Origin of the sequence: Coprococcus sp. TF11-13 (assembly GCF_003481085.1) — a bacterium.
Taxonomy (GTDB): Bacteria; Bacillota; Clostridia; order Lachnospirales; family Lachnospiraceae; genus Coprococcus; species Coprococcus aceti.
On the sequence record NZ_QUKK01000002.1, the window covers coordinates 288,358 to 346,028 of the forward strand.

Annotated in this window: 50 protein-coding genes (2 of these 50 only partly in view); 44 read left to right on the forward strand and 6 right to left on the reverse strand. The window is 46.3% G+C overall.

Annotated features, from left to right (window positions below):
• The 3 genes from glmS to DXD11_RS05860 all read left to right on the forward strand — a co-directional run.
• On the forward strand, positions 1-255 hold the end of the coding sequence (glmS, locus tag DXD11_RS05850; protein WP_118757964.1) for a glutamine--fructose-6-phosphate transaminase (isomerizing). It extends 1,569 nt beyond the left edge of the window; only the last 255 of its 1,824 coding nucleotides appear in the window; its start codon lies off the left edge, out of view; the stop codon is at positions 253-255.
• A gap of 52 nt (positions 256-307) precedes the next feature.
• Entirely contained in the window at positions 308-1,366 is a 1,059-nt protein-coding gene (locus DXD11_RS05855) for a DUF6382 domain-containing protein (protein ID WP_015534306.1), read from the forward strand.
• Positions 1,367-1,517: 151 nt separating this feature from the next.
• On the forward strand, positions 1,518-5,498 hold the full coding sequence (locus DXD11_RS05860; protein ID WP_118757965.1) for a hypothetical protein: 3,981 nt from the start codon (positions 1,518-1,520) through the stop codon (positions 5,496-5,498).
• A 111-nt stretch (positions 5,499-5,609) separates the two neighbouring features.
• Here DXD11_RS05860 and DXD11_RS05865 read toward each other — a convergent pair whose 3' ends face one another.
• Positions 5,610-6,356 carry a hypothetical protein gene (locus DXD11_RS05865; RefSeq protein ID WP_117549751.1) on the reverse strand — a complete coding sequence of 249 codons (747 nt, stop codon included), beginning with the start codon at positions 6,354-6,356 and terminating at the stop codon, positions 5,610-5,612.
• Between the two features lie 161 nt (positions 6,357-6,517).
• Between DXD11_RS05865 and DXD11_RS05870 the strand changes: the two genes are divergently transcribed.
• From DXD11_RS05870 to DXD11_RS05890, 5 genes are all read left to right on the forward strand, one after another.
• Positions 6,518-7,411, forward strand: a complete 894-nt coding sequence (locus DXD11_RS05870; RefSeq protein WP_117549749.1) for a hypothetical protein — start codon at positions 6,518-6,520, stop codon at positions 7,409-7,411.
• Between the two features lie 145 nt (positions 7,412-7,556).
• A complete protein-coding gene (locus DXD11_RS05875) occupies positions 7,557-10,064 on the forward strand; it encodes a PAS domain-containing protein (protein ID WP_118757966.1) in 2,508 nt (835 codons plus the stop codon).
• 14 nt (positions 10,065-10,078) lie between these two features.
• The gene (locus DXD11_RS05880; protein WP_015534302.1) at positions 10,079-11,071 is read left to right on the forward strand and encodes a rod shape-determining protein; all 993 of its coding nucleotides are present in this window, start codon (positions 10,079-10,081) and stop codon (positions 11,069-11,071) included.
• Positions 11,072-11,110: 39 nt separating this feature from the next.
• Positions 11,111-13,453, forward strand: a complete 2,343-nt coding sequence (gene recD2, locus DXD11_RS05885; RefSeq protein WP_118757967.1) for an SF1B family DNA helicase RecD2 — start codon at positions 11,111-11,113, stop codon at positions 13,451-13,453.
• Positions 13,450-14,181 carry a ComF family protein gene (locus DXD11_RS05890; RefSeq protein ID WP_118757968.1) on the forward strand — a complete coding sequence of 244 codons (732 nt, stop codon included), beginning with the start codon at positions 13,450-13,452 and terminating at the stop codon, positions 14,179-14,181. Before recD2 ends, DXD11_RS05890 begins: the two co-directional genes overlap by 4 nt.
• On the opposite strand, the gene DXD11_RS05895 is transcribed toward DXD11_RS05890, so the two are convergent.
• Both DXD11_RS05895 and DXD11_RS05900 read right to left on the reverse strand, forming a co-directional pair.
• A complete protein-coding gene (locus DXD11_RS05895; RefSeq protein ID WP_117549742.1) occupies positions 14,178-14,837 on the reverse strand; it encodes a YesL family protein in 660 nt (219 codons plus the stop codon). The genes DXD11_RS05890 and DXD11_RS05895 overlap by 4 nt on opposite strands.
• A 42-nt stretch (positions 14,838-14,879) precedes the next feature.
• Positions 14,880-16,292, reverse strand: a complete 1,413-nt coding sequence (locus DXD11_RS05900; RefSeq protein ID WP_118757969.1) for an AAA family ATPase — start codon at positions 16,290-16,292, stop codon at positions 14,880-14,882.
• Between the two features lie 191 nt (positions 16,293-16,483).
• Here DXD11_RS05900 and hisA point away from each other — a divergent pair, with 191 nt between their 5' ends.
• From hisA to DXD11_RS06005, 21 genes are all read left to right on the forward strand, one after another.
• Positions 16,484-17,260: a phosphoribosylformimino-5-aminoimidazole carboxamide ribotide isomerase gene (gene hisA, locus DXD11_RS05905; protein ID WP_118757970.1), complete on the forward strand. Its 777-nt coding sequence runs from the start codon at positions 16,484-16,486 to the stop codon at positions 17,258-17,260.
• 1 nt (position 17,261) lies between these two features.
• Positions 17,262-19,535, forward strand: coding sequence for a glycoside hydrolase family 9 protein (locus DXD11_RS05910; protein ID WP_118757971.1), 2,274 nt, complete (start codon positions 17,262-17,264; stop codon positions 19,533-19,535).
• Positions 19,536-19,665: 130 nt separating this feature from the next.
• The gene (locus DXD11_RS05915; RefSeq protein WP_243105815.1) at positions 19,666-22,668 is read left to right on the forward strand and encodes a GtrA family protein; all 3,003 of its coding nucleotides are present in this window, start codon (positions 19,666-19,668) and stop codon (positions 22,666-22,668) included.
• Between the two features lie 232 nt (positions 22,669-22,900).
• Positions 22,901-24,646, forward strand: a complete 1,746-nt coding sequence (locus tag DXD11_RS05920; RefSeq protein WP_015534296.1) for an ATP-binding protein — start codon at positions 22,901-22,903, stop codon at positions 24,644-24,646.
• Positions 24,647-24,803: 157 nt separating this feature from the next.
• Positions 24,804-25,187: a hypothetical protein gene (locus DXD11_RS05925; RefSeq protein WP_118757973.1), complete on the forward strand. Its 384-nt coding sequence runs from the start codon at positions 24,804-24,806 to the stop codon at positions 25,185-25,187.
• Positions 25,188-25,351: 164 nt separating this feature from the next.
• The gene (locus tag DXD11_RS05930; protein ID WP_022217516.1) at positions 25,352-25,867 is read left to right on the forward strand and encodes an A24 family peptidase; all 516 of its coding nucleotides are present in this window, start codon (positions 25,352-25,354) and stop codon (positions 25,865-25,867) included.
• A 4-nt stretch (positions 25,868-25,871) separates the two neighbouring features.
• Positions 25,872-26,816: a hypothetical protein gene (locus DXD11_RS05935; RefSeq protein ID WP_334294904.1), complete on the forward strand. Its 945-nt coding sequence runs from the start codon at positions 25,872-25,874 to the stop codon at positions 26,814-26,816.
• Positions 26,813-28,069: a CpaF family protein gene (locus DXD11_RS05940; protein WP_118757975.1), complete on the forward strand. Its 1,257-nt coding sequence runs from the start codon at positions 26,813-26,815 to the stop codon at positions 28,067-28,069. Before DXD11_RS05935 ends, DXD11_RS05940 begins: the two co-directional genes overlap by 4 nt.
• A complete protein-coding gene (locus tag DXD11_RS05945) occupies positions 28,063-28,815 on the forward strand; it encodes a type II secretion system F family protein (RefSeq protein ID WP_118757976.1) in 753 nt (250 codons plus the stop codon). Before DXD11_RS05940 ends, DXD11_RS05945 begins: the two co-directional genes overlap by 7 nt.
• Positions 28,816-28,828: 13 nt before the next feature.
• A complete protein-coding gene (locus DXD11_RS05950; protein WP_118757977.1) occupies positions 28,829-30,160 on the forward strand; it encodes an immunoglobulin-like domain-containing protein in 1,332 nt (443 codons plus the stop codon).
• Positions 30,161-30,189: 29 nt separating this feature from the next.
• Positions 30,190-30,360, forward strand: coding sequence for a Flp1 family type IVb pilin (locus tag DXD11_RS05955; RefSeq protein ID WP_015534291.1), 171 nt, complete (start codon positions 30,190-30,192; stop codon positions 30,358-30,360).
• An 11-nt stretch (positions 30,361-30,371) separates the two neighbouring features.
• Positions 30,372-31,820: a DUF5702 domain-containing protein gene (locus tag DXD11_RS05960; RefSeq protein WP_118757978.1), complete on the forward strand. Its 1,449-nt coding sequence runs from the start codon at positions 30,372-30,374 to the stop codon at positions 31,818-31,820.
• Positions 31,821-31,884: 64 nt separating this feature from the next.
• Complete coding sequence (locus tag DXD11_RS05965) at positions 31,885-32,757, forward strand: TadE/TadG family type IV pilus assembly protein (protein WP_133300876.1); 873 nt, start codon at positions 31,885-31,887, stop codon at positions 32,755-32,757.
• Positions 32,758-32,791: 34 nt separating this feature from the next.
• Complete coding sequence (locus DXD11_RS05970) at positions 32,792-33,238, forward strand: hypothetical protein (protein WP_118757979.1); 447 nt, start codon at positions 32,792-32,794, stop codon at positions 33,236-33,238.
• Complete coding sequence (locus tag DXD11_RS05975; RefSeq protein ID WP_158579424.1) at positions 33,207-34,613, forward strand: DUF6382 domain-containing protein; 1,407 nt, start codon at positions 33,207-33,209, stop codon at positions 34,611-34,613. Before DXD11_RS05970 ends, DXD11_RS05975 begins: the two co-directional genes overlap by 32 nt.
• 69 nt (positions 34,614-34,682) lie before the next feature.
• Entirely contained in the window at positions 34,683-36,329 is a 1,647-nt protein-coding gene (gene dnaX / locus DXD11_RS05980) for a DNA polymerase III subunit gamma/tau (protein WP_055222454.1), read from the forward strand.
• A gap of 48 nt (positions 36,330-36,377) precedes the next feature.
• Positions 36,378-36,728 carry a YbaB/EbfC family nucleoid-associated protein gene (locus tag DXD11_RS05985; RefSeq protein WP_015534286.1) on the forward strand — a complete coding sequence of 117 codons (351 nt, stop codon included), beginning with the start codon at positions 36,378-36,380 and terminating at the stop codon, positions 36,726-36,728.
• The gene (gene recR, locus DXD11_RS05990) at positions 36,728-37,327 is read left to right on the forward strand and encodes a recombination mediator RecR (RefSeq protein WP_022217523.1); all 600 of its coding nucleotides are present in this window, start codon (positions 36,728-36,730) and stop codon (positions 37,325-37,327) included. Before DXD11_RS05985 ends, recR begins: the two co-directional genes overlap by 1 nt.
• Positions 37,328-37,380: 53 nt before the next feature.
• Entirely contained in the window at positions 37,381-38,457 is a 1,077-nt protein-coding gene (locus DXD11_RS05995; RefSeq protein WP_015534284.1) for a 6-phosphofructokinase, read from the forward strand.
• A 96-nt stretch (positions 38,458-38,553) separates the two neighbouring features.
• Positions 38,554-39,111: a hypothetical protein gene (locus DXD11_RS06000; protein ID WP_015534283.1), complete on the forward strand. Its 558-nt coding sequence runs from the start codon at positions 38,554-38,556 to the stop codon at positions 39,109-39,111.
• Positions 39,112-41,829, forward strand: a complete 2,718-nt coding sequence (locus tag DXD11_RS06005) for a hypothetical protein (protein ID WP_118757981.1) — start codon at positions 39,112-39,114, stop codon at positions 41,827-41,829.
• 99 nt (positions 41,830-41,928) lie between these two features.
• Here the strand turns inward: DXD11_RS06005 and DXD11_RS06010 are convergent, their stop codons facing one another.
• The gene (locus DXD11_RS06010; RefSeq protein ID WP_004852414.1) at positions 41,929-42,099 is read right to left on the reverse strand and encodes a DUF362 domain-containing protein; all 171 of its coding nucleotides are present in this window, start codon (positions 42,097-42,099) and stop codon (positions 41,929-41,931) included.
• A 195-nt stretch (positions 42,100-42,294) separates the two neighbouring features.
• Between DXD11_RS06010 and DXD11_RS06015 the strand changes: the two genes are divergently transcribed.
• Both DXD11_RS06015 and DXD11_RS06020 read left to right on the forward strand, forming a co-directional pair.
• Positions 42,295-42,507, forward strand: coding sequence for a DUF1858 domain-containing protein (locus DXD11_RS06015; RefSeq protein WP_015534281.1), 213 nt, complete (start codon positions 42,295-42,297; stop codon positions 42,505-42,507).
• A 47-nt stretch (positions 42,508-42,554) separates the two neighbouring features.
• Positions 42,555-43,322, forward strand: coding sequence for a CpsB/CapC family capsule biosynthesis tyrosine phosphatase (locus tag DXD11_RS06020; protein WP_022217525.1), 768 nt, complete (start codon positions 42,555-42,557; stop codon positions 43,320-43,322).
• Between the two features lie 64 nt (positions 43,323-43,386).
• Here the strand turns inward: DXD11_RS06020 and DXD11_RS06025 are convergent, their stop codons facing one another.
• Both DXD11_RS06025 and DXD11_RS06030 read right to left on the reverse strand, forming a co-directional pair.
• Positions 43,387-44,280 (reverse strand): adaptor protein MecA, encoded by an 894-nt coding sequence (locus DXD11_RS06025; protein WP_015534279.1) that lies wholly within the window; start codon positions 44,278-44,280, stop codon positions 43,387-43,389.
• 552 nt (positions 44,281-44,832) lie between these two features.
• The gene (locus DXD11_RS06030) at positions 44,833-45,603 is read right to left on the reverse strand and encodes an N-acetylmuramoyl-L-alanine amidase (RefSeq protein WP_117549731.1); all 771 of its coding nucleotides are present in this window, start codon (positions 45,601-45,603) and stop codon (positions 44,833-44,835) included.
• 176 nt (positions 45,604-45,779) lie between these two features.
• On the opposite strand from DXD11_RS06030, the gene DXD11_RS06035 reads away from it, so the two are divergent.
• The 13 genes from DXD11_RS06035 to DXD11_RS06095 form a co-directional block, all read left to right on the forward strand.
• Positions 45,780-46,832: an L-threonylcarbamoyladenylate synthase gene (locus DXD11_RS06035; RefSeq protein WP_015534277.1), complete on the forward strand. Its 1,053-nt coding sequence runs from the start codon at positions 45,780-45,782 to the stop codon at positions 46,830-46,832.
• A gap of 42 nt (positions 46,833-46,874) precedes the next feature.
• Positions 46,875-47,300 (forward strand): ribose 5-phosphate isomerase B, encoded by a 426-nt coding sequence (gene rpiB / locus DXD11_RS06040; protein WP_015534276.1) that lies wholly within the window; start codon positions 46,875-46,877, stop codon positions 47,298-47,300.
• Positions 47,301-47,710: 410 nt separating this feature from the next.
• Complete coding sequence (locus DXD11_RS06045; RefSeq protein ID WP_015534275.1) at positions 47,711-48,022, forward strand: vacuolar (H+)-ATPase G subunit; 312 nt, start codon at positions 47,711-47,713, stop codon at positions 48,020-48,022.
• Between the two features lie 37 nt (positions 48,023-48,059).
• A complete protein-coding gene (locus DXD11_RS06050; protein ID WP_118757982.1) occupies positions 48,060-50,087 on the forward strand; it encodes a V-type ATP synthase subunit I in 2,028 nt (675 codons plus the stop codon).
• A gap of 28 nt (positions 50,088-50,115) precedes the next feature.
• Positions 50,116-50,589 (forward strand): V-type ATP synthase subunit K, encoded by a 474-nt coding sequence (locus DXD11_RS06055; RefSeq protein WP_004850778.1) that lies wholly within the window; start codon positions 50,116-50,118, stop codon positions 50,587-50,589.
• A 24-nt stretch (positions 50,590-50,613) separates the two neighbouring features.
• Entirely contained in the window at positions 50,614-51,216 is a 603-nt protein-coding gene (locus DXD11_RS06060; protein ID WP_022217530.1) for a V-type ATP synthase subunit E, read from the forward strand.
• 14 nt (positions 51,217-51,230) lie between these two features.
• Entirely contained in the window at positions 51,231-52,202 is a 972-nt protein-coding gene (locus tag DXD11_RS06065; protein WP_118757983.1) for a V0D/AC39 family V-type ATPase subunit, read from the forward strand.
• Entirely contained in the window at positions 52,195-52,515 is a 321-nt protein-coding gene (locus tag DXD11_RS06070) for a V-type ATP synthase subunit F (RefSeq protein WP_022217532.1), read from the forward strand. The genes DXD11_RS06065 and DXD11_RS06070 overlap by 8 nt, the downstream gene beginning before the upstream one ends.
• A 36-nt stretch (positions 52,516-52,551) precedes the next feature.
• Entirely contained in the window at positions 52,552-54,315 is a 1,764-nt protein-coding gene (locus tag DXD11_RS06075) for a V-type ATP synthase subunit A (protein ID WP_022217533.1), read from the forward strand.
• A 4-nt stretch (positions 54,316-54,319) separates the two neighbouring features.
• Positions 54,320-55,690: a V-type ATP synthase subunit B gene (locus DXD11_RS06080; RefSeq protein ID WP_117549721.1), complete on the forward strand. Its 1,371-nt coding sequence runs from the start codon at positions 54,320-54,322 to the stop codon at positions 55,688-55,690.
• Between the two features lie 284 nt (positions 55,691-55,974).
• Positions 55,975-56,649, forward strand: a complete 675-nt coding sequence (locus tag DXD11_RS06085; protein WP_118757984.1) for a V-type ATP synthase subunit D — start codon at positions 55,975-55,977, stop codon at positions 56,647-56,649.
• A 209-nt stretch (positions 56,650-56,858) separates the two neighbouring features.
• Positions 56,859-57,641 carry a TraX family protein gene (locus tag DXD11_RS06090; protein ID WP_118757985.1) on the forward strand — a complete coding sequence of 261 codons (783 nt, stop codon included), beginning with the start codon at positions 56,859-56,861 and terminating at the stop codon, positions 57,639-57,641.
• On the forward strand, positions 57,638-57,671 hold the start of the coding sequence (locus tag DXD11_RS06095) for a M20 metallopeptidase family protein (protein ID WP_118757986.1). The gene runs 1,124 nt beyond the window's last position; 34 of the gene's 1,158 nt are visible here — the first part of the coding sequence; its start codon is at positions 57,638-57,640; its stop codon lies off the right edge, out of view. The genes DXD11_RS06090 and DXD11_RS06095 overlap by 4 nt, the downstream gene beginning before the upstream one ends.

Sequence of the window (57,671 nt, forward strand, 5' to 3'; positions counted from 1 at the left end):
GTATACGGAAAGATGATTTCCAATATACGCGAGGTTAAGGCAAGAGGCGCATACGTCATTCTTGTCAGCATGGATGAAGAGTACAATGATAAAGATGTATGTGACAAACACATATCCATACCAAAGCAGGATGGATTGTTCACGGTATTTTCGGCTGCTGTCATCCTGCAGCTTATAGCGTATTACACGTCCGATGCAAAGGGGTTGGACGTAGATAAGCCACGTAATCTGGCAAAGTCAGTTACAGTAGAATAATTGACTCCGGGACTTACATGGATATCGTGCGATAAATATCGGAGGGTTTTATATGAGTGATAAGATGTATTTGTGTGATGAGTACAAATTGTACTTTAAGATTGAAGACGATGTAGAGGTTCTTCACAATGAGGTAGAGCTGTACAATGCTCAGTTTGTGGGTAATAATGCGTTCTGCCATGAGGAATATATAGATGGTCAGAGAGCTCTGACATATTCTATTCCAGCCATGACTACCATGAATCAGTTCCTTGAGAAGAAGATACACAAGGATGAGCTGGTTGATCTGATATTCAGTATTGCAGATCAGCTCATGTATCTCAAGGCGAATGATCTGTCCATTGGAAAGGTTATACTGAATAAGGGATATATGTATATAGACTTCCAGAATATGGCTGTTCAGCTCATATTCCTGCCTATAGATAAGCCTATGGACAGATGTAATATGGAGAAGTTTATAAGGGATCTTATGGGCAATATGAAGTTTGCGAATAAGAAGGCATCCGATGCCGGATATGAGCTTATCAAATACTTTGATCACAATCCTACATTTTATCTGTCAGAATTTTATAAGTTTATAACAGACCTGAAGAATGACAATATAGCACATCCTGAGGATGAGCAGGAGCTTATGAAGTCAGCGGGAGTCAGCCCGGTCAATGTGGCTAAGGTAGAGGTCCCTGAGACTCCTCATGTTACAACTTCTTCATTCAAGCTTGCAAAGGAAGTTAAGGATTTCTCATCAAATGATATTGGATTTGATGACAACGATGACGGTTCGACAACAGTTCTCACAGCCAACAACCGTGGCAAGAGCGGCCCTGTCATCATAAGAACGAGAACAGGCGAGAGGATAAGGATCGACAAGCCGATATTCTGTATCGGTAAGTCTACACAGGGAGTTGACTATCAGGTAACTGACAACAATTCAGTCAGCCGCCGCCATGCTTACATTATCAATGTCAACGGCGTGTACTATCTGAGAGATAACAAGTCGACCAACCACACTTACCTTGGTGGCAAGATCATAAGCAGCGGAACGGATATGATGCTCATAGATGGAATCAGATTCAAGCTTGCGAATGAAGAGTTCACCTTCAAGGAGAAATAAAATAGTATATTATACTGGATAAGGAGACTTGTTTATTATTATAATGAGTCTCCTTATTTTATAATAAATCCCCTGCATAGGTGCGCCGGAGTACATGTGGGTAAAGGGGTAATATAAATAGAATGTGAAAAAAGGGGGAGTATCAAAGATTATGAAAAGAAAAGGAAGCTTATCGGGAGGGACACTGTGTAAAAAAGCAGCAACAGTGGTAATGTGTGCAGTGCTGATGCTGACGGCAGGTATTCAGACGACAGGTATTCAGACTGTTAAGGCCAGTACCCTTGACCAGCAGATAGAAGAGGCTCAGAGTGAGCTGGAACAGGTGAAGAAAGATCAGAGTGAAGTGATGACCGTATATGATCAGGGCTCTATAGGTTTTGTAGACTGGATGCTTGCGAAAAGCAACCTGACAACAAAACAGAAATATGATCTGAATCGGGCCAAGACTGTCCTGCAGGAGGCATGTGAGGAAGATTTCTCCAAGTGGGCGGGAGGAAATAATACAGGTCTTCCGGAATCGAGAAATAACAAGGTTGTTGTTACCGGAGATAAGAAAGACGCCATATCGCTTGAAAACACAAAGGCGACATTTGCGGTATTGAATAAAATTAATTCGTTAAGGGACACAGACGAAAACTATGTCGGGGCAATGAAGAGGAATGCGGCTAAGACTAATTTCTATTTCATGGCGGTGGCACAGTCAGGCGCGGACAGAGGTGCAGGACTCACAAATCATTCACTTCTTCAGGTGTCATGTGAGAATCTGGCGTTTGGATATACTGATCCGGCGGCAGGATGGAACAGTGAGAAGGCATCTTTTAACAAGATAAGGGATGAGCTGGGATATTCATCCATAACTTCGCAGAGTCAGCTTACAGCTGTTGAACAAAAGGCGGATTCGGAGGGAGTCACGGTTGGACATTATACCAATATGTTCTGGGCAGCAGATCAGGTGATGGGAGTCGGATTCACACTCTATGGCAGGTATGGCAATACTTCATGCTTCAATGCAAGCAAGCTTTCAAACTATACTAGCCAATATGAGGTGTACACAATAGCTGAATTTGAGAAGCTGTTTGATGAATATTATGAGACTGTAGATCCGGAGAAGTGGCAGAAAAAGGTGGATGCAGCGCAGGCCAAGCTGGATAAGCTGCTTGGACAGCGGTATGATGCATGCACGGAGCATGTGTATGGTGAAGGTGTGAAAAAAGAGGCCACATGTACAGAGACAGGTGGAACAGTATACACATGCGCTAAATGTGGCTACAAAAAGATAGAGGATAAGGTTCCGGCTCTTGGGCATAGCTTTACAGATGGCGTATGTACGAGATGTAAAGTAACAGGACCAAAGACGATGTACGTGTACTGGAGATTATCGGAAACTGCTTCATCAGCCACATATGATCAGGAGTTCGAAGTAGGAAAGGATATAGAGACATACATATCTTTCTCAACGGCATCAGATAGCAAATCCGATGACAAATTCGTGTTTGATATAGCAGACCCGTCTATTATTTCGTATACCCCTTCGTCTAACTATGCTGGAACATTCCATATGAACAAGATAGGAGAGACAACGGTGACTGTATATCCGGTCGTGAATCCGGATATGAAGAGGGTAATCACTGTGTCGGTAACAGATGTGGGTGGTCATGACTATGTAATAAGTCAGGCAGAACCGGGATCTGGAGAGACAGAAAAAATTTGTTCAAAGTGCGGGACGACAAAAACGGTGACAATCCCGACGGCGATAACACGTACTGTATGGTGGAGTGATAGTAATGGATATTACAAGCCTGTTGATGTGGAAGTAGGTGATGAGATCAATCTGGAAGTAGATTATGCACCAACGAAGGTCGACAACTCTGAGTTTATAGTTACATCATCGGATGAAGGTATTGTAAAAGTGAGTGATCCGGAATCTTCTTATAGAAGATATGATGCTAAGCTTACGGCGGTCGGAACAGGTGATGTAACCATAAGAATAGTTCATAAATATGACAGCTCAATTTGTCAGGAATACACGTTCAATGTGGCAGATCAGGGGGGACATGAGTATGTCATATCAGAGGCAGATGAGGGTGAAAGCCAGACAGTAGAGACGTGTTCAAAGTGCGGATATGAGAAGATCGTGTCACTTCCTACCAGTATCAGATATGTGTATTGGCAGGAGAAGGACAGCGATAACAGGACTACTTCACCAAGTGAGTATGAAATTGGAGCGGAACTGAGTATAAATATAATGGATTGGCCAACGAGAGCGGACATACATGAGTATGCGGTTACATCGTCGGATGAGACTGTTGTAAAGGTGAATGAAGTGTCTAGGACTACGGCATCACTTTCGGCAATCGGCAACGGCGTTGTAACGATTACGATTGCCAGTAAATATAATCCGTGGGTGAAGGCTGAGTATGAACTTGATATAACAGAGATAGGCGGACATTCATACACTGCGGAAATAGTAAATGATGAAACTCTTGCACAGGCTGCGACCTGTACAACTGCTGCGAAATATTATTATTCCTGTGATAACTGTGGAAGAGTGAATCGCAAAAAGACATTTACACACGGGGATAGCCTGGGGCATGATTACGCCCCAAAGTATGAGTGGTCAGCAAATGGCAACACTTGCAAGCTGGTTCTCACCTGTACCAGAGATTCGAGTCATGTGATCAGTGAGCCGATGACTGTAACAAGCAAGATAACGCAGGCATCCTGCGAGAACGATGGTGCAAAGGTGTGTACAGCAAAATGCACGCTGAATGGCAAGAGTTATCAGAGTACCAAGAAGATAGCCATTGGTGCATTGGGACATAGATGGGATTCAGGCGTGGTTAAGAAAAAAGCTTTGTGTGCAGCAGAAGGTCTGATCAGATACACATGTGAGCGATGCCAAAAGACAAAGGATGAGAAGACAGAGCCACTCGGACATACTCAGGGAAAGGCTGTGTATGAGAATGTAAATCTGGCTACATGTCAGGCTGAAGGCAGCCGAGACAAGGTTATATACTGCACCGTGTGCAAGGCAGAACTCAGCAGGACTACTGAGATTCTTCCAAAGACAGACCATGATAGAACGCTTGTAGGAGAGAAGAAAGCTACCTGTATGGGCGGCGGATATACAGGAGATGTTGTCTGCAGCATGTGTGGTGAGATTTTTGAAACCGGTACAGCAACAGACCCAGTCGATCACAGCTACACAGCAAAGAAAACAACTGCACGATATCTGAAGAAGGCAGCAGATTATGATTCTCCGGCAGAGTATTACTATGCATGTGTATACTGTGGAGAAAAGGGTGAGACTAGCTATGCGTATGGCTCAAAGCTCACGCGTAAGAGCATATCGTCAGCAAAGGTTACACTTAACAAGACAGAATATACATATGATGGTAATTCGAAGAAGCCGGCTGTAACAGTAAAGCTTGGCGACAAAACGCTGGAGAAGGATACAGATTATACGGTTTCATACAATAAGAACAAAGCTGCCGGAACAGCAGAGGCTGTAATTACAGGCACTGGCGCATATCAGGGACAGAAGACGATCAATTTTAAGATCAAAAAGGCGCCGAACAGCATAACGCTGAAAAAGCGCAGCTACAGAATAGAGATGTCAACCAGCTCGAAGAGAATATCTATTTCACAGAGCGTGAGCGCACGTGCCGGAAAGCTCAGCTACAGCTCGGATAACAAAGCTGTAAAGGTAGACTCTGCTGGAACAATAACGATCGCAGCCCGGTATATAGGCAAGGCAAACATCACCGTATATGCTGGAGATTCGAATCATGTGAAGGTGAAGAAGATAATACCTGTTACTGTCAGCCCGAAGATACCAGGTATAAGCCAGATAAAGAGCCCATCGGCTGCGTCTGTAAGATTAAAGTGGGGAAAGATAAGCTGCGCAGATGGCTATCAGATCCAGTATTCAACAACATCAAACTTTAAAAAGGGTACATATGCATTCACGGTGTTAAGCGGTGGAAGCAAGACGACTGCGAGTCTTGGAGCAAAGCAGCGGATTAAAGGCGGAAAAACATATTATGTAAGGGTTAGAAGCTTTTCGAACAAGTTTGGCACAAGATGCTACTCAGCATGGAGCAAGACAAAGTCAGTCAGGGTGAGAAAGTAGCCGGAGATAACATATATATAAAGCTCAGCCTGTGTGATGGATTCAGTAGAAATCACACAGGCTGAGCTTTTCTTAATGTATATTCTTAAGACACATTCTTAATGCATATAGTTACTCGGCGGTCTCGCCACCTGAGGAGATATCGCCTTCGTCTGAACTGTCCTCGCTTGAGCTGTCAGAGCCTGAGCTCTGCTGGGAACCCTCTATTGCAAGCATGGATGCATCAACCTGGGACAGCCCCACCGGGTCAGCACAGTAATATTCACCGTCATCGGTTATCTTCACAGAGACCACAACAGGACTGCGGTAATCCATGTCTGCGGCTTTATTCTGAAGGATATCCGACACGCCCTGGGCAAATTCTTTCTCGTAATCTTCCTTTGTGGTGTTGTTGAAATCGCCGGCGCTGATCTTCTTGTTATAGTCGTCGATATATGCGAACACATCGTCAAATGCCTGATTGAGAATGTCCATAGGATACACGGTCACGTCCACATAGTAGTCGCTTCCGCTCTTATAGGCTCTTGACACCTCGTATTTGGCCTTGGAGTAGATGACCTTTGCGGTCTCGTCAAATATAGCATCCACCTCGTCTGTCTCTGCGTTGTTCAGTGAGTAATGATTGATGAGCTGGCCGGCCAGATAATCTATGCTGTCGCTGTACATGGCTGAGGCGTCCTCCTCGGAGCCGTCGTTGTCCTTCACGTATCCGTCAAAGCTTCCTTTGTAGTTGACGTCGAGAACGTTCTGCATGTATGCCTGATAGGTGGTCTTCTTGCGGTGAAGACAGCCTGTGAGTGATGTCATCACGAGGGTTGCCGCGAGACCTAATATGACAAGTTTTGAATGGTGTTTCATCTATATGATCCTCCGTAAAATTTAAATTCAATGAGCAGTTACAATATAGCATAAAAAAAGTGGTTTGTAATCATAAAAGGTAAAAATACTTTGCTTACAGAATTATGTGTGCTATAATTACGGAGTATCTACAATAGGATTAGTTTTTCGGAGGTAAGGTCATGGCAAAACAGGTAGAAGATGTTGTAACTGACGATAGAGTAGAATCACTGAAGACAGTGAAGTTTGGTGGATATGATAAGGCATCCGTTGATTACTATATTGATGAACTTAAGGGAAAGCACAATAAAGAAGTAGAGGAGCTTAAGGCGAACGTCAACAAGCTCAGCGAGGCTGTTCTGAGTCTCAAGACCATGAGAGAGGTCAATATGACAGAGTCTTCCAAGACCATAGAGACTCTCAAGAAGACCAATTCAGAGCAGGAGAGCGAGATAGAGTCACTCAAGGAGCAGATCAATGCATACAAGCAGAGAGAGCTTGAGAATGCAGGAAGATACGAGTCAATATCAAGAACACTTCTTGAGGCCCGTGAGAGCGCAGACGCACTGATCGCACAGACTGAGAAGGAGTGCACAGACAAGAAGAATACTATAACTGCAGAGCTCGAGGCATATGAGACAGATGTCAAGGAGAGATGCACAAAGCTCCAGACAGATACAGAGATACAGTGCCAGCAGATGTATGATCAGACCGAGGCAAAGTGCAACAGCATGAAGGATGAGGCATACTCAGAGGCAGAGAAGACAAGAAATAAATCTCACGCAGATGCAGAGGCTCTGTCGGCAAAGACAGATTACGAGTGCAAGGTTATGAGAGAGGAGGCTCAGAAGGATGCTGCCAATACAAGAAATGCAGCCACAGATGATGCAACCAGACTTCGCAACAATGTGAAGAAGGAGTGCGAGAGCGTAAGCAGATATATGTCAGATCTTCTGTCATCACTGGACAATGTTATTTCTGCATGTGCTTCAACAAAGGATGTTGCCGACAAGGCATTTACCGGACTGAAGAGCGAGGCAACTGCTATGGTTAGTGATGCTGAGGATGCACAGTAGTAATATATGATATATGGTAACATGAAACTTTTCTATGTGATGGGACATAGGAAAGTTTTATGTGCATTAAGGGGTAAATAATATACGGGGTGTATAATAATGGGATAAAACTGCACTTGTGCAGTGGATATATGGAGAGATATTTATGGAGATAAACAGACTTAGTGGTTATTCAGATTTTCTGGGAATAGTTGAATATCCTGCGGTTGTGTTCTGCGAGGATGGTGAAGTCATCAGCATAAACAATGCCGCAGTTAAGATCGTGGGTTCGGATGTTGAATCCATTGCCATGGAGCCGGATAAGTTTATGGTCAGCGATGAGTTCTGGCCGACACTTGACGACAAGAAGGCTATCATATGGCACAGACTTGGACTTATAGTTAACGACAAGGACAGATATGTAGTCAGTGGATTTGTCAACCAGTTTGAATATGGTGACAAGAAGGCGTATATGGTATTGTTTGAGCTTCGATCAGACGTTACGATAGGAAGCGTGAGTCTTGAGAGGATCATAAACCATATAGGCATTATAGCTCTGTATCTGTATAAGCCGGAGGGCGTATGGAGAACGAGATACGTATCTAAGAACATATCTGAGTATGGATATACAGATGGCAATTTCTACAGTGGGCTGGTGGGACTCAGCGACCTGCTCCCTAAGAGTGATTATGACCTTCTGATCGGACAGCTCTACAAGGTTCAGAATACCGGAGTGGATGATTTTGAGATGGAGACTAGGATCGTATCAGCTCACAGAGATATAAATAAGATGAGACTTAAGTGTCACATCGTGAGAACCACAGATGGCGACATGGATGGAATAGAGCTCCTGTTCATAAAGGACAAGGAGACCGGATACAATGAGGATCAGGCGGCGTATATATTATCTGCCATGTCTAAGATCAAGAGCTTTGTCATGGTACAGCAGTACGAGAATGGCAGACCGATCTTCAAGTATATAACCCCGAACGCCAAGCAGATGGGAATAAATGTGGATGCCATCAAGCTTGGTGACAGACTCATAGAGGATTATATCCATCCGAAGGACAGAAGCAGGGTTATGGCGAATGTCAGAAACGCCACGAAGCGCGAGGACAAGGACTACGAGGAAGAGTTCAGGATAGTCAACGACAGAGGCGAGGTTATCTGGGTGAAGTCCCAGAGCTCTGTGACACAGGCGGCTGATAACACATACACGGTTGAGTATTTTATATCTGATATTACGGACAAGAAGGCTCTTGAGAACAGTGTTGAGCGCGCTAAGAAGGAGTTCGATGACAAGCTCTCGTACATTATGAAGACAAATACCCAGTCGGATGAGGAAAGGAATCAGATAGATACCGAGAAGTGGAATCTGATAACGAAGGCGTTCTCTGCACTCACAGGACTTTATACAACTATCATAGATCCTGTGGGCAAGAAGATGGTTGAGCCGGCCGGCCCTCAGAAGCATATGGGTTATTTCTATGATATGTTTGAGAAGCCTCAGTATAAGCAGATATATATGAAGCTCAATGAGGTAGTTCTCAGGAACAATGTTCCGGTTATGATGGAGATGGACGATGACATCACGGGAAGTATGATCTGTGGTGCACCGATCATGATAGATGGCAAGCATGTGGCAACATGGATATGCTGCTCATATGATGACGAGGATGCGAAGAAAATGGAGAGCGTATACAAGGTGCAGTGGCAGCTTGGACGCATTTTCTCCGAATACGCATTCAGCTCTCAGATCCTGGCAAAGGAGGCGATCCGTGCCAAGTCAGAGGAGGTCATAATGGAGAACAAGCTGCAGTGGCAGAAGATTCTGCTTGATGCCCTGAACACTTCAGATAAGAGCTCCCAGCAGGTTATCAATGACGTGATAGCACAGGTGGGCGAGGTCTTAAATGCTGACGTGGCAGCCCTGTATGTGAAGGACAAGCAGGGAGATCTGGATTGCCAGTATATCTGGTCCAAGAATCAGAGCATGTCTGCGGAGGAGTATGTGACAGAGTGGCAGCGCGCCAACATGAAGTTCAGATCATGGCAGAATGGTCAGGGCTCGGGCAAGCTGGTGGACAAGGGATACCTTGTGATAGATGCAAAGCATATGGATGAAGCAGCTAAGAAGATCATGTCAGCGGGTCCTGTTAAGAGCTTTACCGCAGTTCCTGTGTATGTCAATGGCAATTATGGAGCGGTATTTGTGCTGGCGAATACCTCTATCAACAAATTGTGGACCACAGAAGAGATTGAATTTGTAAAGCAGACAGGTGATGTACTCAGAAGTGCCCTTGAGAAGATAGAGAGCGATGACAGCGTTAAACGCATAAACAGTGTTCTCCTCGATACATATAACTATATGGATGAGGGTATATTTATTAGAGAAGTTGATACTGGAAGAGTGCTGTTCTCGAACAGGACTCTGAACGATATGCTTGGATATGATTTTACAGACAAGGACAGTAAGCTCCTTATAGAGAATCTCAGAGATAAGTACAAGCTCATGGGAGGTCCGGATCAGCATCTGGCTACGGACAGCAAGGAGGTCAACTGGAGAAGCTATATAAGAAGTCTCGACAAGATCATGGATTTGACTGAAGTTAGCATGAAATGGCTTGACGGCAGCAATGCATCTCTTGTAATATTAAGGGACGTGAACGAATAGAAGGGAGACTTGTGATGGCAAGCGCAGATATTGGTATAGATTTAGGTACAGCCAGTATACTGGTGTATGTGAAAGGCAAAGGAGTCGTACTCAAGGAGCCTTCAGTAGTTGCATACGACAGGGATACTAATAAGATAGTGGCTATTGGTGAAGAGGCGAGACTTATGCTTGGAAGAACTCCGGGTAATATAGTGGCCATCAGACCTCTCAGGCAGGGCGTAATCTCTGATTATACGATAACAGAGAAGATGCTCAAGTATTTCATACAGAAGGCTGTCGGAAGGAGTTATTTTGGAAGACGACCTAGGATCAGCGTATGTGTACCTTCTCAGGTTACAGAGGTTGAGAAGAAGGCAGTTGAGGATGCAACCTATGCGGCCGGTGCCAGGGATGTGTCCATAATTGAGGAGCCTGTGGCAGCAGCCATTGGCGCAGGAATAGATATATACAGACCATGTGGTAACATGATAGTTGATATAGGTGGTGGAACTGCCGATATAGCAGTCATCTCTCTCGGAGGTCCTGTTGTCAGTGCATCCATTAAGGTGGCCGGAGATGATTTTGATGAGGCAGTTGTCAGATTTATGAGAAAGAAGCATAACCTTCTCATAGGAGAGAGAACCGCCGAGGAGATCAAGATCAAGATAGGTACATGTTACAGAAGACCTGAGAATATAACGTTGGATATACGAGGCAGAAACCTTGTAACCGGTCTTCCGAAGACTGTTACGGTCACATCGGATGAGACGGAGGAGGCACTTCGTGAGCCTGCGTCCCAGATATGTGAAGCTGTTCATTCAGTTCTGGAGAGAACTCCTCCTGAGCTTGCTGCTGATATTGCAGATCGTGGTATAGTTCTGACCGGTGGTGGTGCGCTGCTCCACGGACTTGAGGAGCTGCTTGAGGAGAAGACAGGAATAACCACCATGACAGCGGAGGATCCACTCAGAGCGGTGGCCATTGGTACAGGAAAGTACATCGAGCTTCTCAGTGAGAAGAACAATTAAGACAGGAGCTGAGGACTCAGTCTTCAGAGGAGAGAAAACTTGGTAAGAGAAGGTTACGTAGAGAAAGTTATATATAAGAATGAAGACAATGGGTACGCCGTCTTCGCCGTTGAGGGCGAGGACGGCGAAGATATTTTTGTGGGGAATCTTCACGGCGTTGCAGAGGGGATCTATGTATCGGCGGAGGGGGATTATGTAGAGCATCCAACTTATGATTTGCAGTTCAAATTCACCTCATGTGAGATCAAGATGCCGGATGATGTGCTCAGTATTGAGAAGTACCTCGGTTCGGGCATCATAAAGGGTGTCGGAGAGGCTCTGGCAAAACGTATAGTGAAGAAGTTCCGCATGGACTCACTCAGGATAATCGAGGAAGAGCCGGAGCGCCTTGTGGAGATACGTGGAATATCAGAGAGGAAGGCCAGAGACATTGCCGTGTCATACAACGAGAAGAAAGAGATGCAGGATGCGCTCATGTTCCTGACCGGTCTCAATATCCCGGTGAACCTCGCTGTAAAGATCTACAATGAATACGGTGACGAAGTGTACGACATAGTGAGGACAAATCCCTATAAGATAGCAGAGGATATAACGGGCGTTGGATTCAGGACAGCGGACGAGATTGCGGACAGACTTGGTATCGGAAGAGATTCGGATTTCAGGGTAAGAGCCGCTATTATGTATGCCCTATCCGGTGCAAATGGACTTGGCCATATGTATATTCCCCAGAAGATGCTGGTAGACAAGACATATTCATTGCTGATGAATGAGTACATGCCATATGATCCGGAGCTTGAGATGTCCATATGCAATCAGATACTTGAGCTCAGCGTTGCCGGCAAGATAATCATAAAGGAGCTGAAGGACGATCCAGATTCAGGGGAGCTCCCAGATGTGAGCCTTGATGATCCGGTGGCTGACATAGACATGGATTTGCTGGATACGGAGTCAGAGTCAAACGTGACAAATGCCGTGTATGCAGCACCTAATTATTATATGGAGCTAAATTCGGCAAGACTTCTGTGTGAGCTCAACATAGATTTCTCAAAGGCAAAGCTCAAGATAGACAAGGTTGTTGAGACGGTAGAAAAGTCAGAGAATATGAAGCTGGCTGATGCCCAGAGACTTGCCATAAGAAATGCCGTGGATCACGGCGTTGCGGTCATAACCGGAGGCCCCGGAACCGGAAAGACAACGATCATAAATGTACTTATCAAGATATACGAGAGCTTCAGGATGAAGATAGTCCTCGCTGCGCCTACAGGACGTGCAGCCAAGAGGATAACAGAGGCCACAGGATACGGAGCACAGACCATACACAGAATGCTCGAGCTTACGGGCGGAGTGGAAGGAGAAGAGACTTCTGCGTATACATTTATGCGGAATGAGAGCAATCCACTTGAGGCCGATGTTATCATAATAGATGAGATGTCCATGGTTGACAGCAGCATTTTCTACAGTCTGCTCAAGGCTGTGGCTCCGGGCACAAGACTTGTGCTTGTGGGTGATTCGGATCAGCTTCCGTCAGTTGGCCCGGGAAATGTGCTCAAGGATATCATAGCGTCCGGTGTGTTCAGCGTGTCGGTGCTGGACAGGATATACAGACAGGGCGAGGACAGCGATATCATAGGCAATGCCCACAGGATAAAGGATGGAGAGCATGTGGAGATCAAGAACAAAAGCAGGGATTTCTTCTTTGTTCCAAGGAATGGCTATAATGAGATCGTGGCAGAGCTCAAGGTGCTTCTGACAAAGCAGCTTCCATCATATTTTGGTGTGGATAAATCGGATATACAGGTGCTGACACCTATGCGTAAGTATGATATGGGTGTTGAGAACCTCAACAAGCAGCTTCAGGATGTCCTCAATCCGGAGGGACACGGAAAACCCGAGCATGACCGGGGCGATGTGGTGTTCAGACAGGGCGATAAGGTCATGCAGGTCAAGAACAATTACAAGCAGGAGTGGAAGATACTGGATCCGTCGGGCAGATTTGCCAAGGAGGAAGGAGTCGGAGTGTTCAACGGCGATATTGGATTTGTAAAGGCTGTTGACGACTACGAGCAGAGGATCGTGGTGGAATTTGACGATGGAAGACAGACTGAGTATCCATACAACCAGCTTGAGGAGCTTGAGCATGCATTTGCGATAACCATACATAAGTCGCAGGGAAGTGAGTATCCCGTGGTTGTGATCCCGCTTCTCAGATGCCCACCTAAGCTTTTGAACAGAAACCTGCTGTATACGGCGGTGACTAGAGCCAGAAGAAGCGTGGTCATAGTGGGCAATATAGGACTGGTAAATACGATGATAGACAATGAGGATGAACAGAAGAGATACACCTCATTTGCACTGAGACTCAGGGAGATGGAGAGAAGATGAAACGATGCGCAGATAAGTTCGGGTTCGGACGACTGCTCACGGATCTCCTGTATCCCCGCCGGTGTGCGATATGTGACGAGGTGCTTCCGATGGGAGAAGGGCTGATATGCAGAGGGCATAACAGCCTTCCCTATGTGAAAGCTCCGTCATGTATGGTGTGCGGCAAGGAGGTCGACAGTGAAGAGCGGGAGCTCTGTCTGGACTGTGAAAAACATTCAAGAAATTTCGAAAGAGGTTTCCCCGTATTTAATTACATGGAACCCGTCAAAGCTAGTGTTCTGGCGATAAAATACCATAACAAAAAAGAATATTGTGATTTCTACGGAGCTAAGATGGCGGAGAAGGTGCGCCCGTATGTCAGAAGGTATGGAATAGATGCGGTCACCTGTGTACCTTTGCACAGGAGAAAGCAGAGACAGCGCGGCTACAATCAGGCGGCCGTACTGGCGAAGGTTGTCGCTGATGAACTGGGGCTTCCATTCTGTGAGGATATGCTGGTGAGAAGAAAGTACACCACACCGCAGAAGAAGTTGGACAACCTGGAGAGGGCAAACAACATAAAGACATCCATGGACATAGGCAGAGTGTACCCGGAGTACAGAAATATCCTGCTTGTGGATGACATATATACAACCGGTGTCACCATAGACGTGTGCGCCGGCCTTCTGAAGAAAGCCGGCGCACGCCATGTATATTATTCATCTGTATGTGTTGGCAAGGGGTGTTAGTCCTCGTCTGTATCGTCAGCTATATGGAAGTCCTCGTCGCTCTTCTCTTCCTCCTCCGGCATGTACTCGTTGAAGATGTGTACAAATACCAGTGAGCATAGATAAGCATGAAGTCCTGCGACACATATGAGCATAAGACCGAGCACGGTGGAGCTGAAATAGCATCCCGCTGCGATCGCTGCCGTTATCGCAACCATGAGAAGTGTCCATGGAAGATTCTTGATGGACATGAGGAATGCGTTCTTGATGGTCGCTTTGACTGTGTTCTCAAACTGCGCCTGAAGAGGGAATACATACAGGACAGTGAACAGGTAGATAAGTGACATGATGGTGAATATGACCAGCATACTCTTGATGTTCCTGCTCACGGCGAACCACATGTCAAATGCACACAGGACACCGGCAAGCAGAGCCAGAACGCCTATCCCTGTAGCCTGTTTGAAATTCTCCCTGAAGCTCTTGAAGAACAGCTTGACCACGCCGCCCTGACCGTTTCTGATGCATTTCATGGTGGTGTAGTAGAGTGCTGTGGTCGATGCACCTATCGTGAGGATTGGCAAGGAAGTCAGCAGCCACAGAAAATGTAATATTACTATATCGCACACTATGGTTAGAAAATACATGATAGGATTATCTGTCGATAATGATCTGTTCAAAATAAAATACCTCTCTTTCTTTATCCAAAAAATATTACAAGCCTAAGCCATCAGATCTTCCTTTGTAAGGGTCTCAAGTGTGGCTACGTCAATGTTGTTCATGGAAACTATTCTGGTGGCCTGCCTGGATATGGCGGATTCCATAAAGTTACGGACTTCACGGGCGTTGGCAAATGTATCGTCGTGATGTGCGGCTTTGTCGTGCCAGTATTCTGAGGCGTATGCGCGGGCATCATCGTCCAGCTTGTATTCCTGCTTGGAACACATGCTCTCGAAGATGGACATAAGCTCGTCCCCGGTGTAATCCTCAAATGTGATGAATTTGTTGAATCTGGAACGAAGTCCCGGGTTGGAGCTCAGGAACCGTTCCATGAGATCCGGGTAGCCGGCAACTATGACTATGAGATCATCTCTGTGATCCTCCATAGCTTTGAGCAGCGTGTCCACTGCCTCCTGGCCGAAATCATTCTCACCTTTGCCTGCGGTGAGAGTATAAGCCTCATCTATAAATAAGATCCCGCCGAGGGCTGATTCTATGACCTCGGTTGTCTTGACGGCTGTCTGACCAATATATCCCACAACAAGTCCGCCTCTGTCGACCTCGACAAGCTGTCCTCTTGACAGTATGCCCAGACCCTTGTAGATATTTGCAAGAAGTCTTGCCACCGTGGTCTTTCCTGTTCCCGGATTGCCGGAGAATACAAGGTGGAGAGATACGGACGGTTGTTTCATGCCGTTTTCCTCGCGGAGCTTCTTGATCTTCAGAAGGTTTACGAGGTTGGTGATGTCCTTCTTCACGCTCTCGAGACCGGTCATGGAATTCAGTTCCTCGAGAAGAGTGTCCACATCCTTGACGGGTTCAGCCCTTTCGGAGGCTGTCGACTTAGCCGGAGTCTGTGAGACTGGGGAAGCACTCTTTGGGAGTGCGTTGTACTTGTCGAGCAGTGGGCTTGGATCTATGGCGTACAGGTTCATGGACTTGAGATATTTGTCGAGCATGAGGCAGTAGCCTGTGAGCCTTGCTATCTCGTTGTCGTCAGTCATGTTGTTGCAGGCGATGAATTCCTGCCCCATGAGCTTGAACATTCTGACGTAATCTCTGGAACGGTATACTAATCTGGGATTTACCTTTGCCCGGGCCAGATCGCCCTGTACAAAATATGTAAGGGATCTAGGTGGTGTCACGGCAAAATCCCTGGTTGTTCTCTCATATTTGAATGTGCGGAATTTGTCTGTTGTAAAGTGCTGGTTCAGGTATTCGCGGACAAATTTTATCTCCAGGGTAAGTTCTGCCTGGTCGGAGCTGGACAGATATGCAAGAAACTGAAGCAGGTCAAACTGAAGCATCTCTCTTGTCTTGAGTCCTGTCTTCTGGCGCGCACCGTAGCCGTCGTTGTCCAGCGAATCGGCATAGGAATAGCAGTTGTCCAGTTCGGCTTTTAGTGAGTAATTCATAAGTTGTTCCCCATCCTTTCCATAAAGCACATAATTGTATCTATTGTAAAGCCTTTGGCCCATGTAATCAAATAAAGTTTTGCCTGGTTAATCCATTTATTGTGTCATATTTGTATTTTGTATGATAAAATAGCAGTTATATGAGCAAAATTTACACCAAAAGGTGACAAACGCGACAGGAGACAGACGATATGAAATTCAGACCATGCATAGACATACACAATGGACAGGTAAAGCAGATAGTTGGAGGCAGTCTCTGTGATGAGGGTGACAGAGCAGATGAAAACTTTGTATCACAGAAGGACGGAGACTTCTTTGCTGAACTGTACAAAAGCTATGGACTTAAGGGTGGTCATATCATACTTCTCAATCCTGCGTCCAGCGAATACTATGACGCCGATGTAAGACAGGCACAGCTCGCTCTGGCTGCATATCCGGGAGGACTGCAGATAGGCGGGGGAATAAATGCTGACAATGCACAGTGGTTCATAGATATGGGTGCGTCACATGTCATAGCCACATCATTTGTGTTCAGGGATGGAGAGATCAACTACGACAACCTGAAGGCACTTGAGAAGGCTGTGGGCAGAGAGCATCTGGTGCTGGATCTGTCCTGCCGGAAGAGGGACGGAGAGTATTATATTGTCACTGACAGATGGCAGAAATTTACAAATGTAAAGGTGGAGGAGGCAACGCTTGACCGGCTCTCAGAATACTGCGACGAGTATCTCGTTCATGCGGTGGATGTGGAGGGCAAGGCGTCAGGCATAGAGACCCATGTTGCGGACATGCTTGGAAGATGGGGAAAGCTGCCGATGACATATGCCGGAGGTGTGGCATCATTTGACGATCTGGAACAGCTCAGAAGTCTCGGAAGGAACAGGATAGACGTGACCATAGGGAGCGCACTGGATATCTTTGGGGGACATATGGCGTTTCAGGAGATTATAAGGTTTATGGAGGGTTAACATGGCAAAGATGAAGAAGGTACTGGCCATTGCGATGGCTGCGGCTATGGGTATGTCCATGCTGGCTGGCTGCGGAGGTCAGGGCAAGGACGATGTGACAGAGGCGACAAGCCAGGCGGAGACCAGCGAGGCTGCGACCTCGGAGGAGAAGACAGAGGAGGAGAAGACAGAGGAGGCTGAACAGGAGAAGACAGAGGTCAAGGCAGGGGATGTCCTGATAGACCTGAACTTTGATGACAATGACACGGACGAGTGCCATACATATTCAAATGGCGGACAGGCCGTACTCGGAGCAGAGAACGGAGAACTGTGTCTGGATATAACCGGAACAGGAAGCCTGGATTATGCGAACCAGATATACTATGACGGATTTGGGCTCAACCAGGACTGTGTGTATGAGCTGTCATTTGACGTGCACAGCACCATTGAGAGAGGACTTCAGTACAGACTTCAGATAAATGGCGGTGATTACCACGCTTATGTGATGGATGACATAACGATAGGCACTGAGACACAGCACATATCCAAACAGTTCACCATGAGTGAGGAATCGGATCCGGCACCTAGAATGTGTATGAATCTGGGACATTTCGAGGACGTTGGTGATGACAGCGTGCCTCACAAGGTATACTTTGACAATATCAAGCTCACTGTAGTTGACGCCTCAAGCGCACAGAGCGTTGAGGGTATTCCTGATCCAAAACTGGTTGGCATCAACCAGATGGGTTACGGCAAGGATGCGAAGAAGCTTGCCACAGTGACTGACAGAGACGCCAAGAGCTACGAGGTAAAGAGCATCGCTGATGACAAGGTAGTCAGCAAGGGTGACGTATCTGGCTGGGATTACGATCCTGCTGTGGGCGACAAATGTGCGGTTATAGATTTCTCTGATGTCAAGGATCAGGGTACATACAAGATAGTTCTCGACACCGGAGCAGAATCATACGAGTTCCCTGTTGGGGATGGCGTGTATGACGATATATACAAGGCGTCAGTGCTCATGTTCTATGACCAGAGATGTGGAACAGAGCTTGATTCAGCCATAGCCGGTGATTTTGCACACGCTGCATGTCACACGGGAACTGCCATAGTGTACGGCTCAGATGTTGCAAAGGATGTGACCGGCGGATGGCATGATGCCGGAGACTACGGAAGATATGTTGTTCCGGGCGCAAAGGCGGTACAGGATCTGCTCCTTACATATGAGGATTCAGAGTATGCGGCAAAGGACGACGCTATCGGAATACCTGAGAGCGGCAACGGTGTTCCTGACGTTCTGGATGAGGTCAGATACGAGCTTGACTGGATGCTCAAGATGCAGGATGAGACCAGCGGCGGAGTTTATCACAAGGTTACCGGAGAGGTGTTCCCTGGGATGGTGGCTGCTGTTGAGGAGACTGCACAGATGATACTCTCACCTATATCCAACACAGCAACAGGCGATTTTGCGGCTGTTATGGCAAAGGCTTCAGTTGTATACAGAAAGTACGATGCAGCATTTGCAGATTCATGTCTTGCTGCAGCTCAGAAGGCATGGAAGTATCTTGAGCAGCATCAGGGAGATGCAGGCTTTAAGAACGTTGGAAGCATAGTTACAGGTGAGTATCCTGACAGCAATGACAGCGATGAGTACCTGTGGGCAGCAGCGGAGCTGTATATCGCAACAGGTGATGAGAGCTACAATGATTATGTGAAGACAGCCATCGAGGGAAGCATTAAGTACGGCCTTGGATGGGCGGATGTCGGATATTATGGAATATATGATTACTGTGTAAATGTAAAGGACTGCGCAGCAGAGAAGGAGATACTTAAGAAGGGTGCTGACAAGCTTGTAGATAACTATGCCGGCAGCGGCTTCGGTTCAACAACAGGCGGCTCTTATGTATGGGGAAGCAACATGGTCGTTGCGGATAACGGAATCCTCCTGCTCATGGCATCAAAGGTTCTGGGCGACGATTCATATGTGGACTATGCGGCAGACCAGCTCAACTATATACTTGGAAGAAATGCAGTCAGCTACTGTTATGTGACAGGATATGGTTCACAGACTCCTGAGAATCCACACCACAGACCTTCAGAGGCACTGGGCAAGGCAATGCCTGGAATGCTTGTGGGCGGTGCCGATGGAAACCTTGAGGATCCATATGCGAAGGCTGTTCTTGCAAAGCTTCCAAAGGAGAGATGCTATGTCGACAACGTACAGAGTTATTCATGTAATGAGGTAACGATCTACTGGAATTCACCTCTTGTATATCTTCTTGCGAACTTCAAGTAGCAAATATTTAAGAATATGTAACTATCATTAGTACATCATATTTGATATAACTGTTGAATATCATGTAAGGAATCGGTATGGAAATATGAATGAATATGTGGACAAAATAAAAAAGCTTATGGAGAAAGAGATGGTCAGATATGTTATAGCCGGAGGAATGACCACGGCTGTGAATCTTGTATCATTCTTTGTGTTGAGACTTGTGACGGATCTGTCGCGAAGTGCGGCGAATATCATAGCGATAATGCTTGCCATATTATTTGCCTACTTTGCAAATGGATTTTACGTGTTCAGGTCGGAGCAGAGGAAGAGCATAGGCCGGATCATAAGGGAGTTCATATCATTTGTGGGAATGCGTCTGTTTGCCATGGTGGTGGAGGTCGTTGGAACCAACCTACTGTGCGACTCCTTCAGATACAATGAGTTTATATCAAAGATAATAATTCAGGTAGTTGTACTTGTAATAAACTATATATTCAGCAAATGCTTCGTATTTAAGAAGGATAAAAAGCCTGTAAAGGATATATTTGCTGACAACTATATCATGATAATCGCTTTTATCATCCCGGCGATATTTATGTTCGTGCTGTGGGTGGTGGCGGAGATAGGACCATTTGGCGGACACAGCCTTACCATGGTGGACAGTCTTCACCAGTATCTGCCATTCTTCTCTGATTATCATGACAAACTGGTGAACGAGGGAAGCCTGTTCTATACATGGGACATAGGCATGGGAAGCAATCTGCTTGACATAATCGCCTACTATATGGCTTGTCCTCTGAACTTTATAATCGTGCTGTTCAGCAGGGAGCATCTGTACATAGCGATGTGCCTGCTCATAAGTATCAAGATAGCTCTGTCCGGTATGACCATGGCGAGCTATCTTGGATACAAGTGCAGGAACAAGAACAACCTGCTCATCATTCCATTTGCTGTGGCATATGCGCTCAGCAACTATGTCATAGGATATTCATGGAATCTCATGTGGATGGACTGTATACTGATACTTCCGCTTATCATGCAGGGCTTCGAGCAGATGATGGAGGACGGCAGCAACTACAGACTGTATACGCTCAGTCTGTTCTACGGACTTCTGTGTAACTACTATATATGTTTCATGATATGTGTGTTCCTGGTTCTCCAGTTTATACTCACCAATCACAAGAACATATACAAGGGCGCAGAGGACACTTTGAGATTTGCGGGAACATCTGTCATGGCTGCGGCTATGTCTGCGTTTCTGCTGATCCCGGCTTATATCGGGCTTAACACCACGGCGTCTGCCACCAGACATTTCCCTAAATGGGAGTGGTACGGAAGCATATGGGATATGATAAAGCAGATGTTTGTCCTGACTGAGCCGATAAAGAGCCAGCAGTTTGACGGCGGTGTGAACCTGTACTGCGGTACATTTGCCATACTGCTGATAGGAATATATATTTTCAATACAAAGATCAAATGGTACGAGAAGCTTAAGAATGTGATACTGATCGTATTTCTCATGATGAGCTTCAACAATACGCTGCTCAACTATATATGGCACGGCTTCCATGATCAGTACGGAATCCCGAACAGATTTTCATTCCTGTTCATCTTCATTCTGCTGAGCATGGGATACGAGGCCCTTGCAAATACAGACAAGAAGCAGATACCGGGAATAGTCCTGGGAATTATCGTGTCGTTTGGTTTCCTGGTTTATGCAGACAAGAATATTGATATGGACAGGACGGTAATTATCCTCACATGGGTGCTGTTTGTTGTGTACTCGGCGGGAATCCTGGTGCTGGGACTTGTCCGCGGCAAAGGCAGATTCGCAGTGGCAGCTATACTTTCAGTGTTGTGTCTGACTGAGATCGTGTTCAGCGCCGCAAAGGGATACGAGAGCAACGGAACGGTGAACATACCGGATTACTATGGCGATGCTGCTAGTGTGCAGGCCGCTATAGATTCAGTTAAGACAGGCCATTTTCCATATAGGACGGAGCTCAACAACACCAAGGTGGTGGATGAATCTACCTATTACAATATGCAGGGAGTCAGCCTGTTTGGTTCGACGGTTTCAAATGACCTTGTGAATGCCATGCACGGACTTGGTTTCTACACAGGTGCCAATGAGTTCCTGTTTGACGGAGCAAATCCCGTGTCAAGTTCGGTTCTGGGCATAAGATATTTGTTCAGGAGACAGGATGAGCATATGTCCTACGATATGGACTATGTGGATACAGTGGATGGCGTTGATGTATACCAGAACAGCCGGGCGCTCAAGCTGGGCTTCATGGTGAATAACGAGCTGAAAGACTGGACTTCTGATGCATCGAATATGTTTGACAGTATAAATAATTTCGTGGAAAAGTCGACTGGGGTGGCTGGTACGTTCAGCCAGATATATCCGGAGGTAACTGGCTCTTCAAATGACATCACGATAACACATGACAATCCGTACAGTGAATACTTTGGACTTTCCGATATCACACCGGGTATCGTGAGCTTTGGACTCAGCTTTGACATAACAGAGGAACAGAATGACCTGTACATCATAGCGAACTGCAATGGAATCACCAAGATAAGGATATATGTGAACGGTGAGGAGCAGAATTACGAGAGACTTCAGTACCAGACATACCATGTGGGACATCTGATAAAGGGAACCAACGTGGAGGTCGAGTATTATTTCTCTGCGGGTGTACCTGACAATACATCTGCAAGACTTACGATAGCCACTCTCAACGGTGCTGCATTTGACCAGGCGTATGAGAGATGGGCTGACAATCAGTTAAATATCAACAAATTTGAGGATGGATATGTGAAGGGACATATATCAGTCGATGAGGCTGGCCTGATGTTCACATCCATACCATATGATTCGGGCTGGACTGCCTATGTTGATGGCAGAAGGACCGATATACAGACTGTTGCGGGAGCATTTATCGCACTGGATCTCGAGAAGGGAGACCATGTGATAGAGTTCAAGTATTTCCCTAGAGGACTCAAGAGCGGCCTGATATTCACATTTGCCGGATGGCTTGTGTTTGCGCTGCTTATGAATGCGAAGATCATCAAGGAGAAGCGCGGCAGCAAAAAGGGGAAGCCTGAGGATGAGAATCGGACAGATGATGAAGCAGTGATAGAGTAATGCAGATCTGTTGAGAGATAAAATATGCATAATAACGAGGTGGAATGGCTGGGAGATCATAAAAAGTAGTCCAATATGTACAAAATAACAGAGAAAATTTGTACATTATTCAGCATAAAAAACTATATGAGCGTTGACCTTAATAATTATTTATAATATAATGTATCCATGTGGATATGCATAGGAGTGTCTATGTGGCAAACGCAATATTTATAGAAACAGAGGTGCATTAATGGACAAAATTAAGGAAATTGGGATTAAGCCGCTTGCACTGGCCATGGCTGTTCTGGCTTTGCTGGCGGGAGTGCTGGGAGTCGCCGGTATCGGTGTGGGAGCTATTATATGTGGCGTCCTGGCAGCGGTCGTTGCTGTTCTGGTATTACTGGTATTCGGAGATGGCAACATGGGATCAGCAGGAAAGTCTGATAAGTATAAGAAGCTTTTCATGAACCTTCCTATAGGATTTGCACAGGCGAGGATCGTTAATGATCCTGTCAACGGAACAAACTACGAGATAGTAGACGCCAATGAGATATTTGGGGAGTATTTCAAGCTCGATGTGTCTGACTACAAGGACAAGATACTGAAGGAGAGTAAGATAGAGGTACTTCAGGATATCAATGCATGGTTCACAGCTTATAACAACTCCGGCACCAAAGAGGGAGATCTGATGGATGTTGAGATCACCATGGAGTCACTTCAGAAGGTGTTCAACACAGTTATGTATAAGTCAGAGGCTGATTACATCAACATGGTAGTCATAGATGTGACCAAGCAGAAGGAGACTGAGGAGAAGCTCAGCAAGGCCATCGTGGATGCGAATGCAGCATACAAGACACAGGCCGAGTTCCTTGCAAACATGAGCCACGAGATAAGAACACCTATCAACGGTATTCTCGGTATGCTCCAGCTCACACTTATGGCTGAGGATCTTCAGGCTGATTACAGAGATAACCTTATCACAGCTAAGAACTGTGCAGACACACTGCTCAGACTTATCAATGATATTCTTGATATAAGCAAGCTTGAGGCTGGTAAGTACAAGATCAAGGAAGAGACATTTGACATCAGGACTGCCATTGAGGACACAGTTGCTGCACAGGTTCCGATCGCAACCAACAAGGGACTGCAGCTCGACTGTTCATTTGGAAGCAATATTCCAAAGCTTGTCCGCGGTGATGGACAGAGAATTCAGCAGGTTCTCAACTGTCTGCTTTCAAATGCTATCAAGTTTACATCCGAGGGAAGCGTAAGAGTCAAGATAGCATCCATGGATGATGGGGACAACAAGATTAAGATCAGAATGGCAGTTGCAGATACCGGTATAGGTATCTCAGAGGCTAACATGAGCAAGCTGTTCATAAGATTCAGCCAGGTAGATGCATCAGATACAAGAAAGTACGGTGGTTCAGGTCTGGGACTTGTCATCACCAAGCAGATCGTTGAGCTGATGGGTGGTAACATAACAGTTCAGAGTAAGGAAGATATAGGTTCAACATTCATCGTCGAGATACCACTCAAGGTTATCAAAGCGGCAGATGCAGCAGATGAGTTCCTCAAAGAGAAGGAGGAGCCTGCAGTATTCTCCATCAATGCACACAGCAAGGCAAGGATACTTGTTGCAGAGGATGAGCCGGTCAACCAGCAGGTTATCGGTAAGCTTCTCGGTATGGCAGGATTCTCATACGATATAGCTGAGAATGGCCAGAAGGCTGTTGAACTGTTCAAGACCAAGATATATGATGCGGCACTGTTTGACGTACAGATGCCAGTTATGGACGGTATAGCAGCTACACAGGAGATCAGGGAGATAGAGCGCAAGGAGAAGAGAAAGAGACTTCCGATCATTGCGGTTACGGCGAGAGCCATGTTCGGTGACAAGGAGAGGATTCTTGAGAACCAGCTTGATGATTATATCGCAAAGCCTTATAATCTCAATGATGTGGTTGATACACTGAATAAGTACATAGACGACTGATGTGAAAGGTCATAAGTATACATGACATAGTGAGAAACAAAGTCAAATAAAAAATCGGGGATTATGGAATCAACACCCATATTCCCGGTTTTTTTAGTTTTACATGGATATATTAAGGCAGATAAAGAAAGATCTATATTACATGGAGGTATATGATATGTCAGATTTTTTCCAGGATGTGTTCAACAAGACCAAGAAGTTTGCAAATAATGCGGTGGATGAGACGAAGGACGCAGCGCAGAAGGCAAAGCTCAACAACAAGATATCAAATGAGGTGCAGATGATCGACAGGAACATGGTCGAGATCGGCAAGTATTTCTACGAGCAGAACAAGGAGAATCCACCTCAGGAGCTGCTCCAGTATTTCAACAATGTAAAGGTTCTTCAGGACAGTATAGCCATAAGCAGGAGCGAGATACAGAACATTGATAATGCCATGGCAGCAAGGAAGCAGGCTGATATGAATCCTAATCAGAGTCCTAATCAGAACTATAACCAGAACCCAAATAACAATCGAAACATGGGAAATGGACAATTTTAGTAAAAAAATTATATATACATGCTGTAAAATCAGAAGCCCGTTCGTAACAGGACGGGCTTTTTGTATATTGAAATTGGGCAATATACAGCCTGTATATAGCCGCAATTTATAAAATTTTCTTTATGAAATCCCCCCTTTACAAAGGCTGAGAGAGGGTGTAAGGTGTGCTTACAACTCAGAGAGAAGGGAGGACAGAGATCATATATTATGTAATACCATTGATCGCAACTGTGAGCATGGCGGTGGTATCGGACTTCAGAGACTGGAGGATTCCGAACAGGCTTATCGCAGTTGGCATGATACAGGGATTCCTGATGTCGGCAGTTGTCAGAGGACCGTGTGATGGACTTCTGAGCAGTGTGGCAGGCTGTGTTATTCCTGTGGTGATCTTGTTTGTATTATTTCATAAAAAAGCCTTGGGGGCAGGTGATATCAAGCTGCTGGCGACGGCTGGCACATTTGTAGGAACCGATGTGATCCGGGTGATTGTTTACTCCTTTTTGGCCGGAGGAGTTATATCTTTATTTTTTCTTTTAAAAGAAGTTTTAATGTCAGTTACGAATCGTAAAGAAATTTCAACAAAACAATTTTATAGGAATCTGATGAAGTCCAGGGTACATTTCTCTGCTGCCATAATGGGCGGAGTCATGTATTACGTGTGCACTACAGAGTGGAGGTGACAAAATTCAGCAGTACAAGATTGGAATACTGGATGGTGACAGGGCTTACATGATAAGTCTTATGAACCATATCAATTCGGACAGGGACAATCCGCTGTTTGCGCTTGCATTTTCATCGGAGGGAGAACTGTATGGGTATCTTGAGACTAAGACTCTGGATGTTCTGCTGATGGATGAGAATATTCCTCTGGATGAGAGCAAAGTGCCGGTGGCCTGCCGGATGATATTTATGACGAGGGATAGAGTCGATGGATCAGAAGAGATCAGCCATAACAGGATATTCAAATATTCCAGGGCACGGAACATTTCTTCGGAGATCCTCAGATATATGAATATAGACGATACGGACCGCAGAAGAAAGCTGTTCAGGTCGTATGCAGTTATATCACCCATAGGGAGGTGTGGTAAGACAAACCTTGCGGTCAGCCTGTGCATGAATGATGAGGTGCGGGGCGGCCTGTATGTGGGCATGGAGGAGTACAGTGCATTTCACGACCATGAGGACGTTCTGGCGAATGTGATATATCTGGTGAAACAGAGGTCGCCGGATCTGACCGGATATATGGAGAAAAATATCGTGGAGCTTGAGGAATACAGTGTGCTTGGATATCTGGGATCGTACATAGATGCACTGGAGCTGAACACGGAGGATATGGTGTGGCTCATCGACGAGTTCCGCAGATGGGGCAGATATACAACGGTTGTATTTGATATGGGACAGGCGGTTCTCAAGGATCTGGCGATACTTGGGGCATTTGACGAGATAATGGTTCCGGAGCTTAAGGATGAATTGTCCCAGGACAAGCTTGGGATGTTCGAGAGGGTTCTGGAGAGAAGGGAGCTCGGCAAGATTGCTCGGAGGCTGCACAGGTTGAACGTGCCGCTGGCGGTTCCGGGAAGTGCGGAGATGCTGAGATTTATAGAAAGTGAAATAGGAAGCAGAAGATGAAACAGGATGACAGACAGTTGATACGAAGCAAGGTCATGCAGAGTATAGATATGTCGGGTGACATAGGAGATGAGCAGGTCAGCGATATGATCGACAGGTGTATTCTCGAATCTGAGTCCGGGAATGTGCTGAGCGTGAGGGATAAGCTTGCGCTGAAGAAGGAACTGTTCAACAGTCTGAGGAGGCTTGATATATTGTCCGAGCTTCTCGATGATGAAGCGGTGACTGAGATAATGATAAATGGCTACAGCAATATATTTGTCGAGCGGGCAGGAAGGATGTACAGATATGACAAGGCATTTGAGAGCGAGGATCGGCTCAAGACCATAATCCAGAGCATCGTAGCGGAGTGCAACAGGATAGTAAATGAGGCGTCGCCGATAGTGGATGCAAGGCTTAAGGATGGTTCGAGAGTGAATGTGGTGCTGCCGCCGGTGAGCCTGAGCGGCAGCGTGATGACCATAAGAAAGTTTCCGAAGGACAAGATGACCATGGACAAGCTGGTGGAGATCGGATCAGTCACCATGGAGGTTGCTGATTTCCTGAAGAATCTGGTCGTGGCGGGCTACAACATAATCATCTCGGGAGGAACCGGCGCGGGCAAGACGACATTTCTGAATGCCCTGTCAGGGTATATACCGGCGGATGAGAGAATTGTCACGATAGAGGATTCGGCGGAGCTTCAGCTTGCGGGCATCGACAATCTGGTGAGCCTTGAGGCGAGAAGTGCAAATGTCGAGGGCGAAAATGCGGTGAGCATAAGGAATCTTATCAAGACGAGCCTCAGAATGAGACCTTCACGGATAATAGTGGGTGAGGTCAGGGATGCGGCGGCGATAGATATGCTTACTGCCATGAACACAGGACACGATGGAAGCCTGTCAACAGGACATGCAAACTCTGCCCGGGACATGCTGACGAGGCTTGAGACCATGGTTCTGATGGGTGCGGATATGCCTGTTCTGGCGATAAGGCAGCAGATAGCGTCGGCGGTGGACATAGTTGTCCAGCTTGGAAGACTGAGGGACAGATCCCGAAGATGTATAGAGATAAGCGAGGTCACAGGACTGGAAGGAGGTGAATTTGTCATGAATAAATTGTATGAATTTCATGAGAGCAATATGGGAAAGGACAGGGGGCGAGTGGAAGGAATGCTTAGAAAGATAAATGATCTTCACAACACATCAAAGCTCGTGGCGGCTGGACTTATAAGCGTTAATGAGAGCAGTGATTCAAGGAGGGATGTGTGCTGAGACAGGGTATAGATTATGATTCTTATAAACTAAGTGTCAGGGAAATCGTAACCGGTATCGCTGTGTATTCAGTCATAGCGGTGATGGTGTCGGTGCTCTTCTTTGACAGTCTTATACCGTGCCTGGTGTTCACGCCGGGGATTCTGGTATTTCTCAGGAAAATTGCCGATGGTAAATGCCGGCAGAGAAAGAATAAACTTAATAATGAATTTAAGGAAATGCTACTGTCCCTGTCCGCAAATATGGCGGCGGGATATTCATTGGAAAAAGCGTTTGTTCCAGCTTGTCACGAGTTGGACGGAATGTATCAGGGGAAATCTTATATCAGACAGGAAATGCTGCTCATAATAAACGGCCTTGAGATGAGCTCTGATGTTGAAAGTCTTTTGAGGGATATGGCGGACAGGTCAGGACTTCAGGATGTGAAGGAATTTGCTCATGTGGTCGCAGTTGCAAAGGGCTCCGGGGGAAATCTCATCAGGATGATGAAGAAGATGGTTGAAAATATTGACAGGCGTCTGGAAGTGGAGGAAGAGATAGACACGATGATAGCGTCAAAACGGCTGGAGCAGAATATCATGTCTGCCATGCCATTTGTCATCATTCTGTATCTGAGGGTGTGTAATCCTGGATATATGGATGCGCTGTATGGCAATGCTCTGGGGATAGCTGCCATGAGTGCGTGTCTGGTGATCACGGCGGCGACGGTGATATGGGGCAGAAAGATCACAGATATACATATGTGAAAGGATGATGGATATGCTGAAAAGGGCTGCGGGAAAAATATACGGCTGGATAGAACCGCATATGGACAATGACAAGATGCTCACGAAGATAAAGAGGGTATACATATGTACGGATGCCGCGGCGAGGGATAAATGTGCGGAGATGTACACAGACATTATTGCGAAGATCCTGCTGGCGCTTTTGGTGACATGTATTCTTGCGGTGATCCTTGTGGCAAAGGAAGCATTTGCGCCTCATCAGGTGGTGCTCACCAGAGATGGGTACGGAGGGGATGTGTCCACCGTCACTCTGGAGACTGACATAGATGGAGAAAAGACTGATTTTGATGTGGATGTCATGCCGCTGGAATATGATCCTGACGATATGGAAGCTGTGTTTGAGCAGGGATTTGGTGAGATTGAAGACCTGTATCTTGGGGAAAATGAATCCCCCGATGAAGTGATATATGATCTGGAGCTTGTGGATTACCTGGATGCGCTCGGACTCGATGTGCAGTGGATAAGCGAGGACAACGAGCTGGTGTCGTCCGATGGACGTATCGGCGATATAGCTGAGGGAGAAGACAGAATAGTGTCCATCACGGCTGTTATTACATACAGTGAGCTGAGCGCGGAGAGAACATATCAGATACGCGTGTGCGGAAGGGAAGAGACAGGCAGGGAAAAGGCTCTGAAGGATATAAGGGAAGGCATCAGGGAGATACAGGCGGGAAGTGGAGATTCGAGCGAGGTGGCGCTGCCGGAGCAGATAAACGGATATGCGGTCAGGCCCACCTCGGGAGGCGGAAGCGGTCTTATGATACTGTTTCTCGGTGGTTTCGCAGCCATTTGTATATGGGGTGGAAACAGGTCGAAGATCCGGGGAATGGAAAAAAAGAGATCCGACGAGCTCATGTCGGAGTACCCGGAGCTTGTGGATAAGCTGACGCTCTATCTTGGAGCAGGAGTCACGGTCAGAGGTGCATTTGCAAGGATAGTGAAGAGTGGCAGGGAAGATTGTGCCGGTACGGATCAGAGCGGGAGTGTCCTGACCAGGGAACTGATTTATACGCTAAATGAGATCCAGGCAGGAGTATCCGAGAGTGAGGCTTACTACAACATGGGGCACAGGATAAATCTGCCGGTGTATATAAAGCTCATGTCGCTTTTGTCACAGAATGTGAAGAAAGGCACGAGAGATATATTGATCATGATGGCGGGCGAGGAGCAGAACGCAATGCAGACCAGAAAGGAGATGGCGAAGAGAAAGGGGGAGGAAGCCGGGACAAAGCTGCTTCTTCCGATGGTGGTTCTGCTGGGAGTGGTCATGGTAATAGTCATGCTGCCCGCAATAATAAATTTTTAAGATAATAAGTTTTTAAGGAGGAAAAATGTATGAAGAGATGGGAAGATTTTATGGAAGATGAGTCAGGTATGGGAGTGGTCGAAATAATCCTTATAATGGTGGTCTTGATCGCGATGTGCGTCATATTCAAGCAGCAGATAACTTCTCTGGTGAACAACATATGGAACTCGATCAACAAGAGTGCAAAGAAGATATATTAAGGGGGAGCTGTATGAGAAATCAGGGACATGTAACGGTTTTTCTGAGTATAATCCTGATCTCCATGCTGCTTCTGGGGCTCTCCGTGCTTGAGATGGCGCGGATAAGAATGGGCAGTGCCAAGGCCGCAATGGCGGCCGAGGGCGCAGCCTGTGATGTGAAGGCGGCGTACGACAAGGAGTTGTTTGAGGAGTATCATCTGCTGGCGGTCGACAGCACATTTGGCGGACACGGTGAGGGAAAGCTTGAACAGATGGCGCAGGATTATCTGGAATATACTCTGGAAAATGGTCAGGGCGACAATATGAGCGTTGAAGATGTGGCGCTGGCAGAGTGCAGGGGACTTCTGGAGAATGACTGCGAGAATATGAAGCTGCAGATAACCGACCATATGAAGGTGTACATGGAGGAGAAGGGAATAGAAGACATTCTTGAGATGATAACATCCGGGGATAAGGCCATGGAGGATGCTTCTGGAGCTGTGGAAAATGGTAAGAATGAGTCGAATCAGGATGAGAGCAGTTGGAGCGGTACGGATCCTAGAAAAGCGCTGAAAAGCATCCTGACAGGTGGACTTCTGAATGTTGTCACGCCATCCGGGCGGGTGGTGTCAGATCAGGCATACGATCTGGATGGCTTTCCGTCAGACGGACAGGCGGAGGATACGAGACAGTGGGAGGACATAGAATTTGACGATCTGGATAAATTCCAGAGGCAGCTCATGTCGGATGGAGAGAGATCACAGACCGGAATAGTGGATGACATATATGGTGTCGGGTATGCACTGGCGAATTTCAATACATTTACCGACAGGAAACAGGACAGACCATTTGAGTGTGAGGTGGAATACATTATCGCCGGAAAGGATAATGACCATGACAATCTGCAGGGGGTCGTGAACAGGATAGTGCTTCACAGACTGCCGCTCAATCTGGCATATCTGCTCTCAGACAGCGCAAAGATGGCCGAGGTGTCATCCATAGCTGCGGTGCTGGCTCTTGTGCCGGGGGTCACCTATGGGGCGGCGAAATATCTGCTGCTCGGATGCTGGGCTTATGCTGAGACAATTGTTGATATAAGGCTGCTGCTTGACGGCAAAAGCGTTCAGTTTATGAAGACAGACGAATACTGGGTGACGGACATTAACAATCTTGACAAGCTGATGAATCTGGATTCCGTGGACTATGAAGGCGTGGATGCTGTGAGCTACAGGGATTATCTGGCGATACTTCTGATAGAGAATAAAGGAGGCATGTATTACAGGATGGCGGATCTTATACAGCTTAATTTCAGACAGACGGATGAGTCGTTTGAGATGAAGAATATGATGTATTCTCTGACATTTGATGTTGAGGTCAGTCAGGACAGGAAATTTGCATCGTTTATAGAAGATCACGAGGGCGTATCGAAGATAGATGACGGACTGTACAGGTACAGCTTCAGGCAGTGTGTGAGTTATTGAGATATGAAAATATCCTGAAGGGGGGTGTTATATGTTCTCTTGTTGTATGTTGAAAAGTAAATATATGAAAGATAAATCGCCTCTCCAAGCGCATATTACTATAGATTTTGTTCGGATCAGGTATGGCAGGAGAATATATAAGACAGCTCCTTTGGGATGTGACCGTGGTAGTGCCAGTGTGGAGGCATCGCTGGTGCTGCCAGTGTTTATATTTGCCATGCTGACTGTGTTTGCCATGGCCGGATGTATACGGACACGGACTGTGATATATGAGGGCTTACATGAGACGGCTGCGTATCTTGCGGAATACAGCTATGCGTATGAGCTAGCCGAAAAGGGCGCGGACATGGGGCCGTATGCTGAAGGTATGGCAGATGGTGTGTCGCTCGTGCTGGCGAACAGGAAGATCAGGGAGTATATAGATGACAAAGGCACGGTGAACACATATGTCGACGGCGGAATGTCCGGGGTTAAGGTGATAAATGCAGAGTTGTCGGATGACGGATTTGTGTGCCTCAAGGTCAGATATATGCTGAAGATCAATCTGCCATTTGCCGGAGGATCCACCGTGGGGTGCGTGGACAGGATAAGACAGAGGGCGTACCTGGGATATGACAGGTCGCAGGATGATGACGATGATGATGAGTATGTGTATGTGGCTGAGAATGGTTCGGTGTACCACAACTCGCGGAGCTGTTACCATATCAGGATATCTGTGAGAAGCGTGAGTGGGGAGGTTCTGGATGACAGATATTCCGGGCTTTCGGCGTGCAGGATCTGTGGAAGATATAAAAGCAATGGTGTGATCTATGTCACTGAACAGGGAGACAAATATCACTATTCGCTGGGCTGCTCCGGCTTGAAGCGGACGATATACAGAAAGAAAAAGTCAGAGTGCGGGGGACTTCCTCAGTGCTCTGAGTGCGGGAAAAGATAGGAGAAGATAAGAAAAGACAGGAGGAGTCAGATATATGGATGACAATGGATCTATAGTTCTGGAGATGTGCCTGATAACACTGATACTTGTGTGTGCCGTGTTTGTGGTGATGAACATGTTGTTTATAGCGTTTAACCATGCGGCGGCATCGGGGGAGGCGTATCTGGTACTGTACAACCGAGAGGAATACAGGATCAATGAGAGTGGTGAGGGGGATACGGACAGTGCAGAGAAAGCGATGTCCACAAATGTATCCGAGACCGTGATATGTGCCGATGGTGTGAATGCGGAAATGGCCATGAATGGGAAGAATCTGGTTGCGGAGATAACTTACAGAGAGTCATTTCCGGGGATACAGATATTGATAGATGACGGCAGATGTGACAGAAAGACTGCGGCCAGACAGGAGATAAGGGATGTAGGAAATGAACTTAGGAGGTGGCAGGAATATGGTAAGTTATTGCCAGGTAGAGGGAATTAACACTTTTTTTGTGGTGGAGGTCAGTGCAGCAGCCATAAATTCCTATGAGACGGACATGCTGTACAATAATTTTGTCGAGGGAATAATACAGCCGGAATTCAGGGCCATCAACGGAGATATGTTCATATACTGCAAAATAAATGGCATGAAGAGCCTGGACGATATATCTGACAGGGGGATAATGTCTATGGAGCAGGCTGTTGCTCTCATGAGATCGCTGTGCAGTGCGGTCATGGAGACGGGAGAATACATGCTTGAGCCGGACAATCTTCTGATAGAATCCGACAAGATATTTTACTCGGATGCAGAGAAGCGTTTCAGATACGTGTATGTGCCGGGACAGGGAACGGATGTCAGAATGGGAATAAAGAATCTTGTGGAGAAGATCATAAAGAGGGTAGATCACAGGGACACTGAGCTTGTGGATTTTATGTATGAGATATATGACATGGTGGTGTCGGCAAATTATGACATGGAGCGGATGCAGAAATATGTGGATGAGGTCTCTGCCCGTGAGCAGGAAAAATGCTGCTCCGGCAATAGAAAAAGAAATGTGGAATCTTTGGCTGCGGCCCGTGAGCAGGAGCTTTTGATGGATGAGGTGTTCGGAACGGATCAAAGCAGTGCGGCGGCGTTGACGATACCGACAACGGAGAAAAACAAATATGATAGGATATTTTTCATACTCATAGGATTTACTGTGGCGGCATTTACGGGAATAGCGGCTGTTCAATTTTATATACAGGGGCATGCGGCGGATGTGAGATTTATAATGCTGGCACTCATCGTGCTGTCCGTGGAGTTATTTGTCTATGTGGAGATGAAGAGGAAGCTGTCTGCTGCTGAGGATGAACGGCGGGGACAGGAGGGCGTGGAGTGCTCAGAGCTGCGATATGCGGAGGAAGATGAAAACAGAAGACCTAAAAAACAGAATGTTGATGCATTGGAACATGTAAGTCTGGCTGACGAAATACCTGGCGATACCACGGTGCTTGGCTCGGAGGATGACAGTACAACCCTGCTTACACAGCATAATCTCGATGGCAGAGCGTCCGCACAGGAGCAGAGACTGTCTGTGAGACTGATCGAAGACGGAGGCATTGTGGCTGCTGAATTTCCGGTGACGCCGGAGGAAGTTGTATTGGGGCGGGACAGACGACAGGCGGATCAGGTTATAGAGGATATCAGCGTCAGTAGAAGGCACATAAGGATATACGAGGATGCAGAGAAGATCTATGTCGAAGATCTTGATTCCACAAATGGAACTGTCATAAATGGGATCAGGCTTCCGGCGGGCAGGAGCTGGCAGCTTGCGGACAGAGATGTTCTGTGTATAGGCACCAGGCAATACCATATTCAAATATTGCTTATCTGATTGATATAAAATGTAAATTCAGATATAATAGTCTGTGTGAGTTTTATGATACAAAGGTAGGTATTGGTGATGTCGTATGTAGCTTTATATAGAAAATGGAGACCTGATACTTTTGACGAGGTAAAGGGGCAGGATCATATAGTTACCACTCTTAGAAACCAGATTAAGAATGATAGACTTGGTCATGCCTTTTTATTTTGCGGTACGAGAGGAACAGGTAAGACTTCGATCGCCAAGATATTTGCCAAGGCATGTAACTGCGAGCATCCGGTGGACGGAAGCCCATGTAATGAATGTGCAAGCTGCAGAGCCATATCGGATGGATCATCGCTTAATGTCATTGAGATAGATGCGGCCTCCAACAATGGTGTTGACAATATAAGGCAGATAAGGGAGGAGGTAGCATATCCTCCTACTGAGGGCAAGTATAAGGTATACATCATAGATGAGGTTCATATGTTGTCCCCGGGAGCGTTCAACGCTCTGTTAAAGACTCTCGAGGAGCCGCCATCATATGTAATATTCATACTGGCTACCACGGAGTCCCACAAGATACCTATAACCATATCGTCAAGGTGTCAGAAGTACGACTTCAGACGTATCCCGGTGGATGTCATCTCGGATCGACTGGAGGAGCTTATGAACAGGGAGGGACTTGATGCGGATAAGAAGGCGATAGATTATATCGCAAAGTCCGGTGATGGTTCCATGAGAGATGCCTTGTCTATTCTGGATCAGTGCGTTGCATTCAATCTCGGGCAGAAGCTTACATATGATAATGTGCTTGAGACCATAGGAGCTGTGGACATAGATACATTTGCAAGACTTCTGGAGTGCGTGCTGGAATCTGATGTTGAACATGCAATAGATGTGGTTGACGAAGTTGTGTGGCAGGGACGTGAGCTTGGCCGTTTCGTAAATGAATTTACATGGTTTCTCAGGAACATACTCGTTGTCAAGCTGTCCTCGGCGGAGGGCGACAGATTGGATATGACCAAGGAGAATCTGGAACGCATAAGAGAGATATCCGGTCATATGGAGGAGAGCACCATAGTAAGATATATAAACGTGTTTTCGGATACAGCCGCCAGCATCAAGTATTCCTCACAGAAGAGGATAGTGCTTGAGATGGCTGTCATAAAGCTGTGCAGACCACAGATGGAGGTTGATACCACAAGTCTGATCGAGAGGGTAAGGATGCTTGAGAAGAAGCTTGATGACCTTGAGGCAAATGGCATACAGGCTGCGCCGGTTCAAAGTGCTGCCCCCGTAAGCCCAGCTGACGATGTGATAGATCAGAAGGGCATGAAGGAATATCAGGACAAGCTGGCAATGGAGCTTCCAAAGGCAGAGTTCGAGGATCTGCAGAGAGCTGCGGAGAACTGGAATGATATACTGGAGAAGCTGTCGGTTCCTGCGAGAAGATATCTCAAGAGAAATGATGCTGATCCGGCCATAAGGACGAAGCTCATACTGTCCGATGATCACAGAAGACTTCTGCTCATGATCCCGCTGACGGATGACGATATGCCGAAGTTATACTTTGACAAGCCTGAGAATGTGGAGCATGTGAAGAGTGTGATCGAGGAATATCTTGGAAGAGAGATTGAATTTGAGATACTTTGTACAAGGAATTCCCACAGTGATAATGGAAGGCTTGAGACGGAGAATATACTGAACCTGAACAAGATCAACTTTCCAATAGATAAGAAATGATGATATCATATTATAAATTATTTAATCAGAATAAGGAGGACTATTGTAATGGCTAAGAGAGGCGGTTTCCCAGGAGGTATGATGCCTGGTAATATGAACAATCTTATGAAGCAGGCACAGAAGATGCAGAAGCAGATGGAGGAGACAACTAAGACACTTGAGGATAAGGTGTATGAGTCATCTGTAGGTGGAGGAGTTGTCACTGCAAAGGTGTCAGGTAAGAAGGAACTCATGGAGATCAAGCTTGATCCTGAGGTTGTTGATCCTGATGATATAGAGACACTTGAGGATCTTATCATATCGGCTGTGAACGAGGCACTGAGAGCACAGGAGGATGACTACAATAGCAGTATGGGCAAGATCTCAGGTGGAATGGGACTTGGAGGATTGCCGTTCTAATGGAAGTTTATGGAGGAGAAGTAAACAGACTTATAGAAGAGCTGGGAAGACTCCCGGGAATAGGCTCCAAGACGGCTCAGAGACTGGCGTTTCACATAATCAGTATGCCTGAGGAGAGGGCGCTGGCGTTATCCGATGCCATTGTGAATGCAAAGAAGAACATAAAATACTGCAGTTGTTGCTACACGATAACTGACAGGGAGGTATGTCCTATATGCAGTTCACCAAACAGGAATCACAAGGTGATAATGGTGGTGGAGACCCCGAGGGATCTGGCGGCATATGAGAGAACAGGACAGTTTGATGGCGTTTACCATGTGCTCCACGGAGTTATAAATCCTGCCCTGGGTATCGGCCCGGCGGATATCAGGATATCCGAGCTCATGAGAAGGCTTCAGAATGAAGATGTGGATGAGCTCATAATCGCTACAGGTTCAGGCCCGGAGGGTGAGGCGACTGCTATGTATATATCAAAGCTTGTGAAGCCGGCCGGTATCAAGGTCAGCCGTATAGCAAGCGGTGTGCCTGTAGGCGGAGATCTGGAATGTATAGATGAGGTTACGCTTCTGAGGGCTCTTGAGGGAAGAGTATACTTATAATGTATACAGACAGTCTGTGTACATAGGAAAAATAAAAGGAAGAGGTGCAGAGTATGTTAAGAGTAGGTTTTTTGACTAGTGGTGGTGACTGTCAGGCATTAAATGCAACTATGCGCGGAATCGCAAAGGGTTTGTATGAATTGTTTGACGAGGTTGAGATCTATGGATTCCTTGAGGGTTACAAGGGACTCATAAGAGGCAACTATATCAAGATGAAGCCGGCTGATTTCTCAGGTATTATCAACAAGGGTGGAACGATCCTCGGCAGTTCAAGACAGCCATTCAAGCTCATGGGAGAGCCAACTGAGGATGGTCTGGACAAGGTAAAGTCCATGAAGGATACCTATAAGAAGCTGAAGCTGGATTGCCTGTGCGTTTTAGGTGGAAATGGTTCACAGAAGACCGCAAATCTCCTCAGTGAGGAGGGACTCAATGTCATCGGTCTGCCAAAGACCATAGACAATGATCTGTGGGGAACTGACATGACATTTGGTTTCCAGAGTGCTGTTGATATAGCGACCCAGACAATAGACTGTATCCACACAACCGCTGCATCGCATAACAGAATCTTTATCGTTGAGATTATGGGCCACAAGGTTGGCTGGATAACTCTCCACGCCGGAATCGCCGGTGGCGCAGATGTGATCCTGCTCCCGGAGATCCCATACGATATCGATAAGGTATATAAGGCTATAGACAAGAGAACAAAGGACAACAAGGGCTTCACGATAGTTGCAGTTGCCGAAGGTGCTATTCCGAAGGAGATCGCAGAGCTTCCAAAGAAGAAGAGAAAAGAAGCGATAGCCAACAATCCATATCCATCAGTTGCGTATGAGCTGGCTGATAAGCTCAAAGCGTACACAACACAGGATATAAGAATAGCAATACCTGGACATACCCAGAGAGGTGGAAGTCCGGATGCATATGACAGAGTCATATCATCAAGATTTGGAGCAAAGGCAGCAGAGCTCATAAAGGCAAAGGATTTTGGAAAGCTTGTTGTATTCCTTGACAACAAGGTTACAGCTATCCCACTCTCAGAGAGTGCAGGAAAGCTCAAATACGTATCTCCTGATGACGACATCATCAGCGAGGCAAGAACACTTGGAATCTCATTCGGAGACAGATAAAGTAAGCTCTGAAAAAAGTAACAGAGATATTCACGCATTCTCCCCATCTGCATATCTATGTAATAGACACACAACAATGCAGATAGGGAGATTTGTATGAGTGAAGAATTTAAGTATATTCCTTACAGCCCGGACGATGAAAACCTCAGGGGGCTTATAAGGGATGGAAATGTCTATAATATCAAGACACCTGTGATACCCGGTATGGGTGAGACTGGTGGATACAGTATGAGTTCTACAGGAATCATGCTTCCTGACTGTGATGATGGGACAGATGAAATGATGAGGGATATTGAGTACATGAAGGAGATGTACCCGGAAGAACTCCGAAAGGTCAGTATGGCCGTGGAGGAGGAGTGTGACAAGCTCGAGTATGAGGGCAGTCCGATGCTTGTTCAATATCCTGACAGAGAAGAGATGCGCCGTGTTGCGCGAAGGGTGTACGATGATCTGAGCGAAAGTGGACAGATATCGGAGGATTGTTATGCAGGAATGGCTTCGGCAGGTGAAGCTTCGTACGAGGAACCGCCATATGTCCCAGAGGGACCCGGATGCGCCAATTGTGTTATGAGAAATATAATCGAACTGCTTGTGTGCAATGAATTCTGTATGAGACGCGACAGGCATAGAAGACGTAGAAGAAGGTTTTATTAAGTGAAGAAGAAAATAAATGTACTTGTAAGAATACTTGTGATGGCAGCAATATTTGTGATCACAATATATTTGGTCAATATATTTCAGAATAGAAGTTACAAGAATCTGGCTGCGGAGATGAAGGATGCAGAGTTGCCATTAGCTTATGTGAGCTATGGCGATTCGCTTCTCAATTGTATGCATGGTTATACAGGGGAGGTCGACCTCACACTTCTCAGGGACTCTGTGACGCCGATAGATGAGAATAAGAATCTTGAGATAATGGTGGAGAATGATGCATTTAAGGATGCGTCGTATTCGTATGAGATCAGGTCGATATCCGGAGATTCTCTTATAGAGAAGGGTGATCTGGAGGCGGCCTCGGGAACTGATGGCTACGATGTGCTTGATATAAGTGCGAGAATGGATCTCAAGCAGGATATGGAGTATATGCTGGTTGTCAAGCTTAAGAGCGGTGATGGCAGGAGTGCTTCATACTATACCAGAGTGGTCGTAAATGACAATTATCATGAGTCCCAACTGCTGAATGCCGCAAAGGATTTCCACGATGCGACATTTGCATTTGACAAGCTGGAGTCGGAATCGGTCATAGGAACCTACAAGCAGGAATACACGGGCGGCGGAACGGGAGATTCCTACGGACTGGGACATGTGAACCTTGCAAATGCATACTCGGATCTCCTCTGGGATGGACTTAAGCCTACGGTTATAAGCGATGTAAACACATATATAAAGGAGATAGATGTCAACTATGCGGTGATCGAGATGGAATATAAAGCCATGTCCATCACATCGCAGGATGTCATGAGCTATTATACAGTTAAGGAGTTCTATAAGATCAGCTACAAGGATGTGCCTGTTGCCAGCCAGACTGATGAGGCGGACGGAGCCGGCACTGATGGAATATATTTTGACGAAACAGCTTCGTATGATGAGGCCTATTCGGATGAACAGGATGCAGATACTGTTACGGAGACTGAGCCGAAGATCACCATGCTCAGCTATGACAGATATGTGGACGAGTATTTTGACAAAGACGGCATAGATGCCATAAACAATGTGTATGAGATAGGTATCGTGTCATCGGATGATCTGGAATACCGCTACACAGAGGATAACAAGAAGATCGCATTTGTGAGAAATGGACAGCTCTGGATGTATGACTACGGCGATGGACAGATAACTCTGGTGTACGGATCAGGAATGGATGACCATGCAAATGACTCAAACACTTACGCCGACCATGACATGAACATCATAAGCTTTGACAAAGATGGAAATATGACATTTGCGGTGTATGGATATATGAACAGCGGAGATCATGAGGGAAAGCTCGGAGTTGCGCTGTATACATTTGATTATACGACTCTGGAGGTGGACGAGCTTCTGTTCGTCGAGTGCAATGTGCCTTATGAGGCTATGAAGAGCGAGACCTCCAGACTGACATATTACGACGGAGATAAGTTTTATTACATGCTCGGCGGAAAGGTGAACGCCGTGGACATGAAGACGAGACAGCAGTCTTATATTGCGGAGGGACTGTCAGCCAGCGATGTCAAGGTGTCGGTGAACATGGAAGTTATGGCGTATGGAGAGAGCGAGGACCAGAGCAGCAATACAAAGCTGACTCTGATGAATATGCATACTGGAAAGAGTTATGAGATAACCGCCGGAGCAGGGGAATGTCTGATATGCTATGGCTTTAAGGACTCAGATATGGTATACGGAGTGTCGAGCATATCTGATGCGCAGGTTGATGTGGATGCCGAGTCATTTGTTGGTACGAGGTACAGCGAGGAGTCCAGAGATAACATACCTGCATCCAGATTGTATATAGTAAACAGCGATGGCGAGCAGATAAAGGAATACGCAAAGAGCGGGTATTATCTGATGCAGGTTGATGTGGATACGAATCTGCTGTATCTGACAAGAGGAGAGAAATCCGACAGTGGATTCAAGTCTGTGGACGATGATTTCATAACCTTCAAGGAGGACGATACAAAGGAGACGATAGGAACTACCCATCTGTCATCCATAACCGGATATGACAGGCTGTATTTTACGGTTCCGTCAAATATGTATCTGAGCTATATACCGGCGCTGAACATAACAAAGGAAAAGATAGATCCTGATGCTGCAAGTATGATAATGACAGTAGTGCGTGATAAGGTGACCTATCATGTGTACGACAATCTTGGACTTTCAAAGATATATGACGTGGCGGGTGATGCGATAAATTATGCGGTGTCTGTATCAGGTATAGTGGTGTCAAGCGAAGGCGAGGTAATATACAGGCAGGCTGAGAGCCAGGAATACAACACCATCGCCTCTGGAATATTCCATCGCAGTACGCGAAGTGTGGATGCGTCACTCGGCGACTGTCTGTACATGGTTCTGACGTATCAGGGAGTACAGGTGACAGAGGATGATATAGCACAGTATACAGATCCTGTCGAGGCTCTTAACTCTCTTGGAAAGAGACAGGGCATAGATGTTACAGGTCTTTCGCTGGATATGCTCCTCGGTTATGTGAGTTCGGGAATACCAGTAATATCGAGGATAAGCGATGGCAGATATGTTCTCATAGTGAGCTATAATGAGGCAGACATAAGATATTATGATCCTGTCGAGGACAAGGAGATAGTTGTGTCAAGAGATGAGTATACGGATATGATGCTCCAGTGGCACAATGAATCCTACACTTATGTTGAGGAATAAAGATAAAAAGAAAACGGAGCGTGTTACCGCTCCGTTTTCTTTATAATAGTTGTAGTATAAGTTACTTAGCATGGATCCGAATGTTACGGATCATGTAGATTACTCCTCTGAGATTGTTCCTACTGGACAAGAACCAGCACAAGCACCACATGAGATACACTGTGAACCATCGATAACAAATACGCCGCCATTATCGCTGATAGCACCTACTGGACAAGAACCAGCACATGAACCACAACCGATACATGAATCGCCAATAACGAATGCCATAATTGTTTCCTCCTTATAAAGTAAAAATAATCACACACTTATTGTAAAACAAAACTCATTAATTAGCAAGTGATAATAATATTTATCAACAACGGGTTTTATCAATAAGTAACAATAAAAGGGATAGACATTTAAAATTGGGTATAATATAATGTGAATGCTGAGTAAGAGTGCAATCTAAGGAGGATATAAATAATGGTAAAGATAAGTAAAGACATGCTTATAAATGACATTCTTGCAGTTGATGCAGGAAATGCAGCAATACTGATGGCAGCAGGTATGCATTGCATAGGATGCCTTGCAGCAGCAGGAGAGAGTCTTGAGGAGGCAGCAGCCGTTCACGGACTTGATGCAGAGGAGCTTGAGCAGGAGATCAATGATTATCTTGCAAAAAAGGAGGCTGAGTAGTATACTTGCCAAAGTAACCAGGTGTACTATAAAGGATGGAGAGATATATGAAGACAGACGGAACAAATCCTCCCGGGCAGGGAATATTTGGACTGATAGATATTAATTGTCATATTTTACCGGGAACAGAGGATGGACCGGATAATTTCCGGGAAGCGGCAGAGATGCTCAGAATAGCGTATGATGAGGGAATAAGGACGATAGTTGCCACCCCGCCATACAACAAGAAGAATCCGATAATGGATGGAGACAAACTGGACAGACTTGTGGAACAGCTCAACGTTGAAGCTGGAAAGATAGATCCGGATTACAGAGTCTATCTTGGAAGAGAGATAGAGTATAACGATGAGAACCACCAGAAGATCATATCTGGTCAGTTGGATTCCATGGCAGACAGCAAGTATGTTATGATCAGATTTCCTTACGATGTGGATTTTGAGACGATATCTGAAGCTATAAGAGACATCAATATGGACGGATATATACCGATAGTTGCCAATGTAGAACAGTATGAATGTCTTGAGGAAGACGAGGACAAGGTCGAGGAGCTCATTCAGTTTGGTGCATATGTACAGATAAGTGCATCGGCTGTGGTTGGAGATCTTGGACATGACATCAAGAATTTTTCGAGAAAGCTTCTCAAGGGAGAGCTTGTTCACTTTGTGGCAAGTGATGCATTGGATTCAGAGGATAAAGCACCATACCTCAGGGAGTGTGCTGAGTACATAGAGCGAAAGTATGGAGAGGATTACATGACGGAGCTCTTCTACACCAATCCAAAAGCAGTTATCGAGAATGATGATATTGACATATAAAACAAAAAGACGTATCGCTTGTGCGGTACGTCTTTTTTGCTGCGCCGGAATCTCTGGCTATTACTTATAATGCTGACAGTGTCTGAAGTGCTTCCTCCGGCATAATAGCGGTGAAGTGCTCCTTGAAATGTGCCGGCATGGCATATGTGAGCTTCTGTGCTGTTCCGTATTCTGCAAGGATATTGCAGACTCTCACAAATTCCTGGCTTGTGTTATTGCTGTTCGTGAGAACCAGATAATATCTTCCGTTGGAAGGATTCTTGTACAGGCAGTTCTCGCTGAAGTAGAAAGAAGCAACCTGTTTTGCTGCACTTATGATGGTTGCAAGTGAGTCAAAGATGTACAGTGAGCACATGCTCTCCCTTGCTGAACCTGATTCCTTTGTGCTGCCTGTTGTACTGGCGGCAGTGCCTGTGGTGCTGTCATCAGATGATGTATTGCTGCCATTTGCCGCAGCGGCAAAATCTCCTGCGGTTCCGGCAAGTCCGGATATGGTGTTGAAAATGCCCTCAAGTGCCTCTCTTACGCCCTGTGGAACGGAACCGGATCCACTGATCTCAAGTCTTGCGATGGTTCCGTTGTTATCCCTGGACTCATCGTTGTCGTCAAGATCGTCATCTATGTCATCATCATCCATGTATTCGTCATCGTCATCAATATCATATTCGCTGGTCTTTGAGAATCTGGAAAAGCGGGTATCCAGTTCTTCCGGATCTTCAACCTTTGTCACAATGAGTATGAGACAATCTGGTGATACCGGTATGGCTTCGATCATAAGTGGAGTGTCGTCAGCCTCAAAGCCTAATTCTACAGATGCCTGCTGCATCATATCCTTGAAGAGCTCTTTTGCCTTCGGTGTGCCATAGGCAAGCTCGGAGATCTTGAGCTGCTTTTCGGTGAGATCGGCTTTGTTGAGTGTGCATCTTATCTGATTTTCACTTAGACGTTCAATCTTCATAGAATCGACCCCCTTCAATAATTTAATGGTATTAAAATGTGTATTATAGTTTACCACATTTGTCAAGCAAGTAAATAGGATATATGGAGAAAATATTGGAATTTTCCGTGAAAAAATATCCCTAATTCTACGTTATGTATACTTTTATGAAAATTTCATAAAATATGCTCAAATGGGGTTGGAAAATGGCTTTTTATGCGTTATTGTGGAGTTGTGAGCGGGACGTGCTCAGGATATTTAGATGAGCTCATTTCTTTATTTTTCTACAAATTCTGTCTGATTCTTATCGTCTCAGATACAATTCCCAGAGATAGTGATATGACAGTGCTCACACATTTCCATAACTGACACATGGCACATAAAAGGAGAATAATACATCACAACACATCTGTCTTTACATTGCATGGCAGGGATGGAAAAATAAACTATTTGGGGGTGATGCCTATAGGGGGTTAAAAGGCAGCAGTAGCATATAGAACATAATTATATGCACAGAATTACACTTAACATCTATTTGGGGGCTCTGCCGCTGTCACAGCAGAGCTCCTGGTTTTATTTGGCGTGCTGTTCATGCCATGTACAGACTGCATTGCAGATGGCGTTTGCTAGGGCGGTCTGGTATTCATCATTGCACAGATCGGAACATTCCTTTGTGTTGCTCAGAAAGCCGCACTCAACGATGACGGCGGTGCATGGACTTTCCCGCAAAACAAGGTATTCGGAATTGCCCTTTGCCGTACGTGTGTTGGATGGATCGGCTTCGGAGATGAGATGCTCCTGGATGCACTCCGCCAAGGCTTTACCACCGGAGGAAGTGGAGTAATAAAATACCTGCGCTCCGTGGACATACTCAGCTGAATAGCTGTTCTGGTGGATGCTGATGTAGAGATCAGCGTTTACATTTGTGGCGAGGTTGGTGCGGGCTTTCAGATCTGAAGTCTTCTTGCTGGATGCATTTTCACTGTTCAGGGACTTGTCGGAGTCTCTGGTCAGATACACGGAAAATCCCTGATCCGTAAGTGCCGATGCCAGCTTTGAGGCGATGGCCAGATTTATATCCTTTTCCATGATCCCATCCGGGCTGACCTTACCCGGGTCAAATCCGCCGTGTCCCGGATCGATGAGGATCGTAAATGATTTTGCCGCATCTGTGGTGTCCAAACCTTCGGTGGATGTGCGCTCATTTCCTGTATTGGTGGAAGTATCCTGCCCGGCTGTATGGTCTGCGGGACGGACTATAAATATGTAGCAGAGGATAGGAGGAAGTATTACTGCAAATATTATGGCAAATACAAGTATGTATAATTTGGTGGAAGTACGCATCGGTGATACCCGGGAAGTGTAATTACTATTTTATATGACGGCGGCGGACGTTATATGATATATGTTACCCAAATATAGCCTAAACATTTGACACACATGCGGTGCTGGGCTAAAATATGGGCGTATATGCAATAATATAGAAGCGATAACAATTTATTATAGAAGAAGGTAAAGTGATGAACACTATAATTGCAAAAGCAGGAGTGGATGACGATCGCATGTATGAGCAGGCGGCGGAGATACTTAAGAGAGGTGGTCTTGTAGCATTCCCGACAGAGACAGTGTATGGCCTTGGAGGAGACGCGCTGAATCCGGATGCGTCACATCGGATATATGCGGCAAAGGGCCGGCCATCGGACAATCCGCTCATAGTCCATATAGCAGAGACATCAAGCGTGTATGAACTGGCGGAGACAGTGAGTGACGACACGAAGAAGCTCATGGAAGCATTCTGGCCGGGACCACTCACCATCATACTCAACAAGAAAGAGGTCGTTCCGCACACGACCACTGGCGGACTTGATACGGTTGCCATCAGGATGCCATCACATCCGGTTGCCATGAGGCTCATAAAGGATTCGGGAGTGTATATCGCAGCTCCAAGTGCCAATCTGTCCGGACGACCATCCCCGACCACTGCGCAGCATGTGCAGCAGGATATGGACGGCAGGATAGATATGATCATCGACGGCGGGGCAGTCGGAATTGGTATAGAGTCGACGATAGTGGACATGACCGGAGACAGACCGACTATATTGCGGCCTGGATATATCACTCCGGAGATGATAAGGGATATCGTTGGCGATGTGACTATAGATCCGGCGATAACAGGTATGAACAATGCTCTGAGACCTAAGGCTCCGGGGATGAAGTACACACACTATGCTCCAAAGGGAGAACTCAGCATAGTAGAGGGCGATAGACTGGCTGCGGCTGAGAAGATAAGAAGTCTTGTTGCGGAGAAAAAGGCGCAGGGATACAAGACTGCGATACTGTGTGACACTGACAATGTTAGTCTTTATGATGACGGAGTATGCGAGAACGTATACGATGCCGGAAGCAAGAAGAACGAGATAACTGTGTCTGCCGGACTGTACAGCCTGCTCAGAACCTGTGATGACATAGGTGCACAGTATATATACAGCGAGTCATTTGAGGAGGGGGACATGGGCTACGCCATCATGAACCGTCTCATCAAGGCTGCAGGACACAGGATAATAAGCTGTTAGTTAATTTCGAAAAAAATATTATATAAAAAGGAGAATCAGAACATGATAGCACTTGGATGTGACCACGGCGGATATGAGCTTATGCAGGAGGTTATAAAGCATCTTGAGGAGAGAGGCCTTGAGTACAAGAACTTTGGCTGTTACAGCACAGAGTCAGTTGACTATCCGGTATATGGACAGGCAGCAGCAAAGGCAGTAGCCTCAGGTGAGTGTGATAAGGGAATCATCATCTGCGGAACAGGAATAGGAATATCGATCTCAGCGAATAAGATAAAGGGAATCAGAGCTGCACTCTGCCACGACTGCTTCTCGGCACAGGCGACAAGAGAGCACAACGATGCAAATATGCTGGCTATGGGTGCCAGAGTCATAGGACCTGGACTTGCACTTAAGATAGTCGACATATTCCTCGACACACCATTCTCAAATGATGAGCGTCACGTAAGAAGAATCGGAATGATTGAGTAGTATCATAAGTTATGCCGTAAGGAGGACCCGCCTTTAAGGCGGGAGATTCCTTGCGAAGTACGCATGCTCCTAAAAAAAGAATCCCATGACAGTATGGTCAAGACTGTCATGGGATCTTTTTTATGCGGTTTTCGTCAAACTGCATCATTTGTTCGACATATAACCGCGTTAAAAGGAAGAAAAATGATTAATGGATAAACATAAGTATTATCAACATAGTCACATTGTACATTAACAATAAAAAAATATCAAGGGGGTTGTACAAACTTTAAAAAATGTTTATTTACAATATAGCCAACTCATTATAAAATAATATTACTTGAGTTTTGACATAATAATCTAAAGTGATGCTTTGATAAAGTGTTTATGGAATTGAGTCTGCTCATAAATTTTTATAAGGGAGGAATGTTATGCTGCAGGAGACTATGAAGAAGATAACCGATGCAGAGTCTGAAGCTGACGAGATCATTCGCAAGGCCAAGGAAGAAGCCGACTATACAGTAGCTGCTGCAAAGAAGGAGGCTGCGGATATGATCGCGGCCGCAGGATCAGCTTCGAGAGAAAGCATGAAGAGTGCCGAGGGAGCCGGCAGATCTGAGGAGGAGAAGCTCACGGTGAAGGCGATGGATATTGCCACCGCTGAGATCGCACATCTCAGGGAACGTGCAGCGTCCATGGAAGGCGAGGTTACTTCCATGATCATCGCAGAGCTGGTGGGATGAAAAGTCCTGCAGGCATTTTAAGAAAGGGGGTAAATGTATGGCGGTACTTCCTATGAAGAAGATTGAGATCTGTGCCATGAAGAGGGACAGAAAAGCAATTCTTGAGAAGCTCCAGTCGCTGGGAATGGTTGAGATACAGACTGATAACGAAGAGACTGATGACTTCAGGAAGATGAGTACCACAAGCCAGAGAGCAAAGTACGAGAAGAGAGTACAGAATACAGATGAAGCCTTACAGATAATTGATAAATATGCTCCGGAGGAGAAATCCATATTTGCCAGCCTGGAAGGACGGCAGGAGGCGTCAGAGGCTGACATTCAGGAGATCATAGCTGGAAGATGGGATTATAACCGTGAGGTTAAAAAGATCCAGGAGATCAGCAAGGACATAGCCGGCTGCGAGGCGGGGATAGTCAAATGTCAGGTGGCTATAGACGGATTGGCGCCGTGGCTGAATATGGACATACCGATCAATACCACAGGGACCGAGAAGACGGATGTGATGATCGGAACTATGCCACCGGGGCTCACGGAGACGGATATTCAGGGGTATATAAGCTCTGCGGAACCGGAGATAGCGGGATACACAGTCACTGTTGTAGGATCTGATAAGGACCAGACTTGTATGGTGGCAATAGCCATTAAAACTGTATCACAGAGGGTGGAGGAGATATTGAGATCCCATGGATTTACAAGAATTTCGTATTTCTCCAAAAGAACACCTGAACAGAAGACGGATAAGTACAGGGCGGATATAAGGGAGTTCGAACAGTGGATAGAGGACAAGAAGAATGAACTAGTATCCATGGCTGATGACAGAGACAAGCTGAGACTTCTGGCTGACTATTACCGCATAAGGGCGGATAAATATAAGGTCCTTGGAAGTATTCTCCAATCAAAGAGCACATTTGTCATATCGGGATATGTGCTGGAGAGAGACGTAGACAGGGTAGTGGCTGTACTCAATGAGAAATTTAGCCTTATGGCTGATGTATATGATGTTCCTGAGGATGAAGCGGCACCTATACAGCTTCAGAATCCGAAGATGTTCGCATCGGCGGAGGGCGTACTGGAGTCATTTGGACTTCCGGGAAAAGGTGAGATGGATCCAACCACACCGATGGCGATATTCTATATATTCCTGTTCGGACTCATGTTGTCCGATGCGGCGTATGGACTCATCATATTCCTGGCATGTTTTATTTTGATCAGGAAATTCCCGAAGATGGAGAACGGACTTCAAAAGTCCCTGCGTCTGTTCATGTACTGTGGTATATCCACACTGATATGGGGAATATTATTTGGTGGTTTTTTCGGAGACCTGATAACGGTGGTATCGAGGACGTTTTTCCACCACGAGGTGACGTTCAAGCCGGTATGGTTTGCACCGCTGGATGACCCGATGAAGCTTTTGTTATTCTCTTTGCTGTTCGGACTTATACATTTGTTCGGCGGACTGGCACTCAAGGGATATATGTGCCTGAAGAAGGGAGATGCGAAATCATTCATATGCGACGTGCTGTCGTGGTTCATGCTCATCACAGGACTTGTGCTGATGCTCATGCCGACGGAGCTGTTCGCATCCATAGCACAGATGCAGTTCAATTTCCCTGGCTGGCTTAAGAATACAAGCTACGGACTGGCGATTGTGGGAGCTGCGATCATCGTGCTCATGTCGGGAAGAGACCACAAGAATCCGGTGCTCAGACTTGCACTTGGACTGTATGACATATACAACCTGACAGGCTGGCTGTCAGATCTGCTGTCGTACTCAAGGCTTCTTGCTCTGGGACTTGCGACGGGAGTTATAGCACAGGTAATAAACCAGATGGGAAGCATGGCTGGCGATGGAATATTCGGAGCCATAGTGTTCGTCATCGTATTTATAGTAGGACATCTGTTCAACCTTGCGATCAACATGCTGGGAGCATACGTGCACACATGCCGTCTCCAGTATGTAGAGTTCTTCGGCAAATTCTACGAGGGCGGCGGCAATCCATTCAGGCCGTTCAGGGAGAATACGAAGTACGTTGATATAGTAAGTGGTACAGAAACACAGAAATAAGAAACCAATTTTAGGAGGAGAAAATATTATGACAATGGGAACGGTTTTGGCATTAGTGGGAGCTGCGCTGGCAGTAATTCTTGCAGGCATGGGATCTGCATATGGAGTAGGAGTTGCTGGTCAGGCGGCAGCAGGTGTAGTAAGTGAGGATCCAAGCAAATTCGCAAAAGTTCTTATCATCCAGCTTCTTCCGGGTACACAGGGTATCTACGGACTTCTTGTTGGATTCATAGCATTGTCCAACATAGGAATCCTTTCAGGAACACCGAAGGAGCTCACAGTAGCACAGGGACTTATGATGCTTGCAGCATGTCTTCCAATAGCGGTAGTTGGTCTTGTATCAGCAATGCACCAGGGCAAGACAGCAGTTGCAGCAGTTGGAATAGTTGTAAAGAAGCCTGATCAGTTTGGTAAGGCGATGCTTTTCCCAGCCATGGTTGAGACATATGCGATCCTTGCACTTCTGGTATCAATTCTTGCAGTAAATGGAATCAAATTATAACTTTTTGTAAGGAGGATGTACTTTATGACGGGATTGGAAACAATCGTAGAACAGATCCTTCAGGAAGCGCAGAAGGAAGCTGAAGAGATCAAAGCTCAGGCTGCCAGAAACGCGGATTCCATCATTGCAAATGCCAAAAAGACTGTGGATAAGATGAATGAGGAGACCAGAGAGAAGGTTGCCCAGGCAGAAAAGTCCGGATCATTCAGGGCAAAGTCCTCATCAGAGCTTAAGAAGAGACAGGCGATACTTGCGGCAAAGCAGTCCATAATTGGGAATATGCTGGATAAGGCATATGACGCAATGGTGGCGCTCCCGGATGAGGAGTATTTCCAGGTGATCGTCAAATGTCTGGAGAAGTCGGTACAGCCGAAAAGCGGAGAGATATGTTTCTCCGGGAAAGACAGAAAACGACTTACACCACAGACTGAGAAGCAGATAGAGCAGATAGCTGCAGCTCATGGAGGAAGCCTTAAGGTGTCCAATGGGAACTGTGATATAGATGGAGGATTTATCCTGATCTACGGAGGAATCGAGGAAAACTGTTCATTCAGGGCAATGCTGGACGCGAACAGAGAACATTTGGCAGACAAGGTAAATGAATTATTATTTGTTGATAACAGATAGCTGGAGGTAGGCAGATGGCAGACAAATATATATATGCAGTTGCCAGGATCAGGGCACTTGAGATGACGCTTATGAGTCAGGCAGTCATAGAACAGCTCGTGGCCACGGATTCCTACAAGAAGGCGGTTCAGTTCATCATAGAGAAGGGCTGGGGCGATAGTGATAAAGCCAGTATGGATGAAAATGACATACTTAGGGCGGAGACTGACAAGACGTGGGCTGCTGTGGCTGAGATGGTGGATGATATGTCCGTGTTCGATGTCATAAGACTTCCAGATCTGTATCACAACCTCAAGGCGGCGATCAAGACTGTGGTTGCTGGGGAGACTCCTGCCCATGTGTTCTTCGACAATGCCGGGATAGACGGTCAGAAGATGCTGTCCATCGTAAGTGACAAGGCGTGGGACAGACTTCCAGAACACATGAGAGACTGCGCGAGGGAGGCTTGGGACTGTATGGCACAGGCTGGAGATGGACAGATGTGCGATGCTGTGATAGACCGAGGAACACTGCTGGCGATCATGCAGGCTGCAAAGAAGGCAGATGACAGCCTGCTCAGGGATTATGCAGAGACGACGGTGGCTGTTGCAGATATCAAGATAGCGGTGAGATCCATGAAGACAGGCAAAAACAAGGATTTCATGAAGAGAGCCATGGCGGAGTGCAACACTCTGGATATTGACAGGCTGGCGACGGCTGCGGTGGCTGGCATGGAGGAGATAGAGAGATACCTTGCAGATACAGCATACGCTGGTGGGGCAGAGGCACTTTCTGAGTCGGCATCGGCATTTGAGAGATGGTGTGACAACCGTATCATAGAAACGATAAAGCCTCAGAAGTACAACCCATTTACGGTGGGACCGATAGTGGCGTACATTCTGGCGAGGCTCAACGAGATAAAGACAGTCAGGATCATATTGACATGCAAGCTGAACCAGCTTCCGGAGGAGGCTATCAGGGAAAGGGTAAGGGAGATGTATGTATAAGATAGCTGTTATGGGCGATTATGACAGTATATACGGATTTGCAACTCTGGGCCTGGATACATTCCCTGTAGATAATCTGGATTATGGGGTCACGTTGCTGAAAAGGCTGGCAGAGGACAATTATGCAGTCATATATATGACCGAGGCACTGGCTTCGGATCTCAATAAAGAGATAGACAGATACAGAGAGGTTATGAAGCCTGCGATCATTCTCATACCGGGGATATCTGGCAATACAGGGGCCGGAATAGCGGGAGTAAAGAAATCCGTTGAGCAGGCTGTAGGCTCGGACATATTATTTAATGAAGAATAGTGGAGCATACAAATAGAAGGGAGCGTGAGCTGTTAAGTGGCTACAGGAAAGATTAAGAAGGTCGCCGGACCACTGGTCATCGCTGAGGGCATGCGTGATGCAAATATGTACGACGTGGTGCGTGTAAGTGAGAGCAGACTTATCGGCGAGATCATAGAGATGCACGGAGATCAGGCATCAGTTCAGGTATATGAGGAGACATCAGGACTTGCACCGGGAGCACCGGTCGAGTCAACGGGAATGCCTCTGTCAGTTGAGCTGGGACCGGGACTTATAAGCAGTATATACGATGGAATCCAGAGACCGCTGGATGATATCATGAAGATATGTGGTAACAACCTGAAGCGAGGAGTTGAAGTTCCATCGCTGAAGAGAGATATCAAGTGGACATTTGTGCCGACTGCCAAGGTGGGTGATAAAGTGTCGGCAGGCGATGTGATAGGAACAGTTCAGGAGACTGTGGTCGTCACACAGAAGATCATGGTGCCTTATGGTGTGACAGGAACCATCAAAGAGATAAAGGCAGGAGAATTCACAGTTGAGGAGACTGTGTGTGTGGTTGAGACAGACAAGGGTGACAGGGAGCTGACACTCATGCAGAAGTGGCCGGTTCGTAAGGGCCGTCCATATCAGGAAAAGATACCACCGATCATGCCACTTATCACAGGACAGAGAGTTGTAGATACATTCTTCCCTATAGCAAAGGGAGGAGTGGCTGCGGTTCCCGGACCTTTCGGAAGCGGCAAGACAGTCATCCAGCATCAGCTTGCAAAGTGGGCTGAGGCGGATATCGTTGTCTACATCGGATGCGGAGAGCGCGGAAATGAGATGACAGATGTTCTGAACGAGTTCCCAGAGCTGAAGGATCCGAAGACCGGACATTCACTCATGCAGAGAACAGTCCTCATAGCCAACACATCGGATATGCCGGTTGCGGCCAGAGAGGCATCTATATATACGGGTATAACTATAGCTGAGTATTTCCGTGATATGGGTTACTCGGTGGCACTCATGGCGGATTCCACATCGCGTTGGGCTGAGGCGCTCAGAGAGATGTCAGGACGTCTGCAGGAGATGCCTGGTGAGGAGGGTTACCCTGCTTACCTCGGTTCAAGACTTGCACAGTTCTACGAGAGAGCCGGAATGGTCAAGACTCTCGGCAGCGAGGGCAGAACCGGTGCACTGTCGGTTATCGGTGCGGTTTCTCCTCCGGGTGGTGATATTTCCGAGCCGGTTTCACAGGCAACACTTCGAATCGTCAAGGTATTCTGGGGACTGGATTCATCGCTTGCGTACAAGAGACATTTTCCTGCCATCAACTGGTTGACTTCATACTCTCTGTATGTGGACAATATGGGCAAATGGTTCGAGGAAAATGTAAATGAAAAGTTCATGGTCGACAGACAGAAGATGATGACCCTGCTTCAGGAGGAGGCAGAGCTCGATGAGATCGTTAAGATGGTAGGTATGGATGCCCTTTCAGCGGGAGACCGACTGAAGATGGAGGCGGCGAGATCCATCAGAGAGGATTTTCTTCATCAGAACTCATTCCATGATGTGGACACATACACACCGCTTCACAAGCAGTTTCTGATGATGGAGCTCATCATGGCATTTTATGAGGAGTCAGCGCAGGCATTGGCCGGTGGAGCAAGCATAAGAAATATTCTGAACATGCCGATCAGAGAAAAGATCGGACGATTCAAATATGTGCTTCCTGAGAATGTGGATGAAGAGTACGAGAAGATATCCAGGGAGCTTGACAAGGAGCTTCAGGAAGCTATAGAGAAGGAGGACTAAGACTATGCCAAAGGAATACAGAACTATACAGGAAGTTGCGGGTCCTCTGATGCTGGTGCACGGAGTTGAGAATGTAGCTTATGATGAGCTGGGTGAGATCGAGCTGGCGGACGGCGAGATCAGACGATGCAAGGTCCTTGAGATAAATGGTGAGGATGCCCTGGTACAGCTCTTTGAGAACTCGACGGGTATAAATCTTTCAAACAGCAAAGTAAGATTCCTTGGAAGGAGTATGGAGCTCGGCGTATCAGAAGATATGCTTGGCCGTGTATTTGACGGACTTGGAAGACCTATAGATGGCGGCCCTGAGATACTTCCTGATGAGAGAAGAGATATCAATGGTCTGCCGATGAATCCGGCTGCCAGGAACTATCCGTCTGAGTTCATTCAGACAGGTATATCAGCCATAGACGGACTGAACACACTGGTAAGAGGACAGAAGCTGCCGATATTCTCGGCTTCAGGACTTCCGCACAGCCAGCTTGCAGCACAGATAGCAAGACAGGCGAAGGTGCGCGGAACAGATGAGCCATTTGCCGTTGTATTTGCGGCTATGGGTATCACGTTTGAGGAGGCAAACTTCTTCACAGAGAGCTTCAAGGAGACTGGTGCCATAGACAGAACAGTCCTCTTCATCAACCTGGCAAATGATCCTGCGGTTGAGCGTATCGCCACACCTAGAATGGCACTTACCGCCGCTGAGTATCTTGCATTTGAGAAGAACATGCACGTTCTGGTAATCCTCACGGATATCACGAACTATGCGGATGCACTTCGTGAGGTATCAGCCGCAAGAAAAGAGGTTCCGGGACGCCGTGGTTATCCTGGATACATGTACACTGACCTGGCAACTCTGTACGAGAGAGCAGGAAGACAGAAGGGCAAGAATGGAAGTATCACCATGATACCGATCCTGACCATGCCTGAGGATGACAAGACTCATCCTATACCTGACCTTACGGGATATATCACGGAGGGGCAGATCATTCTTTCAAGAGAGCTGTACAGAAAGGGAATCACACCGCCTATCGATGTACTTCCATCGCTGTCCAGACTTAAGGATAAGGGAACCGGTGAGGGCAAGACCAGAGGAGATCACGCCAGCACCATGAACCAGTTATTTGCTGCTTATTCAAGAGGAAAGGATGCCAAGGAGCTCATGACTATCCTGGGTGAGTCGGCACTTTCTGATATAGATATCATATATGCAAAGTTTGCAGAGGCATTTGAGAAGGAGTATGTATCCCAGGGGTACGGCACTGACAGAAGTATCGAGGAGACACTGGCCATCGGCTGGAAGCTTCTCTCCATTCTTCCTAGAGGCGAGCTGAAACGTATCGACGACAAGTGGCTTGACATGTATTACGGAAAGTAGAGGGCGTGGGCAATTTCGAAAGATATGGGTTGTGTTCGGCCCCTCTTGCGGCATATATTGCCAACCGGGGGTCGCTTCCGCTTATTTCGGTCTGCAGCGGTACTAAGGTGCCGCCTTCACGGCGTCACCTTAGTACCGGCGACCTCAAATTCCCCCTATTGGCAATATATGCCGCAAAGGGGGACACAATTCAGTGTATAACATTCGAAATTGCCATATGCACGTTGATTTTATAATACATGTCAGGCAACTGGAAAATATATTTGGAAGAAAGGAGAAGACGGATGGCTAATGTGGTTGTCAATCCTACACGTATGGAGCTGACAAGGCTAAAGAAGAAGCTGGTTACGGCGTCCAGAGGTCATAAGCTCCTGAAGGATAAGCGAGATGAACTGATGAGGCAGTTCCTTGACATGGCAAGAGAGAATATGGAACTGAGAAAGAAGGTTGAGGCTGGCATCAAAGCTGCCAACACCAACTTCGTAATAGCGAAGGCGGGGATGAATGAGCAGACATTGAGTACGGCGCTCATGGCTCCGAAGCAGGAGATGCGGGTCGCTCTTGGCGACAGGAATGTAATGAGTGTTGACATTCCGGTGTACGACTATAAGACGAAAAGCGCAAATTCAAATGACATATATTCATATGGATTTGCATTTACATCCGGAGAGCTGGATGATGCAGTGAAGTCCCTCTCGGATATACTTCCTGATATGCTGAGGCTGGCGGAGGTTGAGAAGTCCTGCCAGATGCTTGCAGCGGAGATAGAGAAGACCAGAAGGCGCGTAAATGCTCTTGAGCATGTCATTATCCCGGAGACCCGGGAGGGAATAAAGTATATAAGCATGAAGCTTGATGAGAATGAGCGAAGCACTCAGGTCAGACTTATGAAGGTCAAGGACATGATGCTGGAGGAGGCTCATCACTACAAAGAGCATCAGTTTGAGCATGCGCAGTAAAAAGCAGAAGTTTTGGTAAAAACCGCCCACACCCCGGATAAATAAAGGGATGTGGGCGGTTTGTGCTATTCAATGCAGTTATGTTATACTTATAGTGTAAACACTGTTGAAAAGTGTGGTAGTGCATCAGTGCGGGGGCCTAAAAACGACCACTATACATATCAGGACTAAAACATCAGTAAGTGTTGGGAAAACAAAGGAGAAATTGCATGAAAGAACATAATTATAAGATGAAAAATAACTTTGAGCAGGCAGAGGATGCAGCTTGTGAAACGCGCAGAAAAATAACATGGAATGGTATAGGTCTGCTTTCCGGAGCACAGCTTAAGTATATAGCGTTCATTTCAATGCTCATAGATCATACGAATAAGACATTGCTGTATCCGTATCTGGATGGTGGAATAATATCGGCTGTAAGTGATGTATTTGATGTCCTGGGGCGGATAGCTTTCCCGATATTCATATATATGCTGGTGGAAGGATATTTTCATACGAGAAACAAGTGGAAGTATCTTGGAATGCTGCTTATATTTGGCGTGATATCTGAGATCCCTTATGACATGTTCTCCAGTGGCGTATTCTTTGAATGGAATGCAAATAATATTATGTTTACATTGGCGATGGTGCTGGCAATGATATGGATCATTGATGTGCTGAGGAAAAAAATGGAGAAGCTTCCCAAGGCAGTATGGTTTATAGCAACGATACCGATAGTTGCCATAGTGTGTCTTATATCGATGAATCTTGCGGTTGATTATGACTACCACGCCATACTTATAGGATATTTCCTGTATATATTTCATGAAAAGTCCGCAATTGCAATACCGTTCTGCTACCTGGCGATGTTCAAGGAACCGTGGGCACTGTTGGGGTTTGGACTGACTTTGACATACAATGGCAAGCGCGGCAGGCAGAATAAGCTGGTGAATTACCTGTTCTATCCAGTGCATATGCTGATACTCGGTATTATAAGGATGTGTCTTGGGCTGTGATAGATGAGAAGGAGCACGGAGGCGTTATGG

Bases quoted from the DNA above. Each gene is read 5' to 3' on its own strand.
- DXD11_RS05855 (WP_015534306.1), top strand. From the start codon at position 308: ATGAGTGATAAGATGTATTTGTGTGATGAGTACAAATTGTACTTTAAG.
- DXD11_RS05860 (WP_118757965.1), top strand. From the start codon at position 1,518: ATGAAAAGAAAAGGAAGCTTATCGGGAGGGACACTGTGTAAAAAAGCA.
- DXD11_RS05865 (WP_117549751.1), bottom strand. From the start codon at position 6,356: ATGAAACACCATTCAAAACTTGTCATATTAGGTCTCGCGGCAACCCTC.
- DXD11_RS05870 (WP_117549749.1), top strand. From the start codon at position 6,518: ATGGCAAAACAGGTAGAAGATGTTGTAACTGACGATAGAGTAGAATCA.
- DXD11_RS05875 (WP_118757966.1), top strand. From the start codon at position 7,557: ATGGAGATAAACAGACTTAGTGGTTATTCAGATTTTCTGGGAATAGTT.
- DXD11_RS05880 (WP_015534302.1), top strand. From the start codon at position 10,079: ATGGCAAGCGCAGATATTGGTATAGATTTAGGTACAGCCAGTATACTG.
- DXD11_RS05890 (WP_118757968.1), top strand. From the start codon at position 13,450: ATGAAACGATGCGCAGATAAGTTCGGGTTCGGACGACTGCTCACGGAT.
- DXD11_RS05900 (WP_118757969.1), bottom strand. From the start codon at position 16,292: ATGAATTACTCACTAAAAGCCGAACTGGACAACTGCTATTCCTATGCC.
- hisA (WP_118757970.1), top strand. From the start codon at position 16,484: ATGAAATTCAGACCATGCATAGACATACACAATGGACAGGTAAAGCAG.
- DXD11_RS05910 (WP_118757971.1), top strand. From the start codon at position 17,262: ATGGCAAAGATGAAGAAGGTACTGGCCATTGCGATGGCTGCGGCTATG.
- DXD11_RS05915 (WP_243105815.1), top strand. From the start codon at position 19,666: ATGGTCAGATATGTTATAGCCGGAGGAATGACCACGGCTGTGAATCTT.
- DXD11_RS05920 (WP_015534296.1), top strand. From the start codon at position 22,901: ATGGACAAAATTAAGGAAATTGGGATTAAGCCGCTTGCACTGGCCATG.
- DXD11_RS05925 (WP_118757973.1), top strand. From the start codon at position 24,804: ATGTCAGATTTTTTCCAGGATGTGTTCAACAAGACCAAGAAGTTTGCA.
- DXD11_RS05940 (WP_118757975.1), top strand. From the start codon at position 26,813: ATGAAACAGGATGACAGACAGTTGATACGAAGCAAGGTCATGCAGAGT.
- DXD11_RS05950 (WP_118757977.1), top strand. From the start codon at position 28,829: ATGCTGAAAAGGGCTGCGGGAAAAATATACGGCTGGATAGAACCGCAT.
- DXD11_RS05955 (WP_015534291.1), top strand. From the start codon at position 30,190: ATGAAGAGATGGGAAGATTTTATGGAAGATGAGTCAGGTATGGGAGTG.
- DXD11_RS05960 (WP_118757978.1), top strand. From the start codon at position 30,372: ATGAGAAATCAGGGACATGTAACGGTTTTTCTGAGTATAATCCTGATC.
- DXD11_RS05965 (WP_133300876.1), top strand. From the start codon at position 31,885: ATGAAAGATAAATCGCCTCTCCAAGCGCATATTACTATAGATTTTGTT.
- DXD11_RS05970 (WP_118757979.1), top strand. From the start codon at position 32,792: ATGGATGACAATGGATCTATAGTTCTGGAGATGTGCCTGATAACACTG.
- DXD11_RS05975 (WP_158579424.1), top strand. From the start codon at position 33,207: ATGGTAAGTTATTGCCAGGTAGAGGGAATTAACACTTTTTTTGTGGTG.
- dnaX (WP_055222454.1), top strand. From the start codon at position 34,683: ATGTCGTATGTAGCTTTATATAGAAAATGGAGACCTGATACTTTTGAC.
- DXD11_RS05985 (WP_015534286.1), top strand. From the start codon at position 36,378: ATGGCTAAGAGAGGCGGTTTCCCAGGAGGTATGATGCCTGGTAATATG.
- recR (WP_022217523.1), top strand. From the start codon at position 36,728: ATGGAAGTTTATGGAGGAGAAGTAAACAGACTTATAGAAGAGCTGGGA.
- DXD11_RS05995 (WP_015534284.1), top strand. From the start codon at position 37,381: ATGTTAAGAGTAGGTTTTTTGACTAGTGGTGGTGACTGTCAGGCATTA.
- DXD11_RS06000 (WP_015534283.1), top strand. From the start codon at position 38,554: ATGAGTGAAGAATTTAAGTATATTCCTTACAGCCCGGACGATGAAAAC.
- DXD11_RS06010 (WP_004852414.1), bottom strand. From the start codon at position 42,099: ATGGCATTCGTTATTGGCGATTCATGTATCGGTTGTGGTTCATGTGCT.
- DXD11_RS06015 (WP_015534281.1), top strand. From the start codon at position 42,295: ATGGTAAAGATAAGTAAAGACATGCTTATAAATGACATTCTTGCAGTT.
- DXD11_RS06020 (WP_022217525.1), top strand. From the start codon at position 42,555: ATGAAGACAGACGGAACAAATCCTCCCGGGCAGGGAATATTTGGACTG.
- DXD11_RS06025 (WP_015534279.1), bottom strand. From the start codon at position 44,280: ATGAAGATTGAACGTCTAAGTGAAAATCAGATAAGATGCACACTCAAC.
- DXD11_RS06030 (WP_117549731.1), bottom strand. From the start codon at position 45,603: ATGCGTACTTCCACCAAATTATACATACTTGTATTTGCCATAATATTT.
- DXD11_RS06035 (WP_015534277.1), top strand. From the start codon at position 45,780: ATGAACACTATAATTGCAAAAGCAGGAGTGGATGACGATCGCATGTAT.
- rpiB (WP_015534276.1), top strand. From the start codon at position 46,875: ATGATAGCACTTGGATGTGACCACGGCGGATATGAGCTTATGCAGGAG.
- DXD11_RS06045 (WP_015534275.1), top strand. From the start codon at position 47,711: ATGCTGCAGGAGACTATGAAGAAGATAACCGATGCAGAGTCTGAAGCT.
- DXD11_RS06050 (WP_118757982.1), top strand. From the start codon at position 48,060: ATGGCGGTACTTCCTATGAAGAAGATTGAGATCTGTGCCATGAAGAGG.
- DXD11_RS06055 (WP_004850778.1), top strand. From the start codon at position 50,116: ATGACAATGGGAACGGTTTTGGCATTAGTGGGAGCTGCGCTGGCAGTA.
- DXD11_RS06060 (WP_022217530.1), top strand. From the start codon at position 50,614: ATGACGGGATTGGAAACAATCGTAGAACAGATCCTTCAGGAAGCGCAG.
- DXD11_RS06065 (WP_118757983.1), top strand. From the start codon at position 51,231: ATGGCAGACAAATATATATATGCAGTTGCCAGGATCAGGGCACTTGAG.
- DXD11_RS06070 (WP_022217532.1), top strand. From the start codon at position 52,195: ATGTATAAGATAGCTGTTATGGGCGATTATGACAGTATATACGGATTT.
- DXD11_RS06080 (WP_117549721.1), top strand. From the start codon at position 54,320: ATGCCAAAGGAATACAGAACTATACAGGAAGTTGCGGGTCCTCTGATG.
- DXD11_RS06085 (WP_118757984.1), top strand. From the start codon at position 55,975: ATGGCTAATGTGGTTGTCAATCCTACACGTATGGAGCTGACAAGGCTA.
- DXD11_RS06090 (WP_118757985.1), top strand. From the start codon at position 56,859: ATGAAAGAACATAATTATAAGATGAAAAATAACTTTGAGCAGGCAGAG.